The organism is Amycolatopsis sp. NPDC031561 (genome assembly GCF_055580625.1).
Map to the genome: position 1 here is coordinate 172,252 of NZ_JBVILA010000011.1, position 57,671 is coordinate 229,922.

44 protein-coding genes (2 of these 44 only partly in view) are annotated in these 57,671 nt (G+C 69.6%); 27 read left to right on the top strand and 17 right to left on the bottom strand.

What is annotated here, in order from left to right; translation table 11 throughout:
- On the bottom strand, positions 1-1,983 hold the 5' portion of the coding sequence (locus tag ACZ5IK_RS23040; protein WP_465489519.1) for an elongation factor G-like protein EF-G2. The gene continues 126 nt to the left of window position 1, outside the view; the window shows 1,983 of its 2,109 coding nt (coding positions 1-1,983); the start codon lies at positions 1,981-1,983; its stop codon lies beyond the left edge, outside the window.
- A 174-nt stretch (positions 1,984-2,157) separates the two neighbouring features.
- Between ACZ5IK_RS23040 and ACZ5IK_RS23045 the strand changes: the two genes are divergently transcribed.
- Both ACZ5IK_RS23045 and pdxS read left to right on the top strand, forming a co-directional pair.
- On the top strand, positions 2,158-3,582 hold the full coding sequence (locus tag ACZ5IK_RS23045; RefSeq protein ID WP_465489520.1) for an FAD-binding oxidoreductase: 1,425 nt from the start codon (positions 2,158-2,160) through the stop codon (positions 3,580-3,582).
- Positions 3,583-3,771: 189 nt separating this feature from the next.
- The gene (gene pdxS, locus ACZ5IK_RS23050) at positions 3,772-4,686 is read left to right on the top strand and encodes a pyridoxal 5'-phosphate synthase lyase subunit PdxS (RefSeq protein WP_101607340.1); all 915 of its coding nucleotides are present in this window, start codon (positions 3,772-3,774) and stop codon (positions 4,684-4,686) included.
- A 93-nt stretch (positions 4,687-4,779) separates the two neighbouring features.
- On the opposite strand, the gene tgmC is transcribed toward pdxS, so the two are convergent.
- The 3 genes from tgmC to tgmA are packed head-to-tail and all read right to left on the bottom strand — an operon-like array spanning position 4,780 to position 7,397.
- Entirely contained in the window at positions 4,780-6,009 is a 1,230-nt protein-coding gene (gene tgmC, locus ACZ5IK_RS23055) for an ATP-grasp peptide maturase system methyltransferase (RefSeq protein ID WP_465489521.1), read from the bottom strand.
- Positions 6,006-6,920 (bottom strand): ATP-grasp ribosomal peptide maturase, encoded by a 915-nt coding sequence (gene tgmB / locus ACZ5IK_RS23060; protein WP_465489522.1) that lies wholly within the window; start codon positions 6,918-6,920, stop codon positions 6,006-6,008. The genes tgmC and tgmB overlap by 4 nt, the downstream gene beginning before the upstream one ends.
- Positions 6,921-6,968: 48 nt before the next feature.
- Positions 6,969-7,397, bottom strand: a complete 429-nt coding sequence (gene tgmA / locus ACZ5IK_RS23065) for a putative ATP-grasp-modified RiPP (RefSeq protein WP_465489523.1) — start codon at positions 7,395-7,397, stop codon at positions 6,969-6,971.
- Between the two features lie 138 nt (positions 7,398-7,535).
- Between tgmA and ACZ5IK_RS23070 the strand changes: the two genes are divergently transcribed.
- Positions 7,536-9,047 carry a peptide deformylase gene (locus tag ACZ5IK_RS23070; protein ID WP_465489524.1) on the top strand — a complete coding sequence of 504 codons (1,512 nt, stop codon included), beginning with the start codon at positions 7,536-7,538 and terminating at the stop codon, positions 9,045-9,047.
- A 222-nt stretch (positions 9,048-9,269) separates the two neighbouring features.
- Positions 9,270-9,434, top strand: coding sequence for a hypothetical protein (locus tag ACZ5IK_RS23075; RefSeq protein ID WP_465489525.1), 165 nt, complete (start codon positions 9,270-9,272; stop codon positions 9,432-9,434).
- Positions 9,435-9,444: 10 nt separating this feature from the next.
- Here ACZ5IK_RS23075 and ACZ5IK_RS23080 read toward each other — a convergent pair whose 3' ends face one another.
- From ACZ5IK_RS23080 to ACZ5IK_RS23095, 4 genes are all read right to left on the bottom strand, one after another.
- Positions 9,445-19,821 carry an amino acid adenylation domain-containing protein gene (locus tag ACZ5IK_RS23080; RefSeq protein ID WP_465489526.1) on the bottom strand — a complete coding sequence of 3,459 codons (10,377 nt, stop codon included), beginning with the start codon at positions 19,819-19,821 and terminating at the stop codon, positions 9,445-9,447.
- Positions 19,821-21,050 carry an MFS transporter gene (locus ACZ5IK_RS23085; protein WP_465489527.1) on the bottom strand — a complete coding sequence of 410 codons (1,230 nt, stop codon included), beginning with the start codon at positions 21,048-21,050 and terminating at the stop codon, positions 19,821-19,823. The genes ACZ5IK_RS23080 and ACZ5IK_RS23085 overlap by 1 nt, the downstream gene beginning before the upstream one ends.
- Positions 21,051-21,483: 433 nt before the next feature.
- Positions 21,484-21,780 (bottom strand): YkvA family protein, encoded by a 297-nt coding sequence (locus tag ACZ5IK_RS23090; RefSeq protein ID WP_465489528.1) that lies wholly within the window; start codon positions 21,778-21,780, stop codon positions 21,484-21,486.
- Between the two features lie 59 nt (positions 21,781-21,839).
- A complete protein-coding gene (locus ACZ5IK_RS23095; protein WP_465489529.1) occupies positions 21,840-24,590 on the bottom strand; it encodes an AAA family ATPase in 2,751 nt (916 codons plus the stop codon).
- Between the two features lie 183 nt (positions 24,591-24,773).
- Here ACZ5IK_RS23095 and ACZ5IK_RS23100 point away from each other — a divergent pair, with 183 nt between their 5' ends.
- The 4 genes from ACZ5IK_RS23100 (at position 24,774) to ACZ5IK_RS23115 (ending at position 32,039) form a co-directional block, all read left to right on the top strand.
- Positions 24,774-26,723, top strand: coding sequence for a S8 family peptidase (locus ACZ5IK_RS23100; RefSeq protein ID WP_465489530.1), 1,950 nt, complete (start codon positions 24,774-24,776; stop codon positions 26,721-26,723).
- A 67-nt stretch (positions 26,724-26,790) separates the two neighbouring features.
- Positions 26,791-28,608 (top strand): proprotein convertase P-domain-containing protein, encoded by a 1,818-nt coding sequence (locus ACZ5IK_RS23105; RefSeq protein ID WP_465489531.1) that lies wholly within the window; start codon positions 26,791-26,793, stop codon positions 28,606-28,608.
- Positions 28,609-28,747: 139 nt separating this feature from the next.
- Positions 28,748-29,248, top strand: coding sequence for a peptidase inhibitor family I36 protein (locus ACZ5IK_RS23110; protein WP_465489532.1), 501 nt, complete (start codon positions 28,748-28,750; stop codon positions 29,246-29,248).
- 88 nt (positions 29,249-29,336) lie between these two features.
- Positions 29,337-32,039 (top strand): AfsR/SARP family transcriptional regulator, encoded by a 2,703-nt coding sequence (locus ACZ5IK_RS23115; RefSeq protein WP_465489533.1) that lies wholly within the window; start codon positions 29,337-29,339, stop codon positions 32,037-32,039.
- A 29-nt stretch (positions 32,040-32,068) separates the two neighbouring features.
- Here ACZ5IK_RS23115 and ACZ5IK_RS23120 read toward each other — a convergent pair whose 3' ends face one another.
- Both ACZ5IK_RS23120 and ACZ5IK_RS23125 read right to left on the bottom strand, forming a co-directional pair.
- A complete protein-coding gene (locus tag ACZ5IK_RS23120; RefSeq protein WP_465489534.1) occupies positions 32,069-33,133 on the bottom strand; it encodes a DmpA family aminopeptidase in 1,065 nt (354 codons plus the stop codon).
- Entirely contained in the window at positions 33,130-33,741 is a 612-nt protein-coding gene (locus tag ACZ5IK_RS23125; RefSeq protein WP_465489535.1) for a TetR/AcrR family transcriptional regulator, read from the bottom strand. Before ACZ5IK_RS23125 ends, ACZ5IK_RS23120 begins: the two co-directional genes overlap by 4 nt.
- A 142-nt stretch (positions 33,742-33,883) precedes the next feature.
- On the opposite strand from ACZ5IK_RS23125, the gene ACZ5IK_RS23130 reads away from it, so the two are divergent.
- Positions 33,884-35,275: an APC family permease gene (locus tag ACZ5IK_RS23130; RefSeq protein WP_465489536.1), complete on the top strand. Its 1,392-nt coding sequence runs from the start codon at positions 33,884-33,886 to the stop codon at positions 35,273-35,275.
- On the opposite strand, the gene ACZ5IK_RS23135 is transcribed toward ACZ5IK_RS23130, so the two are convergent.
- Entirely contained in the window at positions 35,276-35,842 is a 567-nt protein-coding gene (locus ACZ5IK_RS23135; RefSeq protein WP_465489537.1) for a helix-turn-helix domain-containing protein, read from the bottom strand.
- A gap of 68 nt (positions 35,843-35,910) precedes the next feature.
- On the opposite strand from ACZ5IK_RS23135, the gene ACZ5IK_RS23140 reads away from it, so the two are divergent.
- The 5 genes from ACZ5IK_RS23140 to ACZ5IK_RS23160 all read left to right on the top strand — a co-directional run bounded on the left by ACZ5IK_RS23140 (position 35,911) and on the right by ACZ5IK_RS23160 (position 39,025).
- A complete protein-coding gene (locus ACZ5IK_RS23140) occupies positions 35,911-36,624 on the top strand; it encodes an AzlC family ABC transporter permease (RefSeq protein ID WP_465489538.1) in 714 nt (237 codons plus the stop codon).
- The gene (locus tag ACZ5IK_RS23145) at positions 36,624-36,944 is read left to right on the top strand and encodes an AzlD domain-containing protein (RefSeq protein WP_465489539.1); all 321 of its coding nucleotides are present in this window, start codon (positions 36,624-36,626) and stop codon (positions 36,942-36,944) included. The genes ACZ5IK_RS23140 and ACZ5IK_RS23145 overlap by 1 nt, the downstream gene beginning before the upstream one ends.
- A gap of 54 nt (positions 36,945-36,998) precedes the next feature.
- Entirely contained in the window at positions 36,999-37,628 is a 630-nt protein-coding gene (pdxT, locus tag ACZ5IK_RS23150; protein WP_465489540.1) for a pyridoxal 5'-phosphate synthase glutaminase subunit PdxT, read from the top strand.
- Positions 37,629-37,677: 49 nt separating this feature from the next.
- Entirely contained in the window at positions 37,678-38,427 is a 750-nt protein-coding gene (locus tag ACZ5IK_RS23155; protein WP_101607358.1) for a YebC/PmpR family DNA-binding transcriptional regulator, read from the top strand.
- A gap of 67 nt (positions 38,428-38,494) precedes the next feature.
- A complete protein-coding gene (locus ACZ5IK_RS23160) occupies positions 38,495-39,025 on the top strand; it encodes a DUF4262 domain-containing protein (protein ID WP_465489541.1) in 531 nt (176 codons plus the stop codon).
- Positions 39,026-39,126: 101 nt separating this feature from the next.
- Here the strand turns inward: ACZ5IK_RS23160 and ACZ5IK_RS23165 are convergent, their stop codons facing one another.
- Positions 39,127-39,573 (bottom strand): cupin domain-containing protein, encoded by a 447-nt coding sequence (locus ACZ5IK_RS23165; RefSeq protein ID WP_465489542.1) that lies wholly within the window; start codon positions 39,571-39,573, stop codon positions 39,127-39,129.
- An 88-nt stretch (positions 39,574-39,661) separates the two neighbouring features.
- Between ACZ5IK_RS23165 and ruvC the strand changes: the two genes are divergently transcribed.
- From ruvC to ACZ5IK_RS23210, 9 genes are all read left to right on the top strand, one after another.
- Entirely contained in the window at positions 39,662-40,261 is a 600-nt protein-coding gene (gene ruvC / locus ACZ5IK_RS23170) for a crossover junction endodeoxyribonuclease RuvC (RefSeq protein ID WP_465489543.1), read from the top strand.
- A complete protein-coding gene (gene ruvA / locus ACZ5IK_RS23175; RefSeq protein ID WP_101607362.1) occupies positions 40,258-40,857 on the top strand; it encodes a Holliday junction branch migration protein RuvA in 600 nt (199 codons plus the stop codon). The genes ruvC and ruvA overlap by 4 nt, the downstream gene beginning before the upstream one ends.
- A gap of 8 nt (positions 40,858-40,865) precedes the next feature.
- Positions 40,866-41,942 carry a Holliday junction branch migration DNA helicase RuvB gene (gene ruvB / locus ACZ5IK_RS23180; protein ID WP_465489544.1) on the top strand — a complete coding sequence of 359 codons (1,077 nt, stop codon included), beginning with the start codon at positions 40,866-40,868 and terminating at the stop codon, positions 41,940-41,942.
- A gap of 145 nt (positions 41,943-42,087) precedes the next feature.
- Entirely contained in the window at positions 42,088-42,486 is a 399-nt protein-coding gene (yajC, locus tag ACZ5IK_RS23185; RefSeq protein WP_465489545.1) for a preprotein translocase subunit YajC, read from the top strand.
- Positions 42,487-42,718: 232 nt separating this feature from the next.
- The gene (secD, locus tag ACZ5IK_RS23190; protein ID WP_465489546.1) at positions 42,719-44,413 is read left to right on the top strand and encodes a protein translocase subunit SecD; all 1,695 of its coding nucleotides are present in this window, start codon (positions 42,719-42,721) and stop codon (positions 44,411-44,413) included.
- Positions 44,410-45,615 carry a protein translocase subunit SecF gene (gene secF / locus ACZ5IK_RS23195; protein ID WP_465489547.1) on the top strand — a complete coding sequence of 402 codons (1,206 nt, stop codon included), beginning with the start codon at positions 44,410-44,412 and terminating at the stop codon, positions 45,613-45,615. The genes secD and secF overlap by 4 nt, the downstream gene beginning before the upstream one ends.
- A 112-nt stretch (positions 45,616-45,727) precedes the next feature.
- On the top strand, positions 45,728-46,246 hold the full coding sequence (locus ACZ5IK_RS23200; protein WP_465489560.1) for an adenine phosphoribosyltransferase: 519 nt from the start codon (positions 45,728-45,730) through the stop codon (positions 46,244-46,246).
- A gap of 79 nt (positions 46,247-46,325) precedes the next feature.
- A complete protein-coding gene (locus tag ACZ5IK_RS23205) occupies positions 46,326-48,665 on the top strand; it encodes a RelA/SpoT family protein (protein WP_101613148.1) in 2,340 nt (779 codons plus the stop codon).
- A 67-nt stretch (positions 48,666-48,732) separates the two neighbouring features.
- Positions 48,733-49,512, top strand: a complete 780-nt coding sequence (locus ACZ5IK_RS23210; RefSeq protein WP_465489548.1) for an enoyl-CoA hydratase/isomerase family protein — start codon at positions 48,733-48,735, stop codon at positions 49,510-49,512.
- A gap of 17 nt (positions 49,513-49,529) precedes the next feature.
- Here ACZ5IK_RS23210 and ACZ5IK_RS23215 read toward each other — a convergent pair whose 3' ends face one another.
- From ACZ5IK_RS23215 to ACZ5IK_RS23225, 3 genes are read right to left on the bottom strand one after another with little or no spacing between them, the layout of a single operon-like run.
- Positions 49,530-50,306 (bottom strand): LysM peptidoglycan-binding domain-containing protein, encoded by a 777-nt coding sequence (locus ACZ5IK_RS23215; protein ID WP_465489549.1) that lies wholly within the window; start codon positions 50,304-50,306, stop codon positions 49,530-49,532.
- 59 nt (positions 50,307-50,365) lie between these two features.
- Positions 50,366-51,151 (bottom strand): aminotransferase class IV family protein, encoded by a 786-nt coding sequence (locus tag ACZ5IK_RS23220; RefSeq protein ID WP_465489550.1) that lies wholly within the window; start codon positions 51,149-51,151, stop codon positions 50,366-50,368.
- 1 nt (position 51,152) lies between these two features.
- Positions 51,153-52,010, bottom strand: a complete 858-nt coding sequence (locus ACZ5IK_RS23225) for a peptidylprolyl isomerase (protein WP_465489551.1) — start codon at positions 52,008-52,010, stop codon at positions 51,153-51,155.
- Between the two features lie 156 nt (positions 52,011-52,166).
- On the opposite strand from ACZ5IK_RS23225, the gene ACZ5IK_RS23230 reads away from it, so the two are divergent.
- Both ACZ5IK_RS23230 and ACZ5IK_RS23235 read left to right on the top strand, forming a co-directional pair.
- Positions 52,167-52,775 carry an MBL fold metallo-hydrolase gene (locus ACZ5IK_RS23230; protein WP_465489552.1) on the top strand — a complete coding sequence of 203 codons (609 nt, stop codon included), beginning with the start codon at positions 52,167-52,169 and terminating at the stop codon, positions 52,773-52,775.
- On the top strand, positions 52,775-53,431 hold the full coding sequence (locus ACZ5IK_RS23235; protein WP_101607372.1) for a hypothetical protein: 657 nt from the start codon (positions 52,775-52,777) through the stop codon (positions 53,429-53,431). The genes ACZ5IK_RS23230 and ACZ5IK_RS23235 overlap by 1 nt, the downstream gene beginning before the upstream one ends.
- A 124-nt stretch (positions 53,432-53,555) precedes the next feature.
- Here the strand turns inward: ACZ5IK_RS23235 and ACZ5IK_RS23240 are convergent, their stop codons facing one another.
- Entirely contained in the window at positions 53,556-54,977 is a 1,422-nt protein-coding gene (locus ACZ5IK_RS23240) for a YibE/F family protein (RefSeq protein ID WP_465489553.1), read from the bottom strand.
- Between the two features lie 41 nt (positions 54,978-55,018).
- Positions 55,019-55,996, bottom strand: a complete 978-nt coding sequence (locus ACZ5IK_RS23245) for a GlxA family transcriptional regulator (protein ID WP_410600863.1) — start codon at positions 55,994-55,996, stop codon at positions 55,019-55,021.
- Positions 55,997-56,095: 99 nt separating this feature from the next.
- Between ACZ5IK_RS23245 and ACZ5IK_RS23250 the strand changes: the two genes are divergently transcribed.
- Together ACZ5IK_RS23250 and ACZ5IK_RS23255 are read left to right on the top strand one after the other, a co-directional pair.
- A complete protein-coding gene (locus ACZ5IK_RS23250; protein ID WP_465489554.1) occupies positions 56,096-56,806 on the top strand; it encodes a DJ-1/PfpI family protein in 711 nt (236 codons plus the stop codon).
- Between the two features lie 86 nt (positions 56,807-56,892).
- Positions 56,893-57,671, top strand: partial view of an AfsR/SARP family transcriptional regulator gene (locus ACZ5IK_RS23255; RefSeq protein WP_465489555.1) — the start only. Its footprint extends 2,188 nt past the window's final position; the window shows 779 of its 2,967 coding nt (coding positions 1-779); it begins with the start codon at positions 56,893-56,895; the stop codon falls past the right edge of the window.

A 57,671-nucleotide genomic window follows, 5' to 3' on the forward strand; every position in this document is an offset into this window, starting at 1 on the left:
GGCGCGGATGACCGTGCGGCCGCCTTCACCCGATTCGGTGCCGAGAACGCGGCCTCGCCGCGACGAGAGATCACCCAGCACGGTGCCCAGATGCTCGTCCGGAAGGCGCACCGCCACCTCTTCGAGTGGCTCAAGCAACGCGATCTTCCCGGCCGCGGCCGCCTCTTTCAGCGCCAGCGCGCCCGCCGTCTGGAACGCCGCGTCCGACGAGTCGACGCTGTGCGCCTTGCCGTCGACCAGGGTCACCCGGATGTCGATCAGCGGATGTCCGTCGACCAGCCCTCGCTGGGCCTGCGCCCGGACTCCCTTCTCGACGCTGGGGATGAACTGGTGCGGCACCGAACCGCCGACGACCTTGTCCACGAACTCGAAGCCGGAACCCCGTGGCAGCGGTTGGACTTCGATGTCGCAGACGGCGAACTGGCCGTGGCCGCCGGACTGCTTGACGTGCCGCCCGTGCCCGCGGCCAGGCCCGGCGAAGGTCGACCGCAGGCTGATGCGGACGGGTTCGGTGTCCACGTCGGCGCCTCCCGCGCGCAGCCGCGACAGCACGACGTCGGCGTGGGCCTCGCCCATGCACCACAGCACGAGCTGGTTCGTCTCGGCGTTGCGGTCCAGCCGCAGGGTCGGGTCGCCCGCGACGAGCCGGGAAAGGTTGCGCGCCAGTGTGTCCTCGTCGCTGCGTGTCTTCGCGATGACGGCGACCGGCAGCAGCGGTTCCGGCATCGTCCACGGTTTCATGATCAGTGGGTCTTCGGGGGAGGAGACGGTGTCGCCGGTCTCGGCCGAGCCGACCTTGGTGAGCGCGCAGAGGTCGCCCGCGACGCAGTACGGGACTTCGCGCAGGTTCGCGCCGAGCGGCGAGTACAGGTGCGCGACCCGCTCGTCGGCGTCGTGATCCTCGTGCCCGCGTTCGGCGAGACCGTGGCCCGAGACGTGCACCGGGCGTTCCGGGCGAAGCGTCCCGGAGAACACCCGCACCAGTGACACCCGGCCGACGTAGGAGTCGACGGCGGTCCGGACCACCTCGGCGGCCAACGGACCGTCAGGATCGGCGCGGAGAAGCGCGTGCGGCTCGCCGGTGGGCGAGGTGACCTCCGGCGGGACGTGCTCCAGCGGCGAGGGGAAGGCGCGCACGATCCCGTCGAGGACCTCGGCGAGCCCGACGCCCGTCGTCGCGCACACCGGGATCACCGGATGGAAGGACCCGCGCGCGACGGCGGTCTCGAGGTCGGCGATCAGCGTGTCCTCGGCGATCTCCTCACCGGAGAGGTACCGGTCCATCAACGACTCGTCCTCGCTCTCGGCGATGACACCTTCGATCAGTTCGTTGCGGGCCTCGGTCATCCGGGCGAGATCGTTCCCGTCCGGCTCGCCGACGTCGGGCGGAAAGCCGTGCGAATAGTCGAAGTAGCGGCGCGTGATGAGCCCGACGAGACCGTCACGAGAGGGTAGGTACAGCGGCAGGACGCCGGCCCCGAAGGCCTCCTGGCAGGCCGCGATCTCGCCCTCGGGGTCGGCGCGGTGATGGTCGAGCCGGGAGACGACCACCGCCCTCGGCATCCCGACGGCCGCGCACTCCTCCCAGACCGCGATCGTGGCCGCGTCGACGCCTTCGGCCGCGCAGACCACGAACAGCGCCGCGTCGGCGGCGCGGAGCCCGGCCCGCAGTTCGCCGACGAAATCGGCGTACCCGGGGGTGTCGATGAGGTTGATCTTGTGGCCCTGGTGCAGCACCGGCGCGACCGAGAGGCCGACCGACCGCTGCTGCCGGACCGCGGCGGGATCGTGGTCGCACACCGTGGTGCCCTCCACGACCGAGCCCGCCCGCGTCACCGTGCCGGACGCGGCGAGCAGTGCTTCGGCGAGCGTCGTCTTTCCGGATCCCGACGGGCCGACCAGGACGACGTTGCGCACTTTCGCCGGGTCGTCCACAGCGACGGCGGCCCCGGAGTCTCCGTTCTTGCTCTGTTTCTCGGCCATGCCGGTCTCCTCACCACACGACGCCGCGAACAGTGTGTCCTCGATCACACACCCACGACCGCCGTCGCGGCAAGGCGACCGGCGAGGGACCCCCCGAATGTCGACCCGGCGCTATGCTCGATGGCGGACACCCGGAGGCGTATCCGAACCGAATCCGACGGTGGGGGATGAGCGATGGAGCTCGACAGGCGGACGGTGTTGCGACTGGCAGGTGCGGTCCCGGTGCTGGCGGCGGTGCCCGCGGCGATCCCCGGACACGGCGGCGGGGACGAATGGGAACGGCTGCGAGCCCGGCTGACAGGCACGCTGTTCCGGCCCGGTGATCCCGGGTACGACGAAGCGCGGCTCGGGTTCTTCTCGCTGTACGACCATCGGCTGCCCGCCGGGATCGCGGTCTGCGCGAACGAGGACGACGTCCGGCGCTGTGTCGATTTCGCCGCGCGGCACCACGTACCGATCGCGGCTCGCTCGGGCGGGCACGGCTACGCCGGTTACTCCATTGTGGACAAAGGGCTGATCGTCGATCTGTCCCGCCTGTCGACGGTCGAAATCCGGCCGGGTGGCCGTGCGGCGATCGGAGCCGGCGCGCAGCTCGGCCGGGTGTACGAAGCGTTGGCGGCGGCGGGCCGCGCGTTGCCCGCGGGCAGCTGTCCGTCGGTGGGCATCGCCGGGCTGACCCTCGGCGGCGGGATCGGCGTCTTGGGCCGCAAGTACGGACTGACCTGCGACAACCTGGAATCCGTGCGGTTCGTCGGCGCGGACGGGAAACTGCGCGTGGTGTCGGAGGAGACCGCGCCGGACCTGTTGTGGGCGTTGCGTGGCGGTGGCGGTGGCAACTTCGGCATCGTCACCTCGTTCACCTTCCGCACGGCGGCGGCCAGGACGCTGACGAACTTCGGCCTGACCTTCCCACCCGCCGTGCTGGCCGATCTGGTCGCGGCCTGGCAGGACTGGCAGCCCGCGATGCCGGACGAAGTGTGGTCCGGCATGGGCCTCGGATCGGCGGCCGTCAACTGCGGTGGCTGTTTCGTGGGCCGTGCCACGGAGTTGAACCCGCTCATCGACGACCTCGTCCGCCGCGTCGGCACCGAGCCGCTCACCCGGGATGTGAGCGAACAGAGCCACCTGGCGACCATGCGCGCCTTCGCCGAGGAGACCCATTTCCCGGCCGCGGTGGCGCAGCGAGGGGAGTACGTCTCCACTTCGCGGATGCTGACCCATCGGGTTCCGGATCCCGACGCGCTGGCGTCACTGCTGACCAGTGATCCCGAGCTGTACTCGATCGTCGACGCGTACGGCGGTGCGATCGCGCGGGTGCCGTCGAGCGAGTCGTGCTTTCCGCACCGGTCCGCGCTCGGCAGCATCCAGATCACCCGCGGCCTGGCCGGCGGGGAAGCGCACGCGCGTCAGGTGATCGGCCGGGTCAGGGACGAACTCGGCCGGGAATTCGGGCAGGCCGGGTACGTCAACTACATCGACCCGGAGATGCCGGACTGGGCGAAGGCGTACTACGGCGACAGCCTGCCGCGGCTGCGCCGGGTGGCGCGGAAGTACGACCCGGACGGCCTGTTCGCCTTCGAGCAGGGCCTGGCCCGCTAGCCCCCTTCGCAATTCGTCCTCTAGTTGCGGTAGTTGCACGCGCAAGTACCGCAACTAGAGGACTAATTGCGGGCTAGATCACCCAGTGGACTGCTGAAATCGCCGCGAACTGGCCTGCTTCAGAGGTCCAAAAGCGGCCTACCCTCGGAAGCGTCACCCCTCCTCGTGCGCTTTCCGAAAGGTCCAGCAGTGTCTGACGACTCCACGAACACGGCCACCACCTCGCTCACCGGCACCGCCCGGGTCAAGCGCGGGATGGCGGAGATGCTCAAGGGCGGTGTGATCATGGACGTGGTCACCGCCGAGCAGGCGAAGATCGCCGAAGACGCCGGTGCCGTCGCGGTGATGGCGCTCGAGCGGGTCCCCGCGGACATCCGCGCGCAGGGCGGTGTCGCGCGGATGAGCGACCCGGATCTGATCGACGGCATCATCGAGGCCGTCTCGATCCCCGTGATGGCGAAGGCCCGCATCGGCCACTTCGTCGAGGCTCAGCTGCTGCAGTCGCTCGGCGTCGACTACATCGACGAGTCCGAGGTGCTGACACCGGCCGACTTCGAGAACCACATCGACAAGTGGGCCTACACCGTGCCCTTCGTCTGTGGTGCGACCAACCTCGGTGAGGCGCTGCGCCGGATCAACGAGGGCGCGGCGATGATCCGCTCCAAGGGCGAGGCCGGCACCGGCGACGTCTCGAACGCGACCACGCACATGCGTAAGATCCGCGCGGAGCTGCGTCGCCTTTCCTCGCTGCCCGAGGACGAGCTTTACGTTGCGGCGAAGGAACTCCAGGCACCGTACGAGCTCGTTAAGGAGGTCGCGGAGAAGGGCAAGCTGCCCGTCGTGCTGTTCACCGCGGGTGGCATCGCGACCCCGGCCGACGCCGCGATGATGATGCAGCTCGGCGCCGAAGGCGTGTTCGTCGGCTCCGGCATCTTCAAGTCCGGCAACCCGGCGCAGCGCGCCGAGGCGATCGTCAAGGCGACCACGTTCTACGACGACCCGGACGTCATCGCGAAGGTTTCGCGCGGTCTCGGCGAGGCGATGGTCGGCATCAACGTCGCGGACTTGCCCGAGCCGCACCGGCTGGCTGAGCGCGGCTGGTAAGCGAATCGGTCGATCGAGAGGCCCCGTGGACTTCTGTTCACGGGGCCTCTTCGCCGTGAACCGCCGGTAGCAGTCGATCAGGTCACGGTCCTGCTACAGGCTCGGCGTGGAGACCGGCTTGGTCCAGTGCCCGATGTTCGGTGTCGAGGTCGAGCAGGTCCAGCGGTGGTCACTGTCGGGCTGGTCGCACCAGAGGGTGTGGGTGTCGCGGGTGACGGTGAGCCCGAAACGGTCCCATCCGGGCCGTTCCAGCTGATTCCACAGCCGGTGGGCGCTCTCGACGACCCGCCAGAGACGTCGTGGACCACCTTCGGTGACCGCGTGTGCCCCGTCCACCGCGGCGACGGCGACATGTGCCCAGGAGCCGTCCGGGGTGGAAAGGGTGACCGTGGTGGGCGGGCCGGTGGTGTCGGGTCCGGTGTAGCCGATCGATACGTCCGGGCCGAGGTCGAACGCTGCCAGGAACCACACCACCATCGCGTTCCATGGCGTCCGCGGATCGACGGTGCTGGTTGACCGATGGGCGACGGTGGTGTCGCGGGCGGTCCAGGTGACGGTGCGGTCCGGTTCGCCCGGCTGGTGACGCAGCCCCATGAACGCCGCGTAGGTCGGATCGAACCGGCCCTCTGCCCGGTCGGTCCCGGTGCGGGTGATCCGGACGAGACTGCCCGCGCTTTGTGCGGTTTTCAGGTCGGTCAATGCCGCCCCACCTATCCGCAGTTGCTCCACCCACGCCCACGGGATAACCGGCACCGCGCAGGTCGCGATGATCCGATCAAACGGTGCGTGCCCCGGGAGCCCGAGCACGCCGTCAGTGGCCACCAGGGTCGGGGTGTAGCCGAGCCCGGCCAGCCGAGTGCGGGCCAGGTCGATGAGGTCCGGTTCGACATCGACGGAGAACACGTTGCCGGAGCCGAGCCGGTGCGACAGCAGCGCGGCGTTGTAGCCGGTGCCGGTGCCTATCTCGAGGACCCGATGTCCACTTCGCACGTCCAGAGCTTCGAGCATCCGGGTCATCAGGCCAGGCTGGCTGGAAGACGAGAGCACCCGGACGGGGTCAGTGTCCCGGCGCAGCGCGGTGATCAGCGGCTTGTTGGAGTAGACCGCGTCCAGCCAGGCCTTCCGGCCGTTGTCGGTGGTGGTGTCGGATTCAGTCCAGGCGCCGGTGGCGTCCTGAGTGTAGAAGCTCGGCACGAGCTCGTGCCGAGCGACGGCGCGGACTGCGGCCTGCCACGCGGAGTCGGTGAGCTTGCCCAGCCCGGTGAGGGTCGCGGCGAGTTCTGCGGCGTGGTCCTGCCACTGAACGTTCGGGCTGGTCGTCACGAGCACGCTCCCGCGAGTAGGTCCGCCAGCGCCGCGGTGATCGGTGCGCCGGTCTGGGCTTCCAGCCATCCATACTGCCCCGAGGAATTGCTTTCGTAGAACACGAGCCGCCCTGTGCCCTTCTCGATGCCGAAGTCCAGTGCCGCATAAGCCAAGCCCAGCGCCTTCATATACGCGCGGACCCCGGCCTCGACATCGGGCGGAGTGTCGATCAGCTGGTAGGTCAGCGCGCCGAAATCGGCCCGCCAGTCCACGTGTGCGGCGGCGGAGGTCGCGGTGATCAGGATGGTGAACATCCGCTCGCCGATCACCACCACCCGGGCTTCGGAGCCTTTGTCCACCCACGCTTGTGCCTGCAGCGCGGTCGACCCGGCACCGCGCAGATCGTCGATGTCCGCAGCGGTGAACCGGCGGGTGTAGGCGACCTTGAGCTGTCCGCCTTCGGTGATGTTGTTAGGTCCGAACGACTTGTGCACCACGCCGCCCGGCAGCCTCCCGGCGAACCGGCGTACCGCGTCTGGGGAGTTGGTGACCAGCGTGGGGAGGACGTGCAGGCCACACACCGCGGCTGTGGTCAACTGCAGCGGCTTGTACATGCTGTCGGCGGCCCTGTTGGGATTGTTCGCCCACAACACATCCGGAAGCGCAGCGAGCACGCCGCCGAATCCGAGCCTGGCCTCCCGGTGTGCGTAGGCGCGTTCGACTTCGGTGAGTTCGGGCGGGAACGCGAACGCGGCCGGGTCGCGATACCAAATGGCGCGGATATCGCCAAGCTTCACGGAGCGGTACGCAGTAGTCAGGGTGCCGATCCAGTGGCCGCCGGTGAGTTCGGCATCGAGCACGAGCCGGCGGGGGAACCAGCTCGTATCGGCGCGGAACACCGCGACATCCCGCCGGATCAGCTCCGCCACCAGCGCGTCGGTTGGAGCGTCGGCCTCCTGCGCGAGGATTGAGAACGGTCATTCCTCTTCCCAGCCCCAGTTTTCCTCAGGGCCCTCGTCGCCGTCGGTGGCGGACTTGGTCTTCCAGTCCTTGCCCATTGTTTCGATCAGCGGACGGCCGTCGGCATCGACCGCGACTTGCTGTGCGTGGCAATAGGCGACCACTTTCGTCACCGGGGTCGGCATGGACTGGGCGAACCGCAACCCGAACGGGCGAGTCTCCTCCGGACCCGCCGCTGCGGAGGTCACCGGGACGCGCACGGAGTAGCGGAACCGGGCGCTGGCCAAGGGGTCGTCGTCCAGTGTCGAGCCGAGCAGATCGGCCATCGTGGTGTCTCTTTCATTCGACTGAATGTCCTGCACGACAACGCTTTCGTTGTCCGCCAAGATCTCGTTCGGGTGATCGCGCAGCCACGGCACCCGGGAACCGTAGGTGTTGCCAGTCATCATCGCGGTGTCTGTCCCTTCCGTCGCACTGCTGGAGGGAAGGACATCGCGAATGGCGGGCGTGCCTCTAGGGTGAGGGGCGACTCACGGTGCATTCACGCACACACACGGTCCCCGAACCCTGCTCCGGAGGCGGCGATGACGACGGGCACGACCAGCACCACCGAACCCGGCGGCCCGGATGCTGAGGTCAACGTGTTCGCGGTCGAGCTCGAACGCTGGCGCGACGTGCGCGGCTTCTCCCGCGCCGCGCTGGCCAAGGTGATGGGCTACGACCGCTCTTACGTCTCGAAAGTGCTCTCCGGCGCCGAGCGGCCCTCGGAGACCTTCGCCGGGCACGCCGAGGCCGCGTTGCAAGCCGGCGGCGCCCTGCGCAGCGCGTTCCGCGACTTCGAGGCCAACCGCCCCGCCAAGACCCGGCCTGTGGTGGGGCCGGTCGCCGACACTGCGGCCGGGATGGGCGGCCTGGTGGTCGCCCACGACGATGCGATTCTGCGCTACGAGGACGGGGCCTATCGGCTCACTCAGCGCCGTCACTTGGTCAACCAGGGCACCGAGCCGATCACCCGCTACCTGATCCGCATCTCTGTCGACCGGTATCCCGGAGATCCGGAGCGGTCGAACCAGCTCTACTCCGAGAATCCGCTGAGCTGGGACGAGATCGATTTACATGCTTGGCATGGGCGCGGCCGAGCGAACCCGATGGACTGGACGGCGCACCACGACCGGGACGCCTTCAAGGAAGTCTGGCTGCTCTTCGCGGGCGCGCACGGGCACTTTCCTTTGTATCCTGGCGAATCTTGTTGGATCGAGTACGAATACACCGTGACCGAGACGCACTGGGGGAACTGGTTTCAGCGCGCTGTCCGGCTCCCCACCAGGACCTTGTCGGTGTGCCTGGACTTCCCTGCCGAATTCGGTGCGTCGGTCTGGGGACTGCACACCTCGATGACCGCGCAAGCCGCGCCGTTCGCCACCGCCATTGGCCGCGACGACACCGGCGACCGGCACATCTTCTCCTGGTCGTGTGAAGATCCGCCGCTGCACGCTCGCTACCGGCTCGAATGGGACTTCCGCGGCCGCGCAGCGCGGACCGCCGGCGCTTCACCGAGCAAGGTCATGGCTTCGCTCGGCATCGTGCAGGACACCGACCCGGCGCTGCGTCAAGTAGCGCGCCGCTTCGACTTACCCACCGAAGCCGAAGACGCTCGCCGAGTCGTCACCGAGCTCAATTCAGCCGCCGAACGGGTCGCGCAAGCTCACACCTTCGGCAAGGGCATGGGTGTTGCCGCCCCGCAGATCGGGATCGACCGTGCCGCCGCTATCGTGCGCACCCCGGACGGCGAGGCGATCACCCTGTTCAACCCCACGATCATCGAATCTGGCGGCGAGGTCGACGAGCAGTACGAAGGCTGCCTGTCCTTCTTCGACGTCCGCGGCCGGGTTCCGCGCCCGCATGTCATCCACGTCGAGCACGCCGACATCGACGGCCAGACGAAGATCACCGTGTTCGAGCGGGGCGTAGCCCGCCTTGTCGCCCATGAGGTCGACCACTTGAACGGGAAGCTCTACACCGACCGGATGCGCGACGGCGTCGAGCCGATCCCGGTGGAGCAGTACCGCGGCACCGGATCGACCTGGAAGTACTGATGGAACGGCACTGGAATTTTCTGGTCGTGACCGCCATAACCGGCAGTTACGGCCCTCCGGCGACAGCTGTCGATGGTGCCCTTACGGCCTTCGATCAGGGAAGAGCCAGGGGTAAGGGGTCGATCGGCCCCCGGGTGTAGGTGATCACCCGATGCCGGAGGGCACCCCTCAGGACGAATCTGGTCATTACCAAACGAGGTAGTGAGTTCCTGAGGGGAAACGATGATGAACAGCAACGACGTCCTGCTCGCCGAGGTGCTGGCCGAGGTCGACTACCGGACCGAGCGGATGCTGGATGCCGGTCGCAGCGTGTGGGTCGAGCGGGCCCGCCGGGCGGGTATGCGGATCCGCGGGCACCGCGCCGAGGGCCGGGTGTCGGCCCAGTAGGGAAAGCCGATCAGGGAAGCTCCTTCAGCAGTCGGAGGATCTCGCGGGCGAACCGGTCGATGGTCTTGGCGTCGAACAGGTCGGTGGAGTACTCGAACGTGATTCCCAGGCCGTCGGCGTCTTCGGCGAACACGACGTAGAGCTCGGTTCTGGCGCAGCCGGGGACAGGCAGTCCGCGCACGGCGGCCGAAACGCCGGGCAGGTCGAGTTCCCCTGGAGGCGTCGTGACCACGGTGAACAACACAGCGGGGTAGCGCTCGACGTCCTGCCCGGACAGCGCGATCGTTTCCCTGAGCGGTAGATCCTGGTGATCGAGAGAGGCGAACAGTTTCTCCGCGACGACCGGGATCACGTCGGACAGCTCCGCGGTTTCGCCGAGCCGGACGCGCAGGGGCACGGCTTCCCCGATCATGCCGACCGTCTGCTCGTGCTCGCGGCGGCTCCGGCGGGCGCTGGAGGTGGCGAGCACGAGGTCCCGTTGACCGCAGGTCTTCGCGCCCCAGAGCGCGAACACACTCGCGAGGAGTATGGCCCGGGTCGTGTGGGCGGCAGCGGCGAAGCCGTCGATGTGGCGCAGCTGTTCCGGCGTGAGACGCACGTGGTGCAGATCGCCCTCACCGGAAGGCCGGGCCGGTGGGACGCGGTCATAGGGCAGCCGCCAGCGCAGGTCGGCGTCTGCCAGCTCGGTTCGCCAGTAGTCGACGTCGGAAGAATGATCGGCGCCCGCCTGCCATCGCGCATAGTCGGAGTGCTGGCCCCCGGGCGCGGGCAGGGCCGCGGACGTCGCGTCGATCTCGGCGGCGTACAGCCGGGACAGCTCGTGCCACAGGATGTTCAGGGACCAGCCGTCACAGACCAGGTGATGCAGGACGAGGACCAGCACCCACCGGTCACCGGCGATCCGGCCGAGCCGGGCACGCAGCAACGGGCCTTCGGTGAGTTCGAACGGTTCCGCGACGACGCTTCCGCACCACGCGTCGATGCCGGTGCCGAGCTCGTCGACAGGCAGGTCGAGCGCGAACGGGGCCAGCACTTCGATCATCCGCCCGGCGCCGGACGCCGCGACGCGGCCGCGCAAGGCGTCGTGCCGGGCCACCAGTCGGTCGAGCGCGCGGTGCAGGGCCCGCGGGTTCAGGTCGCCGCGCAGGTCGACGCGATGACCGACGTTGTAGACCTGAGGCCGCGGCTTTTCCGCCTGGCGTTCCCAAAGCCTCCGCTGTAGCGAGGTCATCGGGACGGTCTGTGCGATCCGGCGGCCCAGTCCGGCGGCCATCGCGCGGATGGTGGGCGCGCGGAAGAACTCCGCGACCGAGACCGCCGCCCGGAACTCCTCGTTGATCCGGTTGACCAGCCTGACCACGGCGAGCGAATGCCCGCCCGCGTTGAAGAAGGACCGGTCGGCCGCCACGGCGTCCAGGCCGAGCTCCGCGCACCACAGCGCGTGCAGACGGAGTTCGACCTCGGTGGACGGCGGGGCGCTGTCCCGGCTCTCGGCCGGTGGTTCGGGCAGGGCGGACCGGTCGAGCTTGCCCGTGGTGGTCATGGGCAAGCGGTCGAGCGCGACCCAGCGGGTCGGGATGAGGTAGCCGGGTAGGTCGTCCGCGAGGGCTTCGGCGATTCCCGCCCATGGCTCCGGCGTGGCCGGGTCGGCGAGTACGACATAGCCGACGAGTTCCGCTTCGCCCCGGTGGTCCGGCCGGACGATCACCGCGGCGTCCGCCACCGCGCCGAGGCCGGCCAGCACCCGTTGTGTTTCACCGGGTTCGACCCGGTTCCCGCGGATCTTGGCCTGGTCGTCGAGGCGGCCGAGGAATTCGAGCGTGCCGTCGCCGCGCCATCGGGCGAGGTCGCCGGTGCGGTACCACCGGTCTCCGGCTGCGTCGGACAGGAAAGCCGCAGTGGTCTCTTCCGGCTTGCCCACGTAACCTTCGGCGAGCCCGGCCCCGCCGAGGTGGATCTCGCCGACGGCGCCGATCGGGACAGCCCGCCCGGCGGGATCGACCAGCCGCAGCCGCACACCGTCGATCGGGCCGCCGATCGGCGGACGGGACCCGCGGCGCGGATCCACCCGGTGGTCGGTGACGATGATCGACGCCTCGGTCGGACCGTACTGGTTGTGCAGCACGCAGCCGGGGTTGTCGGCGAGGAAGCGACGCAACGCCGGGGTGAGCACGAGCGGCTCGCCGCAGCACAGGATCAACCGCAGCGACGGCGCGGTGAGGCCGGGTTCGACCAGGTACTTCAGCGGTGTGTACGGCATCAGGATCCGCTCCACCCGGTGGCGGCCGATCACGGCGGCGACGGCGTCGCGGTCCTTGTGCTGTTCGTCGTCGAGCAGCACGAGCGTCCCGCCGGCGGTCAGCGTGGAGAAGATCTCCTGGACGCTGACGTCGAAGCTCGGTGAGGTCCAGTGCAGGGTGCGCATCGGCGGATGCTGATCCCGTTGCCACGCGACGACGTTGGCCGGACCGCGGTGCGGGACGAGAACGCCCTTCGGGGTTCCGGTGGACCCGGAGGTGTACATGCAGTACGCGGGCGCCTCCGGTCGCACCTCGGGCAGCTCCGGCGCCTCCGGGCCCGGCAAAATCTCCTCGGCGAGTTGCACCGGGAAGTCGTTCAGCACCGGCTGGGAGACGCGAACGTCCTTTGTGGTCAGTACGAGGACGGCGCCGCTGTCTTCCAGCATGTACCGGCACCGTTGCGGCGGGAGCCGCGGATCCAGCGGCAGGTACGCCGCACCACTTTTCAGCACGCCGTAGAGCGCGGCGATCAGTTCGGGGCCGCGGGGGAGGGACACCGCCACGATCTGCCCGGGTCCGACGCCCTGGCTTGCCAGCCGGCGCGCGATCGTCTCGGCGCGCTGGTCCAGTTCGCGGTAGCTGATCTCACCGTCGTCGCTGACCAGCGCCACCTCGCCGGGTGTCTCGGCGACCTGCTGCTCGACCATCGTGTGCAGGCAGCGCGCGGGGCGTTCCGGCGCACCGTTCTGCCACCGGTCCAGCAGCCGAAGGTCTTCTTCGACCGGTGTGGTCAGCTCGGACAGCCGAGCCGACGGATCCGCGGTCGCGCGGCGCAGCACTTCCGCCAGCAGGTCCAGCAACCGGGCGATGGTCGCTTCGTCGAACAGGTCGGTGCTGTACTCGATCAGGCAGCGCAGGCCGTCACGGTGTGCCGTCAGATAGCAGGCGAGGTCGAAGGGCACCTGGTCGCGCGCCACGTCCAGCGCGGTGGCCGTCAGCGGTGGCGCGAAGGGCTCGTCCGCGGCGTTCTCGAACTCGACCAGGACGTCGAACAGGGGGTTGCGGTTCGCCGCGCGGTCCGGATTCAGCATGCCGACCAGCTCGTCGAACGGGACCGCCCGATGCTCGTAGGCGCCCGTGGTGCGGTCCCGGACGCGCTGGGTCAGCTCGGTGAAGGTCGGATCCCCGGACAGATCGAGCCGTACCGGGACCGTGTCGAGGAACAGCCCGATCGTGTCCCTCGCGGTGTCCGGCCGGGTGCTGACGACCGTGCCGACAGCGAAGTCCCGCTGTCCGCTGTAGCGGCCGAGCACCGCGCCGATCACGCCGAGCACCGCCATGAACACCGTGCTCCCACACGCGGCCGCGAGGGCGCGGAGCGGCTCACCGAGGCCTGCCGCGAGCTCTCTGCTCAGACCGGCGCCGCGTCTGGACACCACCGGCGGGCGCGGCCGGTCGGTGGGCAGCACGAGTTCGGGGGCCCCCTTCAGCTCATCGCGCCAGAAATCCGTGTCGGGCGCGGGATTCCCGATCTCATCCGCCTCGAGAACCTGTCCGGGCCGCGCGGCAGGCAGGGCGGGCCACGCGCGGTAGTGTGCGGCGAGATCTCGGAGGAACACCGCTGTCGACGCCGAGTCGAACACGATGTGATGGGCCACCAGGTAGAGCAGATGGCGCTCGTCGGCAAGCCGGACCAACGCCGTGGCGACCAGCGGCCCGGCGTCGAGATCGAACCGGATCCGACCCACCGTGGCCTGGATCTCGGCCAGGGCCTCCGCTTCGGCGCGGCCGGACAGGTCGATCAGCGGACAGTCGACGATCACCGACGGCTGCACGAGCTTCCGCGGCACGCCGTCCCGCTCGCGGAACACCGTGCGCAGGCTGGGATGCGCCGACACCACGCGCGGCACCGACTCCCGCAGCGCCACGTCGTCCAGCGGCCCGTCGAGCCGGATCGCCTTGGGCTCGTGATAGGCGCCCGTGCCGGGGAACATCCTTTCCAGGAACCAGATCCGGCGCTGGGCGGCGGACAGTTCGCTCTCCCGTGCCGGCGCGCCCGGCGAATAGCGGCGGCGCAAGCCATCGAGCAGCGGCAGGGCGTCGAGCACCTGCTCCCGGGGGACGCCGAAATCCACGAAAGCGGCGATCTCGTCAGCCCCCGCCGCGATCAGCGCGTCCACCACCGGCGCGCACTGATCGGGACCGCCGATCAACGCACGGGATTCGCAGTAGCGTTCGTACGCGTCACCCAGGACGAAATCGACGTCCTCATCGGTCGCGCCGTCCAGGTCGACCTTCATCCCGAGGCTGTTGCCGACCTGGTCGAGCAGGGAAAGCGACGAGCGCAGGTAATCGCAGAATGGCCGGAAAGCCCTCTGCCGCGCGGTTTCGTGATCCTCGCCGAGGAAAGTGTGCACCAGCACCACGATCCGTCCTTGGTCCGGATCGAGTCCGCATTCCGCGCGCGTGCGGCGGTAGAGCGCGATGTTCTCGGCCAGCGTTGGCACGTCCTGGGTCATCAGGTTGGTGACCACGCCGAGATCGGCGGCGGCCGCCCGGCGGTAGCTGTCCGGGTTGCCCACCACGGCCGCGAACAACGGCGGATCCTGTTGGAGGGGCGCGGGATGCAGGCGGACCCGGGTCGCGGTACCGTCACCCGCGGCAGCGTCGATCTCTTCTCCCGACCACAGTCGGCGCACGGTGTCCAGGTGTTCGTACATCAGGTCGCGATGGCCGCCGAAATTCTCCGGGGCGAGCGTGAAATCCCTGGCGTGCCATCCGCTGGCCACGCACAGGCCGACCCGGCCCGAAGACAGGTTGTCCACAATGGACCATTCCTCGGCAACCCGGATCGGATGGTGCAGCGGGAGTACGACCGACCCGGCGTGCAGCCGGATCCGCTCGGTGTGGACGGCCAGCGCGGCGGCCAGCACGGACGGATTCGGGAACAGCGCGCCGAACGAGTCGAAATGCCGCTCCGGCAACCAGAGCGCGTGGAAGTCGTGCTGATCGGCGAACCGTGCCGCGTCCATGATCAGCCGGTACTTGTCGCTGGAGTCCCGGTCTGGATAGTCGCCGAAGAAGTAGAGGCTGAAGGCGCAGCCGTTCCCTGTCTTCGTCGCCGGACGGGGTGGCACTGCCGGACGGACGGTGTGATTGACCGGCTTCGGCACGGGAGTCGGCGGCGGTTCGGGGGTCACGGTGTCGGCGGGCGCGCCGCGCACCACGTCGAGCTGGCGGTGCATCAGGTCCGTCACCTGTCGCATCATGTCGTCCGCGAGCTGCAATTGCCGGGCCATCAAGCCGTGAAGTGAGGAGTCCTCGGCAGGGGCGGACGACGGCTCGTGTTCGCGGACCACCGGCTCGGTCTCCGGGACTGCTCCGCCGCGCTGAACGATCAGTTCGGCCACCCTGGCCGGGGTTTGCGCCTCGGCGAGCAGTTCGCGGACACCGATCCGCACTCCGTAGGTGTTCTGCAGTTCGCGGGCCAAGCCCATCAGCGCGAGTGAATCGGCGCCGCCCGCCACGAAAGTGGTGTCGTCGGAGAGGTCGCTCACGCCGAGACGCTCGGCGGCGAGGCGCCGGACCTCGGTGAGCACGGCGCCGGTGGGGACGGGCTCGGCCGGAGCCGTCGGCTGAGGGAAACTTGTGCGCCGGTAGGGGTATCCCGGCAACGGGACGCGCCGTCCGCCGGGCACGAGCGCGGGCCAGTTCAGGTCGGCGCCACGACGGTAAAGCGCGGCGGCGGCGCGCAGCACCGCGTCAGGTTCGTTCTCGGCGGGTGAGCCGAGGGACGGCAGCCAGCATCGGTGCGGGAGAGCCGCGCGTCCGATCGAGCCGAGCACCTCGCGCGGGCCGATCTCCAGGTAGGCCCCGCAACCGATCCGTTCGAGCGCCTGAAGCGACTCGTCGAAGCGCGCTGTCTCACGGATTTGCCGACGCAGATAGCGCGCGTCCACCGAGGCGCCAGCCGGGATCAGTCCGTCCAGATTGGACGCGAACGGAATCCGCAGCGTGCCGAACCGCGCCGCGGCGGCCACGTCTTCGAACTCGTCGAGGATGGGATCGAGCAGTGCCGAGTGAAAGGCCCGGTCCACCGGAAGTCGTTGCCAGGAAAGGCGTTCCCGGTCGAGTGCCGCTTCGGCGGCCGCGATCGCCGCCGCCGGTCCGGACAATACATGTGACCGGTCGCCGTTGACGACCGCGACCTCGGTCCCGGTGGCGGCGGCCAGCCGACGGGCCTGATCCGACGAGGCGCGGATCGCGATCATTCCGCCCGTCGCGGTCGCGTGCATCAGCCGTCCGCGCAGGCAGGTCAGCCGCAACCCGTCGGCCACACTGATCCCGCCCGCCACGGCGAGAGCCGCGTATTCCCCCAAGCTGTGCCCGGCCACGTAGTCCGGCTGCACACCCCACGATCGCCACAACCCGGCCAGTGCGACCTGGTAGCAGAAAAGCGCAGGCTGTCCGTCCTCAGTGGACAGGAAGGCAGCCGGATCCGGGCTGCCGAGCAGCGCGTCGGCCAGCCCGGTCGCGCCGAACTCTTCGGCGTAACCCAGGCACTCGTCCAGCGCTTCGCGGAAGGCGGGGAACGTGTCACGAAGCCGCGCGGCCATCCCGCGATACGCCGACCCCTGCCCGGAGAAGGCGAAAGCGATCGTGTCGAAACGCTTTGGTGCAAAGGGTTCGGCGGCGACGGAGTCGAGCGCGGCGGCCAGTTCGGCGGTGTCCCGGCCGACCACGGCGTGCCGGTGCGACCGGTGCGGCCTGCCGAGCGCCATACTCGCCGCCACGTCCCTGGCCCGGAGTTCGGGATGCGCGCGCAGATGATCCCGCAGCGCCCCGGTGAGCGCGGACAGTCCCGCCTCGTCGTTGGCCGACACGGGCAGCAGCACCGGTCCCGGTGCCGCCGGTGCCGGTGCCGGTGCCGGTGCGGGCAGCGGGGCCTGTTCCACTACCAGGTGGACGTTCGTGCCGCCGACGCCCAGCGCGCTGATCCCGGCCCGCCGGGGGCCGTCGGTGATCCACGGGGTGTTTTCCTTCGCCAGCACGAACGGACTGCCCGCCAGCCGCAGCCCCGGATTGGGCCGGTCCAGGTTCACCGTCGGCACCAGCTCTCCGTGTCGCAGCATCAGCACCGTCTTGACCAGTCCGGCGAGGCCCGCGCAGGTGTCCAGGTGGCCGATGCCGGGTTTGACCGAGCCGAGTGCGCAGAATCCCGTGCGCCCGGTGTCGCCGTAGGCCTGGCTGAGCGCCTCGAATTCGACCGGATCACCCAGCGCGGTGCCGGTCCCGTGCGCCTCGACGTAGGTGACGGACGACGCGGGCACGCGTGCCCGCGCCAATGCCCGTCGGACGACCTCCGCCTGTCCGGACACGCTCGGTGCCGCGAAACCCGCCGTGCGGCCGGCGTCGTTGTTCACCGCGGAGCCCAGGATCACCGCGTGCACCGTGTCCCCGTCGGCGATCGCCCGGTCGAGCCGTTTCAGCAGCACCGCGACCACCCCGTTGCCGCCGACCGTGCCGTCCGCGTCCGCGTCGAAGGCCCGGCAGACACCGGTAGGCGACAGGATCCCGCCTTCGTACGGCCGGTAGCCGGAATCCTGCGGCAGATGGACCGCCGCCGCCCCGGCCAAAGCGAGGTCGGCGTCCCCGGTGAGGAGCGCCTGCCCGGCCAGATGCACCGCGACCAGCCCGGTCGAACACGCCGTCTGCACCCCGATCGCAGGCCCCGACAGCCCCAGCCGGTACGCCACCCGGCTGGCCAGGAAATCGGGCTCCGAACCCATCGTGGCCTGCATCGCCGCCAACTCGTCCGCGGCGGGCGGGCGCCCGTTCTCCCGTGCGCGCCGCTGGTGGCCGTAAAGCTGCATTCCCGCTCCGGCGAACACGCCGATCCTGGTCTCCGCATCGGTCGCCGCGTACCCGCCGAGTTCGAGCGCCTCGTGGCAGCACTCCAGGAACAAGCGGTGCGCGGGGTCGGTCAGGGCCGCCTCGTGCGGGCTCAACCCGAAGAACTCCGCGTCGAACGAGTCCACGTCGTCGAGCACGCCGCCGACCGGGACCACTCCCGGCTCCACCGGGCTGCCGAAGGTCCGCACACTGCACACGCCGTCGCGCAGGTTGGCCCAGAACGCGGCGAGGTCCGGCGCACCGGGCAACCGCGCCGCGATACCGATGATCGCGATCCGGTCTTCGGACGCCGGGGTCTCCGGCGCGGCGGGGAGCGGCCGCTGGGCGGCGCCTGCCAGGCTGCCGGCGAGGGCGGCGGGGGTCGGGTACTCGAACACCGCGGTCGGCGCTACCTCACGGCGCAGTCGCCCACTGAGGGTCGAGGCCAATCTGATCACGGACACCGAGGTCAGGCCCGCCTCATAGAACGGCGTCGCCGGATCGACGTCGTGGCCGAGCACCTCCCGGACAGCCGACAAGACCGTGGACTCGACGTCGGCGGGCGCGGTGCCCGCCTGCCCGAGTTCCCCGGCGGTCAGCCGTCGTCGCAGCTCGGCCCGCTGGACCTTGCCGCCGCCCGTCCGAGGAAAGGATTCGAGCGCGACCGGGACGACCCGGGTCACCGTCAACCGCAACCGGGTGAACACCGCCCCGCGCACCGCCGTCGCGACCGCGTCGAACTCGTCCGCGGGTGCCGTGCCGGCCAGCAGGACGATCAAATCCTCCGTACCGGTTTCCGCGTTGGGGACGCCCACCGCGGCCACCTCACCCGCACGGGCACCGCCCGCCGCGCAGACGACCTCCTCGATCTCGTGGCAGAAATGGTTCTGCCCATTGAGGATGATCAGATCCTTGGCGCGCCCGGTGATCACCACCTGCCCGTGCGCCAGAAAGGCGAGATCGCCCGTGTCCAGCCAGCCCGCCTCGGGGAACGCGGCGCGATTCGCCGCTTCGTCGTGCAGGTAGCCGGGCGTGACGCGCGCCGAGCGCAGCTGCAGCCTGCCGATCTCACGCTCGCGCAGTAGCTCGCCCCGGTCGTCCACCACCCGCACACTCACTCCCGGCGCGGGCGGCCCGACCGCCACGAAAGTGCTGCACTCGTGCTCTTCCGCGGATTCGGGGGCGCGGCGTAGCTCGCCGCCGAGGCTGGACTTCAGGACACGGTGCACGCTTTCCGGCGTGCCGAGCCTTCCGAAGGTGATCGCGGTGACCGTCTCCGTCATGCCCCACACCGGCATGATGGTGGTCTCCTCGATGCCGAACGGGGCGGTGCGTTCGAGAAAACGCGCCAGCACCGGTAGCTGGATTTGTTCCCCGCCACAGAGCAGCGTCCGGACCGCGGACAGGTCCAGGTCGCGGGTGTTCTCGGACAACGCCGAGGCAACCTGGGCGAAGCCGAACATCGGCGCCCAGCTGTGCGCGACCCGGTACTCCGCGAGCAGATCCATCCACGTGCCCGGCCGGGCGAGGACCAGCTCGGTCGGGACGTGCACGTTGGTCACCCCGGCGAACACTTCGAGCACGTGGTAGATCAGCAAAGCGCCACTGTGGTCGATCGGAAGCCAGTTCAGGGTGGTGTCACCGGCCCGCAGGCCGAGCGACCGGCGGGCTCCTGCCGCGAATTCCAGCAGGCCGCGATGCGTCAGGGGGATTCCCTTCGCCGCGCCGGTGCTCCCGGAAGACAGCATCACGAGCGCCGGATCGGCCAGGCTTGGCCGGTGCACGTCGAGCTCGGGCAGCGCGCTCATCGGCTCCGTCGGGACCCGCGCGGTCCGCAGGCCGGGCAAGCCGGGGTTCGCGTCCGCGACGAGCACGAGGGGATCGTGCAGCAGGTTCGCCATGTGCCGGACCCGTCGCCGTAACGCGTCGTCCCCTGTCGTGCCCGCGATCGGCACCGGCAGCGCACCACCGAGTACGCATCCCCAGAAGAGGGGGAAGAACTCGGCGAGCGGCAGTCCGGAAAGCACGACCGGGTCGCCGGGCCCGACACCGAGATCCCGCAGCCGTGCCTGGACCGCGCTCGCCCTGGCCAAGAGTTCCGGATAGGGACAGCGATCCGGCCTGCCCGCCGAATCCAGGGTCACCACCGCGTGGCCGGGTGCGCCGGCCGCGGCGTTCCGCAACGCCTGCGCGAGATCCACCCGCTCGCCGTCACCCAGGTCGAGTGGTTCTCCGTGAACCAGCGCTTCCCCCATTACGACCCCTTCTTCGATACCTGGCGGCCTCGTACGCGCAGCAAGACGATTCCCGCCACGAGAACCGGAAGACAGTGGTAGGCCGCGACCACGACCGGCGGAGACGCCACCTCGAGCACCAGCCCGCAGGTGGCCATCCCGGCGGCGAAACCCGCCGTCTCCGCGGTGGCCGACAAGCCGAACAACCGGGCACGCTCCGCCTCCGGCGCGGCCTGCAGCCTGCTGATATACGCGACCTCGGTGAGCCCGTCGGCGAGGCCGGCGACGAACAGCACGGCCACCAGCACCGGAACCGGCAGCCCGGTGAACGCGACCACGAAGGCCACGGACATGAGCACGGTCCCCGCCGCGAACACCCGCTCGTCGAGCCGGACCCCGTTTCCGCGATCCATCCTGCGCACCACCCACTGCACCGCGATGCTGCCGATGGCCCACGCGGTCCAGAACCAGCTCATGAACGCGTACGGCGCGCCCGGCCACTCCGTACCGGCGTGGATCGGGAGAGCCACGTTGTGCGACGCCGACCCGAAGGCGTCCGAGCCACGGATCAGCACCAGGGCGAGGACGGCCAGCGGCAGTCCCGCCAGTGCCGGCAACCTCGAACCGGTGGACGGCACACTGCCTTCGTCCTGGCCGGATGCGTTGGTACGCAAGGGAAGAATCCACAACACCGCCGCGGACACCAAGAACGACACGGCGTTGACCAAGAACGCGGCCTCGAACCCACCTGCCAGGACCACGACGGGTGCCGACGCATAGCCCAGCACCGTTCCCAGTGACCGCCCCGCGACCAGCCGTCCGTTCGCCCGGACCCGGTGCTCCTGACCCACCATCGCGGGCACGCTCGTCCGCAGCGACACCGAGAAGACCGTGTTGCCGACACCGAGCACGGCGGCGGCCACCAGCAGCCCGCCGAGCCCCGCCGCCCGCCCGGCGATGCCGAGCACGATCATCGCCGTCGCCTGTGCGAGATCCGCGCAGACCATCAGCCGCCGTCGATCGAAGCGCGCGGCCAGCTTCCCGGCCAGCACTCCGGACAGGAGGCCGGAACCGACGCGGACGGCCATCACCGCCCCGAGGCCGACCGGCCCGCCGGTCACCTCCAGGGTGAACAAACTCAGCGCGATCAGGTTGAGAAAGGTCCCGAACGACGACACCGAGTACGCCACGAGGAACGCCCAGAACGCGGCGCTCCCAGCGTCGGCCGTCCTGGTACGAAAGACGAGCATCGAAACCTCTGATCGTTTGCCCGAACCGGTCCGGCGCGGCCTTGTCCTCCGGCGGAATTCACCGGGGAACAGCGAGGTCAGCCCGTTTCGGCCGCGAGGGAAGAAAAGCCGGCCGGAAAATGCGGACGCGGCGGGCCCGTTCCGGGCCTGAGGTCACGGTGTCCCGGCGGATCGCCGGGCGCGGAATGGAATTTCACGGTTCGAGTCGAATCCGGTTTTCAGCATGTCAAGCCCCCAAAGCCGACTCACCCGCCCAGCGGCGGGTGATTGCCAATAATGCTGCCCTTTTCATGAGTACCATCGCACGTCGGCCCGGGCAAGGATTCGTCCCTGATGCGCAATATGAGCCGATGGCATCTCGGGCCCGTCATCGAAATCGGCATTCCGATCGCCGCCCGCGCGGTCGGACATTTTCCGACAGAGCCGGAGCCCTTCAGTCCAGCTGGCGGTCTTCGCGCGTCTTCTTGGTGAGTGACCGGCTGACGTAGATCAGCCCACCGGTCAGGACCACGATGTCGTCGAAGTAGACCGGGTCGGGCAGCAGGTCGAACGGGAACACCGTGTAGGCCAAGGAAAGCCAGTAGGCGACCTTGGTCGGTACCGGCGTGCCCGGCTGATGGACCTGACGGTGTTTCCGGATCAGCTTGACCAAGAGGAACAGCGCGACCAGGACGAAGACGATGATCAGCACGACGGCCACGACACCGAGCGTCGTCCACAGAGACTCCACGCGACCCTCTCTCACCACGACGACAACCGAGTACGGCACCACCACGGTAGTGCACCGGCTCACCCGGCCGCCGGGTCACCGGGATTGGCGAGTTCATAGCGCGAGGTGGCGCCGGTTTTCCGCATGGAGTGGGCGATGTGTTGTTCGACCGTGCGAATCGACAGGCCCAGCCGGGTGGCGATCTGGGCGTTGGTGCGGCCGGCGCAGGCGAGCTGGGCGACCTCGGTCTCGCGCGGGGAGAGCGTGGAGCCGTAGCTCGGCCGCCCGCGACGCCGGGGCTTGCGGGTGTCGAGTGTCTCCTGGGTGCGGCGCTCGGACACGGTGGCTCCCAGAGAACCGAAGATCCCGACGGCGACGGAGAGGTCATCGGTGTCCTGCCGCAGTTCGGTGTGGAGGTATCGGTCACGCCACACGTGTGTCGTCGCGATCCAGTACGGGCGGCCCACGTCGGTGAAGGAGTCCAGTGCGGTGTCGTAGCGGTTCAGCACGTCGTCGGGCGCACCGTGTCCCAGGTCGAGGTCTATCGCTTTGCCGAGGGCGAGGCTGGCCATCGCCGCGGGCGCGTCCTTGCCTTCGAGCCCGGTCTCCATGGCCGAGAGCAGCTCCGGGATCTGGTCGCGGTGTCCGGCGTTGTGCAGCAGTTCGACGGCGATGGGCGCGATTTCACTGGCCCATACCCAGATGCCGGTGTCGTGGATGACCCGCAACGCGGCGTCGAGCTCTCGTAGTGCCGCGGTTTTGGCTCCGCGGTGGTAGTGGTGACGGGCGAGCAGTGCCGCGGCGGTGGCGCCGACCGGCGGTGCGGCCGCCGAACGGGGCCGGGCCGCGCTCACCTCCGAGAGCAGGGCGACCGCGGCCTGGTGGTCGCCGTGTTCCAGGGCGAGCGCTCCGGCGACGAGGCGGCATTCGGAAGCGACGAGGGGAAGTGAGTCGTACCGGTCGACGAGTGCTTCGGCGGTGATCCGGAGATCCCGCCAGTCGCCTCGTAACCAGTTCAGCAGCGCCGCCGCGACACGGAGTTGTTCGGACAGGTAGTCGGCCCCGAGCTGATGGGACCACGTGCGGCCGCGGGCGAGATAGCGCTTCGCCGCGGCGTAGTGGCCGAGCCAGCTGGTGCAGTCGGTGAGATTCAGGCAGCCGCGCATCCGCTGCCGGGCGAGGTGCGGGTCGTCGGTGTCGCCGGTGACGACTTCGGCGGCCTCCCACGCCTCGGGCGCGCCGATGGTCATCAACGTGGTCAACCTGTTCACCTGGATGGTCGCGGCGGTCAGCGGGTCGGGCAGGCAGGCCTGGCTGAGCCCGCTGTCGAGCCGCTCGAGCCAGCCGAGGTGCGTGTCGATGTGCCGGTGGCCGGTGTAGGGAATCGCGAGTGAGGACATCACTTTCAGCGCGAGGGGCGGATCGCTGTCCTTGAGCTCGTCGGCGGCCTTCTCCAGCTCCCGGTAACCGTCCTCGTGTTCTCCGGTCTGGCTGAGCAGGAGAATTCCCAGGTTGTTGCGTAACTCGCCCCGGGTGGCCGGTGGTAGGGGGACCTCGGAGAGGATCTCGCGGACCGTGGAGACGATCTGGTCGCAGTCGAGTCCGTCGAAGGCCGCGCGGCTCAGGGTGGTCGCGAGGTGGACGCGGTCGGGGTCGCTGAGGTCCGCATGGCGAAGCAGCGCCCGGAGCAACCGGACGGCGGTGCTCCAGTCGCCTTCGTTCAGCGCGATGTCGGCGTGATGCCGGCTGTACTCGAGCCAGTGGCCGGTGTCGCCCGCTTGGCGGAGGTGATGAGCGGTGAAGACCGGGTCGTGTGGCCGGAGTGACGCGGCCGCACGGTGAAGTCCGCGTCGCAGGACGGGAGACGTCGACTCGTGGACGGCGCGCCGGGCCAGCTCGCGGTGCCAGCCGTACCGGTTCGGCCGTGTTTCCCGCAGGATCCCGATCTCGATCGCCTCCGGGAGTGCGACGCTGATCGCGCCTCGCCCCAGACCGGACAGCGTGCGCAACTCGTCCTCGGTGGCTCCCTCCGCGCAAAGGGCGGCGGCGCGGAGCACGGCTCGCACGTCTTTGCCGCACAACCGCAGTCGCTCGGCGTGGACGTCGAATACCGCCCTGGGCAGGCGTCCGCTCTTCTCGCGTACGAGAGCGCTGATCGCGTACGGCAGCCCTTCGGCCGAGGGCAGTGAACGGCTCAGCGATGGGGAAAGCGGGCTTCGGCCGGAAAGGGTTTCGGCCAGTTCGGTGGCTCGTGACTCGTCGAGCGGTCCGAGTGAAAGCGTTTCGACGGGAAAACCCGGACCGGCCAAGTGGGTCAGCCGAGGGGAATCGCCGTGAGGCCGATAGGTGAGCACCATCGACAACGCCGATGACCGCCGTGTGCACAGATAGCGCAAGAATGCGCGGGTGGCGGAATCACTCCACTGAAGGTCGTCGAGCAGCAATATCGTCGGCACCTTCGACGAGAAGAGTGCGCGCAAAGCGCGAAAGCAGCGGGCGAGGTCGGCTCGGGGATCGGGCAGGGGCGGAAGCGGGGCAGGCAGCCGAGCGGCGAGTTCGGGCAGCCGCGGAGCCAGCGCGCCCAGGACGGCATCGCCTTGGCGGGGAACAAGTCTCGGGTCGCTGAGCGCGGCCTCCAGCAGTGGTTCGAGGTCACCGGAGAAGGGCGCGCACCGTCCTGAGAGGACGAGCCGGGACTCCGCTGTGTACCGCGCGCGCAGCCGCTCCTGCAGATGGGTCTTGCCGACTCCCAGTTCCCCTTCCACGAGCACGACCGCGGACGCGCGGGCGACGAGGCCGGCGATCGCCTCCTCCGCTTGTCCCGTGTCCATCCCGACACCGTAAGCACGGGCAAGAGGGTGGACAACCACAGAAAGTCTGCCGATCCGGCGGCCGATTTAGTGCGTGGAACGAGACCCTTTTCCTGCGTGCCGCCACGGATTGAAGTCCCCGCCCGCACTGCGGATCGTCAGGTGCCGAGATGAACGGACGTTTCATCGAGGAGGTTCCCCACCATGATCCGAAGTTCCCGGACGAGAATCGCGGCCACGATCACGCTCGCCGTCGCGCTCGCCGCCGTGTCCACCCAAGGGTCGTCCGCGGCATCGCTGACCGCCTCCGCGGCGAACGAGAGCGTGCGTGCCTACCTGGTGCTGACCACTCCCGGCGGCATCGACGCCGTCACCAAGGCGGTCACCGACAACGGCGGGCAGGTCCGGGCGGGCTACGCGCCGATCGGCGTCGTCCTCGCGCATTCGGGTGCCGACGACTTCGCCGCGAAGATGCGGAAGGTCTCCGGTGTCCAGAAAGTCGGTGACACCCGCGCCGGTTACGACGTGCCCGTCGAAGGCACCCGCCCGGCGGCCGCGGACCGGAACTCGACCGCGCGCCGCTTCCTCGAACCCCAGCTGGGCGAGTCGATCGCCGCTCCCGCCGAGCCCGTCGACTGGAACATGCAGCAGATGGGCGCGGACAAGGCATGGGCGATCAACCCGGGCAGCCGGAACGTCACCGTCGGCATCCTCGACACCGGCGTGCAGGGCACCCACGAAGACCTGCGGGACAACTTCGACGCCGCGAACTCGGTGTCCTGTAACTACGGCAGGCCCGACACCAAACCCGGCGCGTGGGAACCCGATCCCGGTGCGCCCGCCGCCGGGCACGGTACCTCCGTCGCCGGAATCGTCGCGGCCGCGAAGAACGGCAAGGGCGTCGTCGGTGTCGCCCCGAACGTGCGGATCGCGGCGGTCAAGGTGATGGAACCGTCGGGGAACATGTTCCCGGAGAACGTGGTCTGCGGCCTGATGTGGTCGGCCGACCACGGTTTCGAGGTCACCAACAACAGCTACTACGTCGACCCGATCATGTTCAACAACCCCGGCGACCCCGACCAGGCCGCGGTGATCGAAGGCGTCCAGCGCGCCGTCGACTACGCCCGGGGCAAGGGCTCGGTCACCGTCGCGGCGGCGGGGAACTACTCGACCAACCTCGACAACGAGCCCGGCCTGTTCCTGCCCGGCGACCTGCCGAACGCCGTTTCGGTCACCGCCGACACGATCGACAAGAAATTGGCGTACTACTCCAACTACGGCGTCGACACGGTCGAGCTGACCGCTCCCGGCGGCGAAGGCTCCGCGATGGTCAACACCACCGCGCTGGGCGGTGGCTACACCACGTTCAACGGGACGTCCGCGTCGTCGCCGCACGCCGCCGGTGTCGTGGCCCTGCTGGCCTCGGCACATCCGCAAGCCACCCCTGACCAGCTGCGCACGATGCTGCTCACTCAGGCCATCGACACCCCCTGCCCGGCAGGGGACAGCCGCTGCACCGGAACCCCGGCGAAGAACTCGCACTTCGGCGAAGGCATCGCGAACGCCCTCGCCGCGGTGTCCGGCGGCACCAACCCCGAGCCGGAACCCGAGACCCCCGTCTACACCACGGACTTCGAAACCGCGGGCGGCTGGAGCGTCAATCCCGCCGGCTCCGACACGGCGACCGCGGGCCGGTTCGAGGTGGCCGACCCCGCCGCGACGAACTTCAACTCGCTGACCATGCAGCGCGGTGACACCACCAGCGGCACACGGGCGCTGGTCACCGGCGCCGCGGCCGGCGCGGCGGTGGGGGACAACGACCTCGACGGCGGCGTCACCAGTGCGCTGTCCGCCCCGATCCAGTTGCCCGCCAACGGAAAACTGTCCGTCTCCCTGTCGTGGTACCTCGGCTACCTGGCGAACTCCGCGGGCGCTGACTACCTCCGCGTCCGTGCCATCACTGCTGAAGGCGCGACCGTCCTGCTCGACAAGAAGACCGGCGTCGCCGACACCGCCGCGCAGTGGTCCACCGCGACCGCCGACCTGACCGCGCTGGCGGGCAAGACGATCCGGATTTCGGTCGAGGCCGCCGACGCCGCGGGCGGAAGCCTGGTCGAAGCGGGCGTGGACGACATCCGCATCACCCGCCGCTGACCGAGACCAGCGGGGTCCCCTCATCCCCGGGGACCCCGCTCCTTCCGCCCGCCCCCAGGAGACAACCATGCGCACACCCGCTCTCGCCGCGCTCCTCAGCGCAGCCACCCTCGTCCTGACCGCGCTCCCCGCCACGGCCGTGCTCCCCGCGCCACCGCCCGGTTCCCCACCCGCCACGATGCTCGACGCGCTGTCCCGCGACCTCGGGATCAGCCATGAAGCAGCCGCTTCCCGCCTTCTCGCGCAGGACGCGGCCGAAGAGATCAACCGGGCGCTGCCCGCGTGGATCCGCGAACGGAGTCCCGGCTCGTGGCTCGACGAAGCGACCGGCAGGCTCCTGGTCGCCGTCACCGACGATCAGGCCGCCGACCGGATCGCGGCGTCGGGCGCCACACCGGTGAAGGTCACCCGCGACCGCGCGGAACTCAAGCGGCTCAGCGCGGAAGTCGCCCGTCTCGCCGCCGGGGGAGTGCCGGGCCTGACCGGCTGGGGCATCGATCCGGTCACCGACACCGTCACGGTGCGGATCACCGCCGCCGCACGCGACCGGAGCAGCGAAAAGTTCGGCAAGGACGTCGCCGGGCTCGGTGACGGGGTGCGCATCACCTACGTGGCCGAACGCCCACGACCGCAAGGCGGCGACGTGCGGCCCGGCGGCCGGTGGCTTCCCGGCGGCGAAGCCAACTGCTCGATCGGATTCCCGGCCACCGACAGCGGAGGCGGCAGGCATTTCCTGACCGCCGGGCACTGCACCAACGACGTGGATCAGCCTGCCTGGGGCAGCGACGGCCAGCAGAACAGGATCGGCACGTCCAACGTCGGCGGCACACACAGCGTCTTCGGCCGCGAAGGAGACATGGGACTCGTCGGCGTCACCGAGTCGTCATGGCGGCTCTCGTCCTCGGTGAACACCTACGGCGGCCCCGCGGTCGACGTCACCGGCGCCACCGAACCCATGGTCAACCAGGCCGTCTGCCACGCGGGCGTGACCGCCGGGTGGCAATGCGGCAAGGTCACCGCGGTCGACCAGACGGTCGTCTACACCGTGGCGACTCTCGAGGGAATCACCCACACCACCGCCTGCTCGCTCCCTGGTGACTCCGGAGGGGCCTGGCTCGCCGGCACCCGGGCCGTCGGGCTGCACTCCGGCGGCTACTCCTCCTGCTCGCCGGGAGGCGCCCGCGACCAATCCCTGTTCCAGCCGGTCGGCGAGGCGCTCGGCAAATGGGGACTGACCCTGCACACCGCGGGCGGATCCGGGGACGGCCAAGCGCCCACGGCCCCGGCGTCCCTCCGCGCGAGTGGCATCACCTCGAGCACGGCGACCCTCGAATGGAACGCCTCCACCGACAACGTGGGCGTGGCCGGATACCGGATCTACAACGGCACCGCACTCGCCGCGACCAGCACTACCACCAAGGCCACCGTCGGCGACCTCGCTCCCGCGTCGAGCTACACCTTCACTGCCAAAGCCGTCGACGCCGCCGGGAACCTCTCGACGGCGAGCGCGCCGGTCACCGTGAAGACCGGCGCCGACGACACCGGCCGCACCTTCACCACCACCGCGAACGCCCCGATCCGCGATTTCCAGACCACGGCCAGCAAGGTGACCTCCACCGCCTCGGGAACGACCCGCGATCCGGTCACCGTGAGCATCAACGCGAGTCACAGCTGCATCGAGGATCTCGACATCACCCTCACCGGCCCCTCCGGCCAGAACCACGTGCTTCACCGCTACGGCGGCTACACCTGCCATCCCCTGACCGGCACCACCACCTATCGCGTCCAAACCACCGAACGAGCGGCCGGGACCTGGACGCTGTCCGTCCATGACGGCGGCCCCGGCGACACCGGCACGCTCGAACGATGGTCTCTCGCACTCTGACCGACGGCGCGTGAACCAGGTGACCTGCGGCCCTAAGCGGCCGGACTGAGGTCCCTTTCCGGCTGCTTAGCCGTCGGACAGCGCATCGCGGGACCTTGATGCCGGCGTGCACGAGGCACGCCGGCATCAAGGAGGAGAAATGCGCACTCTTCGGTTCGTTTCCACGGTGTTGGGAGCCGCCGCCGTCGCGGCCCTGCTCGTCCCGTCACCTGCCTCGGCCGCTTCGGACGGGTCGGCGACGCTGAAGGCCGCCGGTGTCGACGCGGCGAAGCTCGCTCCGGGCTGGAAGGTCGCCGGGGACGAGGTCGTCTGGAACGGCGGTGAAATCACGCTGTCGCTTTCGGCCAAGGCGCCCGGGGATTGCGCCGCGAACTACGTGTGCCTGTGGCAAGACCGTGATTTCGTCGGCAGGCGGCTGCAGTTCCAGTCGGCGGGCCTGAAGAATCTCGTCGATTACGGATTCAACGACCAGATGTCGTCCTGGTACAACCGGCGTGGGGTCGACGCCCGGTGGTACTACAACATCGGCGGCGGGACCAGCCGCTGCATGCAGGCCGGTGCCCGGTCGTCGTACGTGGGCAGTGGCGACAACGACGAGGCGACCTCGCTCAGGATCTACACTTCTGCCAGCGCCTGCTGAGTGCCTTTTCCTTCGAATGCCGGACGCCTCCCTCGGATATTTCTGACACCCTCGGTCTGGGGTGTTTCGAATAACGGGGGAGAAAAAGGTGAAGGAAATAGCATATTTCTATCGTTTGTTCGGTGAACCCGCGGCCGAGTGGCAGGGCACGGATCTGCCACTCGGTCCGCCGCAGGCACGCCGGGTCTTCGCGCTCCTGCTGATCGAGGCGGGCCGTCCGGTGTCCCGCGACAGGATCGTCGACGAGCTTTGGGGTGAAAATCCGCCGATTTCGGCGAAAGTTCAGGTCCAAGGGCTGATATCGGGCCTCCGCCGGGCTTTGCGTTCACCCAGGGGTGGTGGGCCGATCCTGACCAGGGGAGCGGCGTACCTGCTCGACGCGCGGCCGGAGGAGACCGACACCGGCCGGTTCACCTGCCTCGCCGCCCAGGGCCGCGAGCTCCTCGCGCGTGACTGCCATCGCGAGGCGGCCCAGCGGTTCCGGGACGCGCTCGAACTGTGGCGCGGGCCGGTGCTCGCCGGGATCCCGGCCGCGGCCGAGGTCGTCGCGCGCTGGGAGGAGGAACGTCTTGCGGCGCTGGAGGGCCGGGCCGAGGCCGAACTCGAGCTCGGTGAGCACGATCGGCTGATCCCCGAACTCCGTGACGTGCTCGCCGAGGCGCCGTTCCGCGAGCGGGTCTGCGGGCAGCTGATGACCGCGCTCGCCCACGCCGGCCGGGTGGCCGAGGCGCTCGACGTCTACACCGGATGGCGCCGCAGGCTCGTCGACGAGCTCGGTGTCGAGCCGTCACCGGCGATCCGCGCGCTGCACTGCGAAATCCTGCGTGCCGGCCAGGGCGAGGCGGCGCGTGAACATCCTGCGTACCAGGAGCCCGCCGTGCCCTGCCAGCTGCCGCCGGGGATCCCGGACTTCGTCGGGCGGGACGAGCTCATCGCGGACCTGCTCGCGGAACTGCGCCAGGACGACGGCCGCGACACCCCGCCGGTCCTGTTGCTGACCGGCGCGGGCGGGATCGGGAAGTCCTCGCTGGCGATCAAGCTCGCGCACCGGGTCGCGGACGACCACCCGGACGGGAGGCTGTTCGCGGCCCTGCGCGGGACCACGTCCGAGCCGAGGTCACCGGAGGCCGTACTCGCCGGATTCCTGCGAGCGTTCGGTGTTCCCACCGAGGTGATCCCCGGCGACATCGACGAAAGCGCCTGCCTGTTCCGCAGCCTGGTCCACGGGCGCCGTGTCCTGCTCGTCCTCGACGACGCCGCCGGTGAGGCCCAGCTGCGGCCGTTGCTGCCCGCCGGCCGTGGCTGCGCGGTGCTCGTCACGAGCCGGTTCGTCCTGGCCGGGCTCGAACTCGGCCGCCAGGTCCCGCTCGACGTCATGCCGCCCTGCGACGCGAAGGCCCTGCTCGCGAAGCTCACCGAGATCGACGAAGATCCCGTTGCCGCTCAACGGGTTCTCGACCACTGCGACGGTCTTCCGCTGGCCTTGCGGATCGTCGGCAGCCGGATCGGCGACCACTCGGGCTGGCGGCTCGCCGACGCCGCGGGCGAGCTCTCCGTCGAACGGCGACGGCTGGATTGGCTGTGTGCAGGGGATCTCGCCGTTCGCGGCAGTCTGTCTCTCGGCTACCGGCAGCTCGCGCCGGATCGGCAGCGGCTGTTCCGCCGCCTGGGTTTGTTGCCCCCGGCCGATTTTCCCGCCTGGGCGGCCGCGCTGGCCGACAACGGCGAGCCCGAGACCGCGGCCCGCGCGCTCGAAGACCTGCGGCACCGGCACATGGTCCAGCCTGTGGCCCGGGAGACCGGCGTGCCCCGCTATCGCGTGCACGACCTCCTGCGCGCGTACGCGGTCGAGGAGGTCGCGGCCGAGCCGGAACGGGCCCGCGCGGACGCGACCGAACGGGTGCTCGGCGGATGGCTCTGGCTCGCGGAGAAGGCCGCGGATCGGTTGTCCCGCAGCGTGTTGCGGCCCGAGCCGGGTGACGCGGCCAGGACCTCGCTCGACGAAAGGCTAGTGACCGAACCGCTCCCGTGGTTCCAGAGTGAACTTCCCGCGCTGGAGGCCGCCGTCTCACACGCGGCGGACGCCGGGCTCGGGGAACTCGCCTGGGAACTCGCGGTCGTGACGGCGTCCTACTTCGACCACAGTGGACTGTACGCGGAATGGTCCCGGTGCCACCGGTGCGCGCTCGAGGCGGCGAGGGCGTCGGGCTGCGCACGCGGGGAAGCCGCGCTGTTGCGCGGAATCGGCCAGATCCACCTGTACCGGGACGACTTCCGGGAAGCGGGCGAGGCGTTCACCGAGTCGCGCCGGATCAGTGAACGGATCGGCGACCCGGCGGGGCGGGCAAGGGCGCTGACCGGCCTCTGCGTTCTCGCCCGCTCGGCCGGACGGCACGAGAAAGCGCGCGTGACCGCGAGGCGGGCGTTGGCCCTCTTCAGCGAGATCGGTGACGTCCTCGGCATGGCGCACGCCCACACGTCGCATGCTGTCGCGAGCGCCGAGCTCGGCCTGCTCGACGAGGCCGAAGCGGAACTGGACAAGGCCGCGCGGCTCTGCGCCGAACTGGGCGACCCGCATCGCATGGCGCTCGTCCTGCGCAGGCGGGGGCAACTGCATCTGCGGCGCCAGGACCGGCGGAGCGCGATGTCGTGCCTGCGCCGCGCACTCGAACTGCTCGACTCGCTTTCCGACGAGATCTGCGCCTCGCGGGTCCGGCTCGATCTGGGGCGGGCCCGCGCGATGGCGGGGGACCGGCGGGCCCTCGGGAAGGTGCTGATCGGCACCCCGTAAACCCTGTAGCGGCCCGCCGGTCCCGGGGCTCAGCCGCGCCAGCGCGCCGTCGGCAGCGCGGGGACCCGGTGACCCCGATGGCCGGTCATCTCCTCGTTCGCGAACAGGGCGTTGAGCACCGCCTCTTCGGTCGCCTGCACCACGGCTTCGAAGAACGGGTCGAGCCTGCCCCACGGAACGAACCGGAGGTTCTCGTACTCGGCCTCCTCCGTCCGCGGGAACCGGCTGGTGAGCGCGCCCGGGTTCGCCGTGCTGAACGCGAGGAAGAGGTCGCCGGAGAAATGCGAGCCGGTGGTGCCGGTGCGGGCGAGCCCGAGCGGGACCCGGCGCGCGAGCGAGGTGCACTGGCCGGGCAGCAGGGGAGCGTCGGTCCCCACGATCACGATGACCGAGCCCGCCCCCGGCGGCGCCGTCCAGGCCTCCTCCAGCGGGTTGTCCGCGCTCAGTTCGAGCCCGACCCGCTCACCGGCGACGGTGAGTTCGCGGCGTGAGCCGAAGTTGGCCTGTACCAGCACACCCACGGTGTACTCGTCGTCTCCATAGGACACGACACGGGAGGACGTTCCGGTGCCGCCCTTGAAGCCGTAACAGGTCATCCCGGTGCCACCGCCGACGGAACCCTCGCTGACGGGACCGGCCGCCGCGGCGTCGATGGCGGCGATGGCGTGTCCGTTGTGGATGGTCGGTGCGGTGCTGTCGTTCAGGTAGCCGTCCCAGGTTTCGGCGACCACCGGCAGCAGCCATTCGGCGGCCACGTCGGGCCGTTCCCGCACCACCCAGTCGATCACGCCGCGGTGGCAAGCGCCGACGGCGTGGGTGGAGGTGATGAGTACCGGAAGGGTCAGCGACCCGGTCTCGGCCAGCCAGGCGGTACCGGTCATCTCGCCGTTGCCGTTGAGGGCGTACGTCCCGGCCGCGCAGGGCACGGCGAAGTCCTCGTGCCCACGCGGCAGGACGGCGGTGACGCCGGTGCGCACCGATTCGCCTTCGACGAGTGTCGTGAAGCCGATTTCGACGCCGGGGACGTCGGTGAGCGCGTTGTGCTCGCCGGTCCGGCCGGGCAGGGGGACACCCAGATCGCGGGCGCGGGTCATGAACGGTCCTCCAGGGGATTCGTGGTGGCGGTGCGGGCGTAGGACAGCAACATGGCTTCGGCGGTCGCGGTTTCGAGCGTCGGCACGGCCTGGGTGAGGTGCAGGCCGTAGCCGTCCTCCAGGGCGACCAGGTTCCGTGCGATGGCCACCGCGTCCGCGGTCAGGGTGAACTCGCCGGTGGCCGCGCCCGCTTCGAGGATGCCGGTGTAGATCCGCACCTGCTGCTCGTAGAGCGTGATGTGCCGGGCGGCGTACACGGGATCGCGGCGGGCGATGGTGCCGAGCTCGTAGAGCAGCACGCAGAGTTCGTCGCCGGGGCCGGTGGGCAGGCCGCTGCGGATCATCGACAGCAGCCGCTCGACCGGGCCGGTCTTCGCGCTCGCCGCACGCTCCCTCTCCGAGCAGAACCGCGCCACCGCTTCGCGCTGCACCTCTTGGAGCAGGTCGGTGAGGGTGGGGAAGTAGTACAGGACCGAACCCGACGACAGGCCCGCGCCCTCGGCGATGTCCCGCAGCCGCAGGTTCAGCACGCCGCGTTCGAGGACGGCCCGTCTGGCCACCTCGATCAGTTCGGCCCGTCGTTCCGGTGCCTTGCTCGGTCTCGCCATGCCCTCATTCTTTGAACCTTCTTCAAAAAACGCAAGCCCTGAGCCGGATCAGGTCTTGACGTCACACGGTGAAGGGCCTTTGATGCGTGCTCAACAGTTCTTCGAAGGAGTTTCAAGGAACCCACCTTGTAGGAGGTCGGCCGTGTCCACTCCCGCCCTGCGCCGCGGTCTGCGCACCCTCGGCACGCTGCTCATCACGCTCTCCGCGATCAGCCCCGCCTCGTCCGTCTTCATCATCGCGCCGGGGGTGATCTCCGGCGCCGGTACGGGTGCCTTCTACAGCTTCGTGGCCGCCGCGGTCGTCGGCGTGTTCATGGCCTTCGTCTACGCCGAACTCGCGTCCGCCTTCCCGCTGGCGGGCGGGGAGTACGCGATCGTCACCCGCACGCTCGGCCGCTTGCCAGGGTTCGCGGTACTGGGCCTGATGATCATCACGCAGGTGCTCATCGTGGCGGTGATCGCGCTCGGCGTCGGCACCTATCTCGGCGTGCTCCTGCCCGGCGTGCCCGGTCCGGTGATCGCCGCCGTGACCTGCGTGGTCGCGGCCGTCGTCGGGGTGTTCGACATCAAGCTCAACGCCTGGGTGACCGGCGTCTTCCTCGCCATCGAGATCCTCGCGCTGATCGTGGTCAGCGCGCTCGGGCTGTTCGACCCGGCGCGGTCGTTCAGTGAGCTGCTTGCGCATCCGGTCGCCTCCGACGGGAGCCCGGCGACGGTCGGCGCCATCGCGATCGCCATGTCGATCGCGATCTTCGCCTACAACGGCTACGGCTCGGCGGTGTACTTCGGTGAGGAGACGCAGGACGCCTCACGCGGGATCGCCCGCGCGATCCTGCTCGCGCTCGGCATCACGGTGCTGGCCGAACTGATCCCGGTGACCGCGGTCCTGCTCGGCGCGCCCGACCTGAACGCGCTGTTCGCCTCGGAGAACATGCTGTCCTACTTCATCGACTCGCGTGGCGGCGGAACGCTCGACACCGTGCTCGGCCTGGCCGTCGCGCTCGCGATCGTCAACGCGGTGCTGGCGATCGTGCTGATCAGCTCGCGGATGCTGTTCAGCAGCGGCCGCGACCGGGCGTGGCCGTCGCCGGTCAACCGCGCGCTGTCCGCGGTGCACCCGAAGTTCGGGACGCCGTGGGTGGCCACCGTCGGCACCGGCCTGGTCGCCGCGCTGCTGTGCTTCGTCGACCCGAAACTGCTGCTCGTGGTGACGAGCACGTCGATCGTGGCGGTCTACGCGGCACTGTGTCTCGGCGCGATCGTCGGCCGTCGCACCGGGGCGACGGCGCACGCCAAATACCGGATGCCGTGGTTCCCGGTCGCGCCGGTGCTGGCGCTGGCCGTCCTGGTGTTCGTGGTCTACCAGAACCTGCTCGACCCGGCGGTCGGACGGCCGAGCCTGATCGTCACGGCCTGCGTCGCCCTGCTGTCGATCGGGTACTACCTCCTGGTGCTGCGGCGGAAGGGCGGCTGGAAACTCGCGGACGTCACCGAAGAGAAGATCGCCGACGAGAAGGCGGAAGAGTCCGCTTGATCAGGTGTACTCCGCGATCTCCACGCCGTACGTGCCCGGCTCGAGCGCCTCGAAGATGTGCGGGATGTCGCCGGGGTAGCAGATGTAGTCGCCGGGCAGCAGTTCGACCGGTTCGTCCAGCGGTCCGACCTTGGCACGGCCGGCGCTGAGGATCATGTGCTCGACGATACCGCTCATGTGCGGATCCGAAAGCCTCGGCTTCCCGGGCTCGGCGCGAATCAGGTAGACGTCGCGCCGGGCTCCGGGCGGACAGGAACTGAGCAGCGTGCACGCGTAGTCGGCGTGTTCGGCGAACACCGTCGGCCCGCTGCCCGAGCGGATGACCTGCACGCGGGGGCGCTCGGGCTCGACCACCCGGGAGAACGGGACGTCGAGCGCGACGCACAGCGCCCAGATCGTCTCGACGCTCGGGTTCCCGGCGCCGGACTCCAGCTGGGAGAGCGTGGACTTCGCGATGCCGGCGCGTTTGGCGACCTCGGTGAGGGACAGCCCGGTGCGGGCGCGTTCCCGGCGCAGTGAGGTGGCGATGACGTCCAGTGGTGCGCCGTCGGACGCGGTCGGGGACATGCGTTCGCTCCATCGGTCGTTTTGTTCGCCTTGACGAACACGGGTGCGTTCGTTCATTGTATGACGCTATGCGTTCGATATGGCGAACAACCACTCGTGTCCTGGGGCGCGATCTTCTCCGTGGCATCGGGCTGGTCTGCCTCGCCGACACCATCGTCGGCATCTCCTACGGCGCGATCGCGGTCGGCTCCGGCTTCCCGATCTGGGCGCCGATGCTGCTTTCGGTACTGGTCTTCGCCGGTGCCTCGCAGTTCATGTTCGTCGGCATCATCGCCGCGGGCGGCAGCCCGTTCGCGGCCGTCGCGGCGGGCCTGCTCGCCAACGCGCGGCACCTGCCGTTCGGCTTCGCGATCGGCGACGTCCTGGGGAAGCGGTGGTCGTCGAGGATCGTCGGCAGCCATCTGATGATCGACGAATCGGTCGCGTTCGCGCTGGCCCAGCGTGACGAAGAGCGGCGCCGGGCGGCGTACTGGGTGTGCGGGATCGGGCTGTTCGTCTGCTGGAACGTCGGCGTCCTCGCCGGGGCGTACGCCGGGACCGCGATCAGCGACACCGACGCCTTCGGTCTCGACGCGGCCTTCCCCGCGGTCCTGCTCGCGCTGGTCCTGCCGTCGCTGAAGGACCGCGCGACCCGCCTGCCGGTGTTCCTCGGCGTGGCCATCGCGCTGGCCACGACGCCGTTCCTGCCCGCCGGGCTGCCCGTGCTGCTCGCACTGGTCGGCGTGCTGGCCGGAGTGGCCGCGAAGGAACCCGCCGAACGTGAACCCGAGGGAGTGCACTGATGGACCCGATGGACCTGATCATCGCGGGCGGCGTGCTCGCCGTCGGGACATTCGCCTTCCGGTTCGCCGGACCGGTGCTGAAGGCGCGGTTCACCGTGTCGCCCAAGGCCGAGAAGCTGATGGCGCGTTCGGCCGTCGTGCTGCTGGCCGCGCTGGTCGCGGTCGCCGCGCTCACCGAGGGACACGAGTTCGCCGGATTCGCCCGGCCCGCGGGCGTCCTCGTCGGCGGCGTGCTCGCCTGGCGCAAGGCGCCGTTCGCGCTGGTCGTCGTCGCGGCCGCCGCGACCGCCGCCCTGCTGCGGCTGGCCGGGGTCCCCTGACCTGGCCGTTCCCCGGAGCGCCTAAGCTGTCGGGAACGTCTTTCGGGAGGTCGGGTGGCGATCGCGACGGGGGCACGGCCGGTGGTCGGCGTGCTCGCACTGCAGGGTGACGTGCGGGAGCACGCCGCGATGGTGGAACGCGCCGGTGCCCGTGCGCTGCCGGTCCGCCGCGCGAGTGAACTGTCCGAAGTGGACGGTCTGGTGCTGCCGGGCGGCGAGTCGACGACCATGTCGAGGCTGCTCGAGAGCTTCGAACTGCTCGAACCGCTGCAGGAACGCATCGCGGACGGACTGCCCGCGTTCGGCTCGTGCGCCGGCATGATCCTGCTGGCCCGCCAGGCCCTCGACGGGCGGCCTGACCAGCGGCAACTCGGCGGACTCGACGTCGTCGTCCGGCGCAACGCGTTCGGGCGGCAGGTGGACTCGTTCGAAGCCGACCTCGACTTCACCGGTATCGAAGGCGGTCCGGTGCACGCTGTGTTCATCCGCGCCCCGTGGGTCGAAAAGGCGGGCGACGGGGTCGAGGTACTCGCCAGTGTCCCCGAAATGCCGGGGTCGGACGACGCGGCCGCTAGGATCGTCGCGGTCCGGCAGGGGGCGGTTCTCGCCACGTCGTTCCACCCCGAACTCACCGGGGACGAGCGCGTGCACAGGCTGTTCGTCGACCTCGTGCGGCAGGCTTAGTAAACCGACACTGTGCTCAGCGGCGGGCACAGGAGTAGATGGAGGAGAGATGAGCGGCCACTCCAAGTGGGCCACCACGAAGCACAAGAAGGCCAACCTGGACGCGAAGCGCGGCAAGCTCTTCGCCCGGTTGATCAAGAACATCGAGGTGGCGGGACGGACCGGCGGTGGCGACCCGGATGGCAACCCGACGCTCTACGACGCCATCCAGAAGGCCAAGAAGAACTCGGTCCCGCAGGACAACATCGAGCGCGCGCGCAAACGCGGCGCCGGTGAAGAAGCGGGTGGCGCAGACTGGCAGACCATCACCTACGAAGGCTACGGCCCGAACGGTGTGGCCGTGCTGATCGAATGCCTCACCGACAACAAGAACCGCGCCGCCATGGAGGTCCGGACCGCGCTCACCCGGAACAACGGCTCGCTCGCCGACCCGGGTTCGGTCTCCTACATGTTCAACCGCAAGGGCGTCGTGATCATGCCCAAGGGTGACGCCGCCGAGGACGACGTCCTCATGGCCGTGCTCGACGCGGGCGCCGAAGAGGTCAACGACCTCGACGAGAACTTCGAGATCGTCTCCGAGGCGACCGACCTCGTCCCGGTCCGGAAAGCCTTGCAGGAGGCCGGTTTCGAGTACGAGTCCGCGGATCTCACGTTCCTGCCGTCGGTCAGCGTCCCGCTGGACGTCGACGGTGCGAAGAAGGTCTTCAAGCTCATCGATGCCCTCGAAGATTGCGACGACGTGCAGAACGTTTACGCGAACTTCGACGTGTCGGACGAGGTCATGGCCGAGGTCGGCTGATCGTTTTTCCCGCCATGCCGCGGAAAAATCGTCCCGGGACTAGGTGCGGACGCGGACGTGGGGCAGAATGTCGCCCGTGACGACCTTCGAAGCCGACGCCCTCACCGCCGAAGAAACCGAACTCGTCCAGTGGATCGAGTCGCAGGCGCAGGCGAGAGGGAACGCGGTCATCGCGGTCGAAGGCGACGAGAACGACGCGAACTTCTGCTTCACCGCGTGCGCGTGGGCGCTGCACAGCGTCGCGGAAGCGGTCGTGATCGGACTGCCCGAGCACATGGGGCCGGTCCTGCTCGACGCCTACGTCGACCGCGCGGCCGCCGGCGAGATCTTCGAGGTCGGCAAGTGTTATGACGATTTCTTCGAGGGCGCGCCGGTGGTCTTCGAGCGGGTCGCGAAGGGGCACTATCCCGAGTACTTCGGGAGCGCGTTCCTGATCTACCCGGACGGGGACTTCCCGGCGCTGCAGCTGATCGTCGCCACGCCGGACGGGCAGTTCCCCTGGCATCCGGACGCGCCGGAGGGGTTCGACCGGTACCAGCCGGTGCTGACCGAATCCGGTGACCCGGAGAGCTGGACGCCGGGCGTCGACGGTCCCTGAGGTCTCTCGCGTCGGGTCGCCGTGGAGCCTGTGTCATGAAAGGGGCTTTCAGGACGTTTTTCGTCCTGAAAGCCCCTTTCATGACATCCGGGTACGCGTGCTCACCCCAGCCAGGGCGCCAGGTCCTCCGCCGCCCCAGGCCACTCCGCGGCCAAAGCCGCCGCGGAACGGAACTCCACGCAGTCGTCCGTATAGGGCGGCACCACCACCGTCCCGGCCAGGCTCCACTCGCCTGTGCTCACCGACGCCTGCCACACCCCGGCGGGCACCGCGACCTGCGGACGCTGACCGGCCGCGACGTCCGGCCCGAGCACCGGCCGCGAGATCCGCCCGTCCGGGAACAGCAACAGCATCCGCATCGGGGCACCCGCGTGGTGGGCGTAGATCTCCAGCCGGTCCAGCCGGTGCGGAGCCGAGGTCTCCGGCGAAACGAGCAGGTAGTAGATCGCGGAAGCGGTCTCGTCGCGCCAGCTCTGCGCCCAGCGGCCGCCTTCCACGGGAAGCGGCTGGAGATCCAGATGGGCGGCGAAGTCGTCGAAGCTCGGCATGTCCTCATCTTGCCTGGAGGCAGCTCCGGGTAGCCTCGGGACCTCGAACTGATGTTCGCCAGGGAAGCCGGAGCAGCGGAGGAAAAGCGTGCGGGTACTCGGGGTCGACCCCGGTCTGACCAGGTGCGGGCTCGGGGTGGTCGACGGCGGCACGGGCCGCACCGTCCGCGCCGTGGCCGTCGACGTCGTGCGGACCCCGCCCGACGCGGATCTCGCCGTGCGCCTGCTGGGGATCTCCGACGCCGCCGAGCAGTGGATGGATCGCTACAAGCCCGAGGCGGTCGCGGTGGAGCGCGTCTTCGCGCAGCACAACGTGCGCACCGCGATGGGTACCGCACAGGCGGGCGGCGTCGTCGCGCTCGCCGCGGCCAAACGCGGGCTGCCGGTCGTGTTCCATACGCCGAGTGAAGTCAAAGCGGCCGTCACCGGCTCCGGCCGCGCGGACAAGGCCCAGGTCACCGGTATGGTCATGCGGCTGCTCGGCCTCGAGGTCAAACCGCATCCGGCGGACGCCGCGGACGCGCTCGCGCTCGCCATCTGCCATCTGTGGCGCGAACCGATGCGGGTCCGGCTCGCCGAAGCCGAGGCCAGAGCGGCCGAGATCGCCAAGAACCACAAGGCCAGGCTCGCCGCCGCGGCACAGCGCGCCAAAAAACACGAAGCCAAAACGCAGGGAGCGGCTCGATGATCTCCTCGGTACGCGGAGAAATCCTCTCCATCGGCCTGGACCACGTCGTGATCGAGGTCGGGGGAGTCGGCTTCGCCGTCCAGGCCACACCCGCCACTCTCGCGACGCTTCGCCGCGGCGAGCAGGCGATGCTGCACACCGCGCTCGTGGTCCGCGAGGATTCCTTGACGCTGTTCGGTTTCGCCGACGCCGACGCCCGCGGACTGTTCGGCCTGCTGCAGACGGTCTCCGGGATCGGCCCGCGGCTCGCACTGGCGACGCTGGCCGTCCTCGACCCCGACAAGCTGCGGTCCGCGCTGGTCGAAGGCAACATCACCGTGCTCACCCAGGTGCCCGGCATCGGCCGCAAGGGCGCCGAGCGGCTCACGCTCGAACTGCGTGACAAGGTCACCGCGCTCGCGGGCCCGACCGACGGCTCGCCGGTGGTCACCGCGCCCGGCGTGCTGCGGGGCGAGGTCGTCGAGGCGCTCGCGGGTCTCGGCTTCCCGGCCAAGCAGGCCGAACAGGCCGTCGACAAGGTGCTCAGCGAGGGCGAGGGCCACACGACGTCCTCCGTGCTGCGCGCCGCGTTGGCCACCCTCGGGCGTAAGCGGTAGCTCGCCACATGGACTATGAGGCCGTGACGGATTTCGAGGCCGACGACGAGACGCTTTCGGCGCTGCCACAGACCGGCGAAGGCGAGGTCGAGACCACTCTTCGCCCACGTAAACTCGACGAGTTCATCGGTCAGCCACGAGTCCGTGAGCAGCTCGAACTCGTCCTGGAGAGCGCACGCCGCAGGGGTGTCCCGCCGGACCATGTCTTGTTCTCCGGCCCGCCCGGACTGGGCAAGACGAGTATGGCGATGATCGTCGCCGCCGAACTCAACGCCGCCATCCGGATCACTTCGGGGCCGGCACTGGAACGCGCGGGGGACCTCGCCGCGATGCTGTCCAACCTGGCGCCCGGCGATGTCCTGTTCATCGATGAGATCCACCGGATCGCCCGGCCCGCCGAGGAAATGCTGTACCTCGCGATGGAGGACTTCCGCGTCGACGTCGTCGTCGGCAAGGGACCCGGCGCCACCAGCATCCCGCTGGAGATCGCGCCGTTCACGTTGGTCGGAGCCACGACACGGTCCGGCTCGCTGACCGGTCCGCTGCGCGACCGGTTCGGTTTCACCGGCCAGATGGAGTTCTACACCGACAGCGAACTCGACCTCGTCGTGCGCAGGGCCGCCACGATTCTGGAGATCGAGATCGACCGCGACGGTTCCGCGGAGATCGCCCGCCGGTCCCGCGGCACACCCCGGATCGCGAACCGGCTGCTGCGCCGGGTACGCGACTACGCCGAGGTTCGCGCTGACGGGCACGCCACCCGCAAGGTCGTGCGCGCCGCGCTGGAGGTCTACGACGTCGACGAAATGGGCTTCGACCGGCTCGACCGCGCGGTGCTGACGGCGCTGGTCCGGTCCTTCGGCGGCGGCCCGGTCGGCGTGTCCACGCTGGCCGTCGCGGTGGGGGAAGAACCGACCACCGTCGAAGAGGTGTGTGAGCCTTACCTGGTCCGCGCCGGTATGCTCGCCCGCACTCCTCGCGGCCGGGTCGCCACAGCGGCCGCTTGGGAACACCTCGGCCTGCCGGCTCCGGCCGGTGCCACACGTGGTGAGCAGGGTGGCCCGAACCTGTTCGACCAGGAATGACCGGGCCGCTCACGTGGTCCGGGGCCCGTGGTGACGACGGGTGGTGGTGGAGTTTCCGCTGGCACCTGGCACACTCGGGTAGAGCACACCCCGCCAAATCGGACAAAACAGCGCACCGCGCGGCGTCCGCTCGAAATGGAGAATCATGAACCAGTTATTGCTGCCGCTGCTCCTGATGCTCGTTGTGGCGATTCCGCTCGTCATGGGCACCCGTAAGCAGAAGAAGGCGGCGGCAAAGCAGCAGGAGCTGCTCTCGAGCCTTGCTCCCGGTGACCGGGTGATGACCACCTCCGGTCTCTACGCGTCCGTCGCCGACGCCTCCGCCGACACCACGATCGATCTCGAGATCGCTCCCGGTGTCGTGACCACCTGGCTCCGCCAGGCCGTCCGCGAGAAGATCGAGCCGGTCGTCGAGACCGACGACGAGACGATCGACGACGAGGCCGTCGTCGAGGAGCCTGCCATCGAGTCGAAGGACGACGAGCGCGTCGAAGAGAAGTCGGGCGCGCAGATCGCTCCTCCGCTGGAGCACGGCAAGAAGTAGCTCTTGTAAGGCCATCCCCGACACCAGACTTTCGTAGGTGCGGGGGCAACGCCGGGCTCACGCAGCACCGAGTAGTGTCTCGGTGCTGCGTGCGTGTCCGTCGTCATAGTCGTGCCCGTTCACCGGGCATCGTCATCGAGGCAGGTTCGCGGTACCACCGGACTCCCGTCCGGTGAGTGAACAGCCAAGTCCATTGGGGAAAACCCAGTCCGTCCGAGGAGACCGAAGCACAGTGGCCGCACCGGCCGGGCATCTCCGCCCGGGACGCTATCTCGCCTTCTTCGCCCTGATCGTGGTGGCGCTGTACGCCCTGGTGTTCTTCACCGGTAGCGGCAAGCCGACGCCGAAACTCGGCATCGATCTGCAAGGCGGCACGAGGGTCACCCTGTCCGCCCGAAATCCCGACGGCGGCGACCCTCCGCGAGAGTCCCTCGAACAGGCCCGCTCGATCATCGAGCGCCGGGTCAACGGTATCGGCGTCGGTGGCACCGAGGTCGTCCTCGACGGCAGCAACGTCGTCATCACCGTCCCCGGCGAGCAGGGCGACCAGGCCAAGAGCCTGGGCAAGACCGCGAAGCTGGGTTTCCGGAAGGTCGTGACCTCGCAGCCGGTGACCCCGGTTCCGCAGCCGTCGGCCCCGCCGCAGTCTTCGGCCCCGCCCGCGTCTTCGGGCGCCCCGTCCGCGAGCGCTCCGCCGAGCAGCCCGGCCAACGGCGGCGGTGGTTCCGCCGGAGCGCCGCAGCAGCAGCCAGGCGGCGACACCGACGAGCAGACCAAGAAGGAGATCGAGGAGGCCCGGAGCCTCCGGCAGAACCCCGATCTGCTTTCGACGGACCAGGCGAAGCAGGCCGCGGCCGCCGAGAAGGCATTCGCGGCCCTCAACTGCGACCCCAAGGTGTCGGACCCGCTGGTCGGCAACGACCTCACCGACAAGCCGCTGGTCGCCTGCGGTGACAAGAACACCGCGAAGTACCTGCTGGAGCCGGAGTTCCTCCCCGGAACCGAGATCTCCGACGCTTCCTCGGGCTACGACACCCAGAACTCCCAGTGGGTCGTCAACCTGAACTTCAAGAGCGACGGTTCCCGGATCTGGGGCGACTTCACCTCGAAGAACACCCAGAAGCAGGCGGCGTTCGTCCTCGACACGCAGGTCGTCTCCGCGCCGACCATCCAGTCCGCGATCCTGGGCGGCCAGACCCAGATCACCGGCCGGTTCAGTCAGGTCGAGGCGAAGGACCTGGCGGACGTGCTGAAGTACGGCTCGCTGCCGCTGTCGTTCGAGTCCTCGGACGCGACGACGGTGTCCGCGACGCTGGGTCTCGCGTCGCTGCAGGCGGGCCTGATCGCCGGCGGTATCGGCCTGCTGATCGTCTTCATCTACTGCTTGTTCTATTACCGCCTGCTCGGTGTGCTGACGATCTTGTCCCTCGTCCTGGCGTTCTCGCTCGTCTACGCGGTGTTGGTGTTGCTGGGGCGGTGGATCGGGTACACCCTCGACCTCGCCGGCGTGGCCGGTTTGATCATCGCGATCGGTATCACCGCGGACTCCTTCGTCATTTACTTCGAACGATTAAAGGACGAGATCCGCGAAGGCAGGACATTCCGCTCCGCGGTGCCGCGAGGCTGGTCCCGTGCCCAGCGCACGATCCTGGCGTCGGACGCGGTCAGCTTCCTCGCCGCGGCCATCCTGTACTGGCTGGCCGTCGGTGACGTGAAGGGCTTCGCGTTCACGCTCGGCATGTCGACGGTGCTCGACCTCGTCGTGGTCTACCTCGTGACGCATCCGCTGGTCGCGATGGTGTCCCGGTCGAAGTCGAAGTTCCTGTCCAACCCGAAGAACCTCGGCCTCGGTGCCGTCCAGCAGGTGGGCTCGGAGCGCAAGGCGGCCCGTCCGGCCGCCGGCCGCCCGAACGTCAAGGAGGCGTGACCGTGGTCGACGACAACACCACCACCGCGGGCAAGCGCGAGAGCATCTTCCGTCGCCTCTACGTGGGCACGGGCGCGTTCGACGTGGTCGGCAAGCGCAAGCGCTGGTACATCTTCTTCGGCGCGCTGGTACTGGTCTGCATCGCGTCGATGGGGATCAAGGGGTTCAACTTCGGGATCGACTTCGAAGGCGGCACCCAGATCCAGATGCCCGCCAACGGCAAGAACGGGCAGATCAGCGAGCAACAGGCGAAGGACGTCTTCGCCGAGGCACTCGGCCGTCCGGCCGACGAGGCGCAGAAGGTCGGCAGCGGCGTCTCGTCGACCATCCAGCTCCGTTCGGACACCCTGGACGCGGCCGAGGTCTCCAAGATCAAGCAGGCGCTGTTCCGGGACCTGGGTCCGATCGGCACCAACGGTCAGCCGAGCGTCCAGGCCATCAGTGACAGCGCGGTGAGCGCGTCCTGGGGCGGGGAGATCTCGCGTCAGGCGCTGATCGCGCTCGGGGTGTTCCTCCTGGCGGTCACGCTGTTCCTGGCGTTGTACTTCGACACCAGGATGGCCGCCGCGGCGCTGATCTCGCTCCTGCACGACATCGTGGTGACGGCGGGTGTGTACTCGCTGATCGGCTTCGAGGTCACGCCGGCGACGGTGATCGGTCTGTTGACGATCCTCGGGTTCTCGCTCTATGACACGGTGGTGGTGTTCGACAAGGTCCGCGAGAACACGCGCGGCCTGCTCGGGCTCACCCGCCGTACCTTCGGCGAGGCGGCCAACCTGGCGCTGAACCAGACGCTGATGCGGTCGTTCAACACCGCGCTGATCGCGATGCTGCCGATCCTCGGCCTGCTCGTGGTCGGGTACATCCTGCTCGGCTCCGGCACGCTGCAGGACCTCGCGCTGGTGCAGCTCACCGGCACCATCGTCGGCGTGCTGTCGTCGGTCGCGCTGGCCACCCCGCTGCTGGTCGACCTCAAGATGCGCGATCCGAAGTTCCGCCAGCAGGCCGAGCGGGTCGCCTCGCGGCGCGCGAACCAGGCCCGCAAGGCCGCCGATCGCGACGACGACTTCGACCCGACCGACGAGGACGCGCTGTCCACCGAACTCCGCAAGGAGAAGGCGTACGCCGCCGCGGCGAGCGTCCCGGCGCGGAACCAGAAGGCGGCCCACAAGGGCCGTCCGCAGGGCAAGCGCAAGAGGTAACCGCTCGCTCCAAGCATGTAATGAACGGGACTTTCATTGCAAAATTTGCAATGAAAGTCCCGTTCATTGCGTTCGGCGACCCCACACGTACGACATGAGAGCAGGGAAGTACATGGAGCTGGACAAGGCACTCGACCTGATCGCCGACGTGCCGGACTTCCCGGAACCCGGCGTGTTGTTCCGGGACCTGAGTCCGATGTTCGCCGACGCCGCCGGGTTCAAGGTCGTCACCGACGCGCTCGCCGCCACCGTCGATCCCGAGGCCGAGCTGCTGGCGGGCGTGGAAGCGCGCGGGTTCCTGCTGGCCGCGGCCGTCGGCTACGCCCGCGGTCTCGGCGTCGCGGTGATCCGCAAGCCCGGCAAGCTGCCCCGCGTCGCGGGCCGGGTCGATTACACGCTGGAGTACGGCACCGCGACGGTCGAACTTCCCGAAGGTGTCGTCGAGCCTGGTCAGCGTGTCGCGATCCTCGACGACGTGCTCGCCACCGGAGGCACGGTCGCGGCGACCTGCAAACTGCTGGAAGACGCGAAGGCGCAGGTCACCGGGGTTTCGGTGGTCATGGAACTCGGCGCGCTCGGTGGTCGTTCCGTGCTTGAAGGGCATCGCGTGGAGGCCCTCCGGGTGTGTTGAGCAGGCGCACCCAGTGTGCCGCGAGGGGGAGCGGTTACCCTTGACGTCCGAAGGCCGCACGAAGCTGCAGGAGGTGCGGGTGAGCCAAGAGCTCGATGCCGCGGTGTCCTCGAAGGACGGCACCGAGCAGAACGGTGCGGCGCGACAGGGGGCAGCGCCGACGCCATCCGCCACGCGCCGCGTCCGCGCCCGCCTCGCCCGCCGCATCACCGCACAGCGCGCCGCGCCGGTCAAACAGGTCCTCGAGCCGCTCGCCGTCATCCACCGTGAGCTGCACCCGAACGCCGATCTCGCGCTACTGCAGCGCGCCTACGACGTCGCCGAAGAGCTCCACCGTGAGCAGCGGCGCAAGTCCGGCGACCCGTACATCACGCATCCGCTCGCCGTCGCGACCATCCTCGCCGAACTCGGCATGGACACCACGACGCTGGTCGCGGCGCTGCTGCACGACACCGTCGAGGACACCGGATACTCGCTGGAGAGCCTCAAGGCCGACTTCGGCGAGAAGGTCGGCGAGCTGGTCGACGGCGTCACCAAGCTGGACAAGGTCAAGCTCGGCACGGCCGCCGAGGCCGAGACCATCCGCAAGATGGTCATCGCGATGGCGCGGGACCCGCGCGTGCTGGTCATCAAGCTGTCCGACCGGCTGCACAACATGCGCACGATGCGCTTCCTGCCGCCGGAGAAGCAGGCCCGCAAGGCCCGCGAGACCCTGGAAGTCCTGGCCCCGCTCGCGCACCGGCTCGGCATGGCGACGGTCAAATGGGAGCTGGAGGACCTGGCCTTCGCCATCCTGCAGCCGAAGAAGTACGACGAGATCGTCCGCCTGGTCGCCGATCGCGCGCCCTCACGGGACACGTACCTGCGGTCCGTGATCACCGAGCTGACCGGCAACCTCGAAGGCTCGCGGATCACCGCCAAGGTCGAGGGACGGCCGAAGCACTACTACTCGATCCACCAGAAGATGATCGTGCGCGGGCGCGACCTCGACGACATCCACGACCTGGTCGGCGTACGGATCCTGGTCGAGGACGTCCGCGACTGCTACGCCGCGATGGGTGTCGTCCACGCGTTGTGGCAGCCGGTCCCCGGCCGGTTCAAGGACTACATCGCGCAGCCGCGTTTCGGCGTCTACCAGTCGTTGCACACCACGGTGATCGGCCCGGACGGCAAGCCGCTCGAAGTGCAGATCCGTACCTACGAGATGCACCGCACCGCCGAGTACGGCATCGCCGCGCACTGGCGGTACAAGGAGACCAAGGGCACCCACAGCAGCAACGGGGCCAACTCGGTGGACGTCGACGAGATGGCGTGGATGCGCCAGCTCCTCGACTGGCAGCGTGAGGCCGCCGACCCGGGTGACTTCCTCGAATCACTGCGCTACGAACTCGCTTCGCGCGAGATCTTCGTGTTCACGCCCAAGGGCGACGTGATCACGCTGCCGGTCGAGTCGACGCCGGTCGACTTCGCCTACGCCGTGCACACCGAGGTCGGCCACCGCTGCATCGGCGCCCGCGTCAACGGCAGGCTGGTCGCACTCGAGCGCAAGCTCGAGAACGGCGAGGTCATCGAGATCTTCACCTCGAAGGCCGAGACGGCCGGGCCGAGCCGCGACTGGCTCCAGTTCGCCGGTTCGCCCAAGGCGCGCGCGAAGATCCGGCAGTGGTTCGCCAAGGAACGCCGCGACGAGGCGATCGAAGGCGGCAAGGAGGCCATCACCAAGGAGGTCCGCAAGGTCGGCCTCCCGATCCAGCGGCTGGTCTCCGCCGAGTCGATGGGCGCCGTCGCCACCGAACTGCGGCACCCCGACATCAGCTCGCTGTACGCGGCCGTCGGCGAAGGCCACACCAGCGCGAAGCACGTCGTGCAACGGCTGGTCGCGCTCATCGGCGGCGTCGACGAGGCAGAAGAGGAACTCGCCGAGCGCGCGACCCCGTCCACGGTCACCCGCCGCCGCGGCTCGAACGACGTCGGTGTCGTGGTGAAGGGCGCCGGCGACGTCTGGGCCAAACTCGCCCGCTGCTGCACACCGGTGCCGGGCGACGAGATCCTCGGGTTCGTCACCCGCGGCGGTGGTGTCAGCGTGCACCGGACCGACTGCACCAACGCCGACGATTTGACCGCGCAGCCCGAGCGCCTGGTCGAAGTCCAATGGGCACCGTCGGCGTCGTCGGTCTTCCTCGTCGCGATCCAGGTCGAGGCGCTGGATCGGCACCGCCTGCTCTCCGACGTCACCAAGGTGCTCGCGGACGAGAAGGTCAACATCCTGTCCGCGTCGGTGACCACATCTCGTGACAGGGTCGCGGTCAGCCGGTTCTCCTTCGAGATGGGCGACCCGAAGCACCTCGGCCACGTGCTGAAGGTGGTCCGAGGTGTCGAGGGCGTCTACGACGTCTATCGGGTGACTTCCGCTTCCTAACCGGTTCCGCGGGGGCTTGCCCACATCCGGGTGGTTCAGGGGGAGGCGCGCACTTAGGGTGCGGAACATGACTGACGGGTTCGAATTCACTCGCGACGGCGAGGTCGCGCGGCTGACGTTCACCAGGCCGGAGAAGATGAACGCGATCACCTACGGGATGTGGTCGGCGATCCCGGACGTGGTGGCGCGGGTGGAGGCGGACCCGGCGATCAAGGTGCTCGTGCTGACCGGCGCGGGCGCGCATTTCTCGGCGGGCGCCGACATCAGCGAGTTCCGGGACCTGCGGTCCACCGCCGACGCGGCCGAGACCTACGACAAGGCCGTCGATGAGGCCGTGGCGGCGCTGACGGCGTCACGGAAGCCGACGGTGGCGATGATCCAGGGGAACTGCATCGGCGGCGGTTGCCAGATTTCGGTTGCCTGCGACTTCCGCTTCGCCGCGGAGGGCTCGCGCTTCGGGATCACGCCGGCGAAGCTCGGCATCGTCTACCACTTCGACTCGACCCGGCGTTTGGTCTCGCTGGTCGGCCCGGCGCACGCCAAGTACTTCCTGCTCTCGGGCGAGCTCGTCGATGCGCGGCGGGCCAGGGAGATCGGGCTGCTCAACGACGTCTTCCCGGCTGACGAGCTGGAGACTTCGACGGCGGAGTTCGTCGAGACGCTCGCTTCGCGATCGCAGGCATCGGTGCGCGGGATGAACCGGATCATCGAGAAGATCGTGGCCGGTCAAGAGGAATCCGACGCCGAGGTCGACGAGATCCGGCTCGGCGCCCTGCACGGTGAGGACTACGCCGAGGGCGTGGCCGCTTTCCTCGCGCGCCGGCCGCCGAAGTTCACCTACCGCTGACGTCGAAGGCCCCGCATTTAGTCCTCTAGATGCGCCCTTCGGACTTCCGGCATGTCGATGATCACCGGTTTCGGCAGGGGCGCGGTCATCACGGTGACGTTCACGCGCGCGTCCGCCGGGACGGCCGCGATCAGCTGGGTGTCGGCCATGCTCAGGAAGAAGTACGAGTGCCCATCGGGAGCATCCGGCAGCGGCATCCAGTCCCGGATCGGACGGGTCTCCTCCAGCCGGGGTTCGGTGGGCAGGTCGAGCGTTCCGGTACTGGGCGGGAAGACGAGCGGCTCCGGCTCGGGAGGCGACGGCGTGCGCCGCAGCCGCGAGCGCCGCAGCCTGAGCCCGCCGAGCAAGCCCAGCAGTACGCCCCCGATCCCGGTCGCCAGCGACGCCACGAGGCTCCCCGACGTCGCCGACGCGGCCGGGGTGACGGCCTGCGCCGGCCGGGGCGGGGGAGCGGCCGGCGCGGTGGGCAGCGGACCGTCGATCGCGCCGTGGGCGTCGGCGGGGAGTTGCAGGACCTGCCCCGGCTGGATCGAGGCCGGGTTGGTGAACGCGGTGCCGTCCGGCCGGATCCTGCCTTCGTTGAGCCGGAAGATCTCCTGATAGCGGGCACCCGCGCCGAGGGTCTGCTCCGCGATCCGGAACAGCGTGTTCTCGTCCGGGCTCGCCGAGAACGGGACCACGAAGTACTTCACGACCGCGCCGGACGGCGGTTCCTGCGCGTGCGCAAGACCGCCCATCGAGCCGCTGAACAGCACGGCGAGGACGAAACTGGTGCGAACCCGGTGAGCGGCCAAGGGTCCTCCCTTTCCGGACGGCTACTCACTACACGTGCCGTCGCGGAGGAAGGTTCGAGTTAGATTTCGTCCCAGGGGTTGCTCTCGTAGGCCTCGGTCAGGATCCGGCCGGTCTCGGGCGCGAACGGCAGGACGACGTCGTCCACCGACGCCACCGGCCAGCCGACCGACTCCGAGTTGGTCAGGAACATCGCGTCGAATCCCGGCAGATCGGCCGGACGGACCTCGCGGATCTCCTGTGGGATCCCGGTGAGCGTCAAGCCGCGCCGTACCAACTGCTGGGTGATCCCGTCGAGCACCGGCGCCTGCGGCCAGACCACCGTGCCGCCGTCGAGGAAACCGACGTTCCAGATCGACGCCTCGCTGACCCTGCCCAGCTGGTCGACGAACAACGCGTCGTCGTAACCGGCCATCATCGCCTCACGCGTGTGGTGGACCAGGCCGAACGTGCCGACGTGCTTGACCTCGGGCAGCACCCGTTCGTAGCGCACGGATCGCAGGCGCAGCGGCGTCAGCTCGTGCTCTTTCGGCGGCCCGGTCCGGACGAGGACATCCGGGGCCGCGGGGGCGCCGGGATCGGACCAGTCCATCGCGCGGGAGAAGATCAGCACCCGCACGGACAGCGCGTCCTCGCCCCGAACGGCCTGCCGGACGTATCCGCGCACCGCGTCGGTGTCGAGTCCGGTGGCGAACATGCGCCGGGTGCTCGTCGCGAGCCGGTGCAAGTGGCCGTCGAGGCCGCGGACCTTGCCGTCGCGGACCTGCATCGCGGTGAAATGACCGTAACCGAACGCGCCCACCAGGTCTTCCGACCTGGCGGGCGCGCCGTTGAGCTCCAGCTTCACGTCAGGGGCTGACCGTGACGCCGGTGAACTTGACCTCGGTGTTGGGCGGGCCGGTGCCGTCGCCGCCGCCGGCCTGGGCGTTGGCACCCGCCTTGGCGACCTTGTCGAGCACCTTCAGGCCCTCGTCGGTGATGCTGCCGAAGACCGAGTACTCCGCGGGCAGTTCGGCTTCGCCGTAGACCATGAAGAACTGGCTGCCGCCGGAGTTCGGCTGCTGCGTCTTCGCCATCGCGAGGATGCCGCGGCCGTACTTGATCTCGGGGAACGCCTCGTCCGGCATCGTGTAGCCCGGGCCGCCCATGCCGCTGGCCTCGGGGTCACCGCACTGCAGCATCTGCAGGCCGGTGGTGCCGAGCCGGTGGCACTTGGTGTCGTTGAAGTAGCCCTGCTGCGAGAGGCTGATGAAGCTCTGCACGGCACACGGGGCGAGCGCCCGGTCCAGGCTCAGCGGGACGTCGCCCGCGGTGCTCTTCAGCACGACGTTGACGGTCCCGTTCGAAGAGACGCCCTTGCCTTCCGGCTTGTTCACCTTCTTCGAGGCCTGCTTGGTGGCGTCGTCCTTGTAGTCGCAGGCCACCGGGTTCGCCAGCGGCGTCGCCCGCTTGGGCAGCGGCGCGCGTTCCGTGGGGATGGTGACCTCGGGGGTCGGAGGAGCCGAGCTCGGGGAAGCGTCGGAGGCGGCGTCGTCACCACTGTTACTGCTGACGATCCACCAAACCGCGCCCGCCACGATCGCGACGACGCCGACGACCGCCACCGAGCCGACGATCTTGCGTCGCTTGGCCTTTTCGGCCCGATGCACGATCTGTCGCTCGAGCTTGCGCTTCGCGGCTTCGCGGCGCTGCTGGTTGGTCGGCACCCGCCCTCCCGGTTTCCACTCGATGTCACACGTCTGAGGTAGCGGAAGTCTATGGGCACAGCCTGTGAGACCCCCGTACAGGGGCCGCTAGGCTTACTTGATCGTGATCAGGGCCATCCTGTCACCTGTTCGGCGGAAGATCTGAGGAGGCGTTTCGTGCTGGTTGTCGGTTTTCCGGCAGGCCCCCTCGAAGCCAACTGCTATCTGCTCGCCGCGGACGGCGGCGGGGAGTGCGTGATCGTCGATCCCGGTGAGGACGTCGTCGAGCCGCTCGAGGCCGCGCTCTCCGAACACGGCTTGACGCCGGTCGCGATGCTCGCCACCCACGGCCACCCGGACCACGTCGCCTCGGCGGCCGTGATCGGCGCGCGCCACGGGATACCTCTTCATCTGGACGAGGCGGACCGGCCACTCCTGGTCTCGGACGCCGGGGAATGGAAGGACGGGATCGTGCCACTCGTCGATGGCCCGCTCAGGCTGGCCGGGCTGGAGATCTCGGTGTCCCGCACACCGGGGCACACCGCCGGTTCGGTGATCTTCGGGCTGACCTCCGCCGAGGGCGGCCGGATCGTGCTCACCGGGGACAGCCTGTTCGCCGGTTCGATCGGCCGGTCCTCCGGCGACGGCGGTGAACTCGTGCGCTCCCTCGGTGTCAAGGTGATGACGCTGCCCGACGACACCGTCGTCCTGCCGGGACACGGCCCGGCCACCACGATCGGCCAGGAACGCGCGGGCAACCCGTTCCTGGCGGGGACGGGCGTGTGATGGCCGAGCCGACCGGCACGCCGGAGACCCCCGAGCGGCTGCCGCTGTTCCACGACGATCCCAAGCTCCGCCGCAGGCGTGGCTGCTCCGGTATCGCGGGCGTCGTGATCTTCGCGGCCGCGTTCGGCGGGATCGCCGGGCTGATCGGCGGTGAGATCGCCGGGCTCGTCGTCGCCGCGGTGATCGCGCTGCCGCTGCTCTACGTCATGTTCTACAACCTGCGGCGCCGCGTCTGGCTCGAAGGTGAAACGCTCATCGTGCGGACCTGGGGCTTCCGGCGGATCGATCTGACCGCGGCCGAGCGCATCGACCTGGTGATCAGCGACGTGCGCGGCACCCGGACGGTCAGCCTGCTGGTCAACGCGGGCAAACGCCGCAAGGTGGCGAAGGTCGACTTGGCCGTCTACTCGGGCGCGGGCGGCCGGGAACTCGGCATCCTGCAACTGCGCAAGCTGGCCAACGCGCTGCTGAACAACACCGAGGCGAACGGCCTGGTGTTCTCGGAACTGCTGGTGGCACAGCTTAAATCGGAGGCGCGCGGGGACGCGGCGGCGGAACGGCCGCTGTACCGGCTGGCTTCGGCGGCGCCCGCAGGGAAGTACATCCAGCGGTTCACGATGGAGGCGGTCAGCCGGTTCGTGGCGACGCTGGACTGAGTCACGGAGTCCTGCCGCATGTCATGAAAGGGGCTTTCAGGACGAAATTTGTCCTGAAAGCCCCTTTCATGACACTTCTCCCAGGCGGATCCCCCACGACAGCGGTCCTTGGGGAAGCCTGTGACTACAGGGACTCTTGAGGCTCCCGCGAGGCGATCAGCGCGGCCAGCACGGTCGTGACCGGCACCGCCGCGACGATGCCGACGCTCCCGGCCAGCGTCCGCACGATCTCCTGCGCGATGTTCTCCGCGCCGAGGATCGAACCGAGGCCGACACCCGAAAGCGACGTGTACAGCAGCACCGGCAACGCCGCGCCCGCGTACGCCATCACGAGGGTGTTGACCGCCGAACCGACGTGGTCACGCCCGATCCGCAGGCCCGCGCCGTAGAGCTCACGCCAGCCGAGCGACGGGTTCGCCCGCCGCAGCTCCCACACGGCGCTCGTCTGCGTCACCGTGACGTCGTCCAGGACACCGAGCGCGCCGATCACGACACCGGCCAGCAACAGCCCTCGCGCGTCGATCCCGTGCCCGAGTGAGCCGATCAGCTGCGAGGTGCTGTCGTCCAGCCCGGTCAGCGACGCCGCGGCCGAGAAGATCGCCGAAAGGACGCCGATCAGGACCAGGCTCACCAGGGTGCCCAGTACCGCCACCGAGGTTCTCGCGGACAGCCCGTGGGTCAGGTACAGCGCGATGAACATGATCGCGCCCGCGCCCGCGATCGCCACCAGCAGCGGGCTTTCCCCGGCGAGGATCGACGGCAGCACGAACAGCGCGAGGATCAGGAAGCTCAGCCCGAGCGCGATCAGCGCGGCGAGACCCTGCCAGCGGCCCAGCACGATCACCGCGAGCGCGAACAGTGCGGCGAGCAGCAGCAACGGCATCCCGCGCTGGAAGTCGACGATCTGGAACGACGCGGGGTCCGCGACGTCGCCGCCGTTGTAGGACAGCACCACCTTGTCGCCCGCGGCGAACCGAGGCGTGCTCGGCTCGATCGGAAGGGTCAGCTTCAGTGGCTTTCCGACGCCGGGACCGTCGGTCATCGTCAGTGCGCTGGTGAGGCACGGTTTCGCGTCCGGCGGCGGCTCGCCGACCTGGACCTGGCCTTCGGCGAGGCACGGCCCGGTGATCGTCGTGGAGATCGTGGCGTTCACCGGAGTTCCCTGGGGGAACACGCTTTTGGCCGGATCCTTGCCCCACGGGTAGAGCAGGACCATCCCGGCGACGGTCGCGACGGCGAGCGGGATCAGGAGCCACATCAACAGCTTCCGGACGCGGTGCGACGCGGGCGCCGCCGGTCCGTGGCCGTGCGAATGCCCGTGACCGGCCGGTTTCGGCTCGGGCTTCGGTTCGGGTTCGGGCTCGGCGGCGCGACGTCTGCCCGGTTCGGCCTGGCGCGGCCGCTGAGCGGGGGGACGCGCGCGCCTGGTGCCCTCGGGCGGGGTCCGGCGCGGCGAACGGGACGTTCCGGGCGAGCGATCGGACGGGCTGTCCGTAACCCGGCGAATCGGGCCGGTGTCGTCGTCGGAGATGTCGCGGCGGTTCACCCGCACATCCTCCACAGCCGCGATCGCGGCCCGCATTCGGCCTAGCCGAAGGACTGCCTCAGATGGACTCGGCGATAGGCGGACGGCGGTGTGTCGAAGTGGTCGAGGAAAGCTTGGCGAAGGGTCTCGGTCGAGCCGAAACCGCATCGCCGCGCGATCGAGGTCAGCGGGAGTTCGGTGCCGCACAACAGTTTCGCCGCGTTCTCGGTCCTCGCCGCCCGGACGTACCTGCTGGGCGTGGTGCTCAGGTGCGCGTCGAACAGCCTGGTCAGCTGCCGGGTGCTGATGCCCGCCCGTTCGGCGAGCACGGTGGTGCCGAGATCGCCGGCGAGATGTTCGGCGACGTACGCGGTGATGTCGCGGACCAGCCGGTTCTCCGGCGGCGGACCGGACAGGAACATGCTCACCTGCGCCTGGTTGCCCGGCCGCTGCAGGTAGGTGACCAGCATGCGGGCGGTCTCCCTGGCGAGACTGGGGCCGTGATCCTCCTCGACGAACGCGAGGGTGAGGTCGATACCGCTGGTGACGCCTGCCGCCGTGTAGACGTTGCCGTCGCGCACGTACAGCGGCACCGGGTCCACGTTCACCTGCGGGTAGTTCGTCGCGAGCCGGTTCGCGAACCGCCAGTGGGTGGTCGCGCGGCGACCGTTGAGCAGCCCGCACGCGGCGAGCACGGTGGCGCCGGTGCACACCGAGGCGACGCGGCGGCTGTGCTGCGCGAGCCTGCGGATGTGGGAGACGATCCTCGGGTCCGCGGCGGCGGTCTCGTGCCCGGTGCCGCCCGCGACGATCAGCGTGTCCAGTTCGCCGGTCACCTGGTCGAGCCGATGCTGTGCCTGCAAGGTCAACCCGGATTCGCAGCGGATGCCGCGGCCGTCGACGCTGGCGAGCATGATCTCGTACCCGGGTTTCCCGCCGAGTTTGGACGCGACGTCCAGCACGTCCGCCGGACCGGCGATGTCGAGCATCTCGGCATTGCTGTAGCCGACGATCAACACTCGTCTGGGTGAACCCGGCATGATCGAACGCTAGCAGTACCGCCCGGCCGTCGGACGTAGTTCGCAGGAATCCGGACATCCGGCTCACCGCGGCCGCCGACCTGCGACACCGTTGTCCCCATGACAGAGGACAAGAAGACCATCGCGTTCGTGGTGTACCCGGGGATGACCCCGCTCGACATGGTCGGGCCGCTGACCGTGCTGGACGGCATGGCGAGCACGGCGCAGGAGTACCGGACGGTCGTGGTCGGCGCGACGAAGGAGCCGATCACCACCGACAACCCGCTGAGGCTCGCGGCGAGTCACACCTTCGACGAGGTCCCGTCGCCGTACGCGCTGCTCGTGCCCGGCGGCGCCGAACCGACGCTGAAGGCACTCGCCGACGAGCAGCTGATCGAGTACCTGCGGCACGCCGGGGCGAACGCGGAACTCGTGACGTCGGTGTGCACGGGGTCGCTCCTGCTGGGGCAGGCCGGTCTGCTGAAGGGCCGCCGGGCCGCGACGCACTGGATGTTCCGCGAACTGCTGCGCGCGTTCGGGGCGGAGCCCGTCGCCGAGCGCTGGGTCGAGGACGGGAACGTGATCACCGCCGCCGGGGTGTCGGCGGGGATCGACCTCGCGCTGCACCTGGTCGAGAGGCTCGTCGGCGCCGAGATCGCGCGGACGATCCAGTTCGTCATCGAGTACGACCCGAAGCCGCCGCAGGGCCCGCTCGACTGGTCGAAGCGGCCGTACGGGGACCTCAAGCCGCTGCTGGACCACTCGGTGAACGAGGCGCTCGACGATGAGCCCGCGTTGCGGGACCGGCTGCTCGCTCACACCGGCGGGTAAGGGGGACGGCCATCCGGGTGAGAAGCGGTAACCCTGGGGCGGTGCCGGGTTAGATTCTGCTCATCCGTCCAGGTGATAGGTGGTTCGTGGAGTTCAAGGTGCTCGGCCCGCTCCGGGCCTCGGTCCCGTTGCCGTCGGCGGCGCAGCCCCGCCGGGTGCTCGCGGTGCTTTTGGCCAGGCCGGACGAGTTCGTCCACCGGGACACCCTCGTGGACGAGCTCTGGCCCGAGGGACCGCCGTCGAGCGCCGCCGCGGTCGTGCAGATGGCGGTTTCCAAGCTCCGCAAGGCGTTGTCGCCCGGCTTGCCGGTGGACGACGCCCGGCAGCGGCTGTGGTCCGGCAGGGGTGGCTACCGGCTCGCGGTGTCGGAAGGGGAACTGGACGCCACCGGCTTCTCCGCGCTGACCGCGGCCGCCGCGACGGCGACCGGCGCCGAGCGCAGGGCACTGCTCGAACGGGCGCTGGACTTGTGGCGCGGCCGGGCGTTCGCCGACGTCCCGGCCGGCCCGCTCGTGGAGGCACACGTCCTGTGGCTGGAGGACCAGCGGTTTTCGGCACTGGGAAAGCTCGTCGAGCTGGAGCTCGCGGCCGGTGACCACAAGGCGGTCGCCGACCGGCTGGGCCCCGAACTGGCTGCCCGGCCGGGCGACGAACGCCTCGCCGGGTGGCTGGCCGAGGCGCTCCACGGGCTTGGGCGGCGGGACTCCGCGCTGGCCGTCCTCGACCGATGCCGTCACGCGCTTTGGGAACACGCCGGGATCTCACCGGGGGAGGACCTGCTCGAGGTCCACCGCCGCATCGCCGGAACCGGCTGGTCGGCGGGCGGCTCGCCGTGCCGTCTTCCGCCCGCGACGCCGGATTTCAC

Coding starts and splice junctions, on each gene's coding strand:
- ACZ5IK_RS23160 (WP_465489541.1), top strand. CDS start 38,495: ATGTCGCCCGTGACGACCTTCGAAGCCGACGCCCTCACCGCCGAAGAA.
- ACZ5IK_RS23140 (WP_465489538.1), top strand. CDS start 35,911: ATGCGTTCGATATGGCGAACAACCACTCGTGTCCTGGGGCGCGATCTT.
- ACZ5IK_RS23145 (WP_465489539.1), top strand. CDS start 36,624: ATGGACCCGATGGACCTGATCATCGCGGGCGGCGTGCTCGCCGTCGGG.
- ACZ5IK_RS23250 (WP_465489554.1), top strand. CDS start 56,096: ATGACAGAGGACAAGAAGACCATCGCGTTCGTGGTGTACCCGGGGATG.
- ACZ5IK_RS23210 (WP_465489548.1), top strand. CDS start 48,733: ATGACTGACGGGTTCGAATTCACTCGCGACGGCGAGGTCGCGCGGCTG.
- ACZ5IK_RS23075 (WP_465489525.1), top strand. CDS start 9,270: ATGATGAACAGCAACGACGTCCTGCTCGCCGAGGTGCTGGCCGAGGTC.
- ACZ5IK_RS23070 (WP_465489524.1), top strand. CDS start 7,536: ATGACGACGGGCACGACCAGCACCACCGAACCCGGCGGCCCGGATGCT.
- ACZ5IK_RS23100 (WP_465489530.1), top strand. CDS start 24,774: ATGATCCGAAGTTCCCGGACGAGAATCGCGGCCACGATCACGCTCGCC.
- ACZ5IK_RS23165 (WP_465489542.1), bottom strand. CDS start 39,573: ATGCCGAGCTTCGACGACTTCGCCGCCCATCTGGATCTCCAGCCGCTT.
- ACZ5IK_RS23155 (WP_101607358.1), top strand. CDS start 37,678: ATGAGCGGCCACTCCAAGTGGGCCACCACGAAGCACAAGAAGGCCAAC.
- ACZ5IK_RS23245 (WP_410600863.1), bottom strand. CDS start 55,996: ATGCCGGGTTCACCCAGACGAGTGTTGATCGTCGGCTACAGCAATGCC.
- ACZ5IK_RS23235 (WP_101607372.1), top strand. CDS start 52,775: ATGGCCGAGCCGACCGGCACGCCGGAGACCCCCGAGCGGCTGCCGCTG.
- ACZ5IK_RS23200 (WP_465489560.1), top strand. CDS start 45,728: ATGGAGCTGGACAAGGCACTCGACCTGATCGCCGACGTGCCGGACTTC.
- tgmA (WP_465489523.1), bottom strand. CDS start 7,397: ATGACTGGCAACACCTACGGTTCCCGGGTGCCGTGGCTGCGCGATCAC.
- ruvB (WP_465489544.1), top strand. CDS start 40,866: ATGGACTATGAGGCCGTGACGGATTTCGAGGCCGACGACGAGACGCTT.
- ruvA (WP_101607362.1), top strand. CDS start 40,258: ATGATCTCCTCGGTACGCGGAGAAATCCTCTCCATCGGCCTGGACCAC.
- ACZ5IK_RS23085 (WP_465489527.1), bottom strand. CDS start 21,050: ATGCTCGTCTTTCGTACCAGGACGGCCGACGCTGGGAGCGCCGCGTTC.
- ACZ5IK_RS23080 (WP_465489526.1), bottom strand. CDS start 19,821: ATGGGGGAAGCGCTGGTTCACGGAGAACCACTCGACCTGGGTGACGGC.
- ACZ5IK_RS23095 (WP_465489529.1), bottom strand. CDS start 24,590: ATGGACACGGGACAAGCGGAGGAGGCGATCGCCGGCCTCGTCGCCCGC.
- ACZ5IK_RS23105 (WP_465489531.1), top strand. CDS start 26,791: ATGCGCACACCCGCTCTCGCCGCGCTCCTCAGCGCAGCCACCCTCGTC.
- ACZ5IK_RS23045 (WP_465489520.1), top strand. CDS start 2,158: ATGGAGCTCGACAGGCGGACGGTGTTGCGACTGGCAGGTGCGGTCCCG.
- ACZ5IK_RS23125 (WP_465489535.1), bottom strand. CDS start 33,741: ATGGCGAGACCGAGCAAGGCACCGGAACGACGGGCCGAACTGATCGAG.
- ACZ5IK_RS23110 (WP_465489532.1), top strand. CDS start 28,748: ATGCGCACTCTTCGGTTCGTTTCCACGGTGTTGGGAGCCGCCGCCGTC.
- ACZ5IK_RS23120 (WP_465489534.1), bottom strand. CDS start 33,133: ATGACCCGCGCCCGCGATCTGGGTGTCCCCCTGCCCGGCCGGACCGGC.
- ACZ5IK_RS23135 (WP_465489537.1), bottom strand. CDS start 35,842: ATGTCCCCGACCGCGTCCGACGGCGCACCACTGGACGTCATCGCCACC.
- yajC (WP_465489545.1), top strand. CDS start 42,088: ATGAACCAGTTATTGCTGCCGCTGCTCCTGATGCTCGTTGTGGCGATT.